Origin of the sequence: Mizugakiibacter sediminis (assembly GCF_000953855.2) — a bacterium.
Classification (GTDB): domain Bacteria; phylum Pseudomonadota; class Gammaproteobacteria; order Xanthomonadales; family Rhodanobacteraceae; genus Mizugakiibacter; species Mizugakiibacter sediminis.
The window spans coordinates 4,203-58,048 of the sequence record NZ_DF970209.1; the positions used below are offsets into that span (position 1 = coordinate 4,203).

At 72.6% G+C, this 53,846-nt stretch carries 57 protein-coding genes (1 of these 57 only partly in view); 24 read left to right on the forward strand and 33 right to left on the reverse strand.

Features of this window, described 5'->3' with window-relative positions; translation table 11 throughout:
• Together MBSD_RS09225 and tsaB are read left to right on the forward strand one after the other, a co-directional pair.
• Positions 1-294: nuclear transport factor 2 family protein (locus MBSD_RS09225; RefSeq protein WP_062537057.1), on the forward strand; the 294-nt coding region annotated here is incomplete at its 5' end.
• Between the two features lie 106 nt (positions 295-400).
• Positions 401-1,093: a tRNA (adenosine(37)-N6)-threonylcarbamoyltransferase complex dimerization subunit type 1 TsaB gene (tsaB, locus tag MBSD_RS09230; RefSeq protein ID WP_062537058.1), complete on the forward strand. Its 693-nt coding sequence runs from the start codon at positions 401-403 to the stop codon at positions 1,091-1,093.
• 31 nt (positions 1,094-1,124) lie between these two features.
• Here tsaB and MBSD_RS09235 read toward each other — a convergent pair whose 3' ends face one another.
• Positions 1,125-2,210 carry a YeiH family protein gene (locus MBSD_RS09235; protein WP_082306580.1) on the reverse strand — a complete coding sequence of 362 codons (1,086 nt, stop codon included), beginning with the start codon at positions 2,208-2,210 and terminating at the stop codon, positions 1,125-1,127.
• Positions 2,211-2,298: 88 nt separating this feature from the next.
• Between MBSD_RS09235 and MBSD_RS09240 the strand changes: the two genes are divergently transcribed.
• Positions 2,299-3,225 carry a LysR family transcriptional regulator gene (locus tag MBSD_RS09240; RefSeq protein ID WP_062537059.1) on the forward strand — a complete coding sequence of 309 codons (927 nt, stop codon included), beginning with the start codon at positions 2,299-2,301 and terminating at the stop codon, positions 3,223-3,225.
• Here MBSD_RS09240 and ptsP read toward each other — a convergent pair.
• The 13 genes from ptsP to MBSD_RS09305 form a co-directional block, all read right to left on the reverse strand.
• Positions 3,212-4,945 (reverse strand): phosphoenolpyruvate--protein phosphotransferase, encoded by a 1,734-nt coding sequence (gene ptsP / locus MBSD_RS09245; protein WP_062537060.1) that lies wholly within the window; start codon positions 4,943-4,945, stop codon positions 3,212-3,214. The genes MBSD_RS09240 and ptsP overlap by 14 nt on opposite strands.
• Before the next feature lie 27 nt (positions 4,946-4,972).
• Complete coding sequence (locus MBSD_RS09250; protein WP_062537061.1) at positions 4,973-5,242, reverse strand: HPr family phosphocarrier protein; 270 nt, start codon at positions 5,240-5,242, stop codon at positions 4,973-4,975.
• Positions 5,235-5,627: a PTS sugar transporter subunit IIA gene (locus MBSD_RS09255; RefSeq protein ID WP_062537062.1), complete on the reverse strand. Its 393-nt coding sequence runs from the start codon at positions 5,625-5,627 to the stop codon at positions 5,235-5,237. Before MBSD_RS09255 ends, MBSD_RS09250 begins: the two co-directional genes overlap by 8 nt.
• A 49-nt stretch (positions 5,628-5,676) precedes the next feature.
• Positions 5,677-6,600: an RNase adapter RapZ gene (rapZ, locus tag MBSD_RS09260; RefSeq protein ID WP_062537063.1), complete on the reverse strand. Its 924-nt coding sequence runs from the start codon at positions 6,598-6,600 to the stop codon at positions 5,677-5,679.
• Positions 6,601-6,604: 4 nt separating this feature from the next.
• Positions 6,605-7,558 carry an HPr(Ser) kinase/phosphatase gene (hprK, locus tag MBSD_RS09265; RefSeq protein WP_062537064.1) on the reverse strand — a complete coding sequence of 318 codons (954 nt, stop codon included), beginning with the start codon at positions 7,556-7,558 and terminating at the stop codon, positions 6,605-6,607.
• Positions 7,559-7,619: 61 nt separating this feature from the next.
• Positions 7,620-8,075: a PTS sugar transporter subunit IIA gene (locus MBSD_RS09270; RefSeq protein ID WP_062537065.1), complete on the reverse strand. Its 456-nt coding sequence runs from the start codon at positions 8,073-8,075 to the stop codon at positions 7,620-7,622.
• A 14-nt stretch (positions 8,076-8,089) separates the two neighbouring features.
• Entirely contained in the window at positions 8,090-8,410 is a 321-nt protein-coding gene (hpf, locus tag MBSD_RS09275) for a ribosome hibernation-promoting factor, HPF/YfiA family (protein ID WP_062537066.1), read from the reverse strand.
• A 123-nt stretch (positions 8,411-8,533) separates the two neighbouring features.
• Positions 8,534-9,973, reverse strand: coding sequence for an RNA polymerase factor sigma-54 (locus MBSD_RS09280; protein WP_062537067.1), 1,440 nt, complete (start codon positions 9,971-9,973; stop codon positions 8,534-8,536).
• Positions 9,974-10,062: 89 nt separating this feature from the next.
• Positions 10,063-10,782 carry an LPS export ABC transporter ATP-binding protein gene (gene lptB, locus MBSD_RS09285; RefSeq protein WP_062537068.1) on the reverse strand — a complete coding sequence of 240 codons (720 nt, stop codon included), beginning with the start codon at positions 10,780-10,782 and terminating at the stop codon, positions 10,063-10,065.
• Positions 10,783-10,785: 3 nt separating this feature from the next.
• Positions 10,786-11,379: a lipopolysaccharide transport periplasmic protein LptA gene (lptA, locus tag MBSD_RS09290; RefSeq protein ID WP_062537069.1), complete on the reverse strand. Its 594-nt coding sequence runs from the start codon at positions 11,377-11,379 to the stop codon at positions 10,786-10,788.
• Positions 11,363-11,953 (reverse strand): LPS export ABC transporter periplasmic protein LptC, encoded by a 591-nt coding sequence (gene lptC / locus MBSD_RS09295; protein ID WP_187300617.1) that lies wholly within the window; start codon positions 11,951-11,953, stop codon positions 11,363-11,365. Before lptC ends, lptA begins: the two co-directional genes overlap by 17 nt.
• Positions 11,944-12,492, reverse strand: coding sequence for a KdsC family phosphatase (locus tag MBSD_RS09300; RefSeq protein WP_062537071.1), 549 nt, complete (start codon positions 12,490-12,492; stop codon positions 11,944-11,946). The genes lptC and MBSD_RS09300 overlap by 10 nt, the downstream gene beginning before the upstream one ends.
• Positions 12,493-12,641: 149 nt before the next feature.
• On the reverse strand, positions 12,642-13,670 hold the full coding sequence (locus MBSD_RS09305; RefSeq protein WP_062537072.1) for a KpsF/GutQ family sugar-phosphate isomerase: 1,029 nt from the start codon (positions 13,668-13,670) through the stop codon (positions 12,642-12,644).
• Between the two features lie 149 nt (positions 13,671-13,819).
• Between MBSD_RS09305 and MBSD_RS09310 the strand changes: the two genes are divergently transcribed.
• Together MBSD_RS09310 and murA are read left to right on the forward strand one after the other, a co-directional pair.
• Positions 13,820-14,071 carry a BolA family protein gene (locus MBSD_RS09310; protein ID WP_062537073.1) on the forward strand — a complete coding sequence of 84 codons (252 nt, stop codon included), beginning with the start codon at positions 13,820-13,822 and terminating at the stop codon, positions 14,069-14,071.
• A gap of 13 nt (positions 14,072-14,084) precedes the next feature.
• Positions 14,085-15,344 (forward strand): UDP-N-acetylglucosamine 1-carboxyvinyltransferase, encoded by a 1,260-nt coding sequence (gene murA, locus MBSD_RS09315; protein ID WP_062537074.1) that lies wholly within the window; start codon positions 14,085-14,087, stop codon positions 15,342-15,344.
• 120 nt (positions 15,345-15,464) lie between these two features.
• Here murA and MBSD_RS09320 read toward each other — a convergent pair whose 3' ends face one another.
• The 3 genes from MBSD_RS09320 to purM form a co-directional block, all read right to left on the reverse strand.
• Positions 15,465-16,175, reverse strand: a complete 711-nt coding sequence (locus tag MBSD_RS09320) for a DUF3108 domain-containing protein (RefSeq protein WP_062537075.1) — start codon at positions 16,173-16,175, stop codon at positions 15,465-15,467.
• Between the two features lie 37 nt (positions 16,176-16,212).
• Complete coding sequence (purN, locus tag MBSD_RS09325; protein WP_062537076.1) at positions 16,213-16,884, reverse strand: phosphoribosylglycinamide formyltransferase; 672 nt, start codon at positions 16,882-16,884, stop codon at positions 16,213-16,215.
• 86 nt (positions 16,885-16,970) lie between these two features.
• The gene (gene purM / locus MBSD_RS09330; protein WP_062537077.1) at positions 16,971-18,008 is read right to left on the reverse strand and encodes a phosphoribosylformylglycinamidine cyclo-ligase; all 1,038 of its coding nucleotides are present in this window, start codon (positions 18,006-18,008) and stop codon (positions 16,971-16,973) included.
• An 87-nt stretch (positions 18,009-18,095) separates the two neighbouring features.
• Between purM and MBSD_RS09335 the strand changes: the two genes are divergently transcribed.
• Genes MBSD_RS09335 through hda form a run of 4 tightly spaced genes read left to right on the forward strand, consistent with a single transcriptional unit; the run spans position 18,096 to position 21,581 of the window.
• Positions 18,096-19,094, forward strand: a complete 999-nt coding sequence (locus MBSD_RS09335) for a DUF2066 domain-containing protein (protein WP_062537078.1) — start codon at positions 18,096-18,098, stop codon at positions 19,092-19,094.
• 11 nt (positions 19,095-19,105) lie between these two features.
• Positions 19,106-19,702 (forward strand): CDP-alcohol phosphatidyltransferase family protein, encoded by a 597-nt coding sequence (locus MBSD_RS09340; protein WP_062537079.1) that lies wholly within the window; start codon positions 19,106-19,108, stop codon positions 19,700-19,702.
• Positions 19,699-20,886 carry an AI-2E family transporter gene (locus tag MBSD_RS09345; protein ID WP_082306582.1) on the forward strand — a complete coding sequence of 396 codons (1,188 nt, stop codon included), beginning with the start codon at positions 19,699-19,701 and terminating at the stop codon, positions 20,884-20,886. Before MBSD_RS09340 ends, MBSD_RS09345 begins: the two co-directional genes overlap by 4 nt.
• Positions 20,883-21,581, forward strand: a complete 699-nt coding sequence (gene hda / locus MBSD_RS09350; RefSeq protein ID WP_062537109.1) for a DnaA regulatory inactivator Hda — start codon at positions 20,883-20,885, stop codon at positions 21,579-21,581. The genes MBSD_RS09345 and hda overlap by 4 nt, the downstream gene beginning before the upstream one ends.
• Before the next feature lie 48 nt (positions 21,582-21,629).
• Here the strand turns inward: hda and MBSD_RS09355 are convergent, their stop codons facing one another.
• The 3 genes from MBSD_RS09355 to MBSD_RS09365 form a co-directional block, all read right to left on the reverse strand.
• Positions 21,630-22,055, reverse strand: coding sequence for a GNAT family N-acetyltransferase (locus MBSD_RS09355; protein ID WP_062537080.1), 426 nt, complete (start codon positions 22,053-22,055; stop codon positions 21,630-21,632).
• A 69-nt stretch (positions 22,056-22,124) separates the two neighbouring features.
• A complete protein-coding gene (gene murU / locus MBSD_RS09360; protein ID WP_062537110.1) occupies positions 22,125-22,844 on the reverse strand; it encodes an N-acetylmuramate alpha-1-phosphate uridylyltransferase MurU in 720 nt (239 codons plus the stop codon).
• Positions 22,844-23,884 (reverse strand): aminoglycoside phosphotransferase family protein, encoded by a 1,041-nt coding sequence (locus MBSD_RS09365; RefSeq protein ID WP_062537081.1) that lies wholly within the window; start codon positions 23,882-23,884, stop codon positions 22,844-22,846. The genes murU and MBSD_RS09365 overlap by 1 nt, the downstream gene beginning before the upstream one ends.
• Before the next feature lie 170 nt (positions 23,885-24,054).
• Between MBSD_RS09365 and cysD the strand changes: the two genes are divergently transcribed.
• The 10 genes from cysD to MBSD_RS09415 all read left to right on the forward strand — a co-directional run bounded on the left by cysD (position 24,055) and on the right by MBSD_RS09415 (position 33,914).
• On the forward strand, positions 24,055-24,969 hold the full coding sequence (cysD, locus tag MBSD_RS09370; protein ID WP_114693243.1) for a sulfate adenylyltransferase subunit CysD: 915 nt from the start codon (positions 24,055-24,057) through the stop codon (positions 24,967-24,969).
• Positions 24,969-26,879, forward strand: coding sequence for a sulfate adenylyltransferase subunit CysN (gene cysN / locus MBSD_RS09375; RefSeq protein ID WP_062537083.1), 1,911 nt, complete (start codon positions 24,969-24,971; stop codon positions 26,877-26,879). Before cysD ends, cysN begins: the two co-directional genes overlap by 1 nt.
• A 235-nt stretch (positions 26,880-27,114) precedes the next feature.
• Positions 27,115-27,555, forward strand: a complete 441-nt coding sequence (locus MBSD_RS09380; RefSeq protein WP_062537084.1) for an SUF system Fe-S cluster assembly regulator — start codon at positions 27,115-27,117, stop codon at positions 27,553-27,555.
• Positions 27,556-27,563: 8 nt separating this feature from the next.
• Positions 27,564-29,045 (forward strand): Fe-S cluster assembly protein SufB, encoded by a 1,482-nt coding sequence (sufB, locus tag MBSD_RS09385; protein ID WP_062537085.1) that lies wholly within the window; start codon positions 27,564-27,566, stop codon positions 29,043-29,045.
• A 128-nt stretch (positions 29,046-29,173) separates the two neighbouring features.
• Positions 29,174-29,941 (forward strand): Fe-S cluster assembly ATPase SufC, encoded by a 768-nt coding sequence (gene sufC / locus MBSD_RS09390; protein WP_062537086.1) that lies wholly within the window; start codon positions 29,174-29,176, stop codon positions 29,939-29,941.
• The gene (sufD, locus tag MBSD_RS09395; protein ID WP_082306583.1) at positions 29,938-31,266 is read left to right on the forward strand and encodes a Fe-S cluster assembly protein SufD; all 1,329 of its coding nucleotides are present in this window, start codon (positions 29,938-29,940) and stop codon (positions 31,264-31,266) included. The genes sufC and sufD overlap by 4 nt, the downstream gene beginning before the upstream one ends.
• The gene (locus tag MBSD_RS09400) at positions 31,263-32,510 is read left to right on the forward strand and encodes a cysteine desulfurase (RefSeq protein ID WP_062537087.1); all 1,248 of its coding nucleotides are present in this window, start codon (positions 31,263-31,265) and stop codon (positions 32,508-32,510) included. The genes sufD and MBSD_RS09400 overlap by 4 nt, the downstream gene beginning before the upstream one ends.
• 101 nt (positions 32,511-32,611) lie before the next feature.
• Positions 32,612-33,061: a Fe-S cluster assembly sulfur transfer protein SufU gene (gene sufU / locus MBSD_RS09405; RefSeq protein WP_062537088.1), complete on the forward strand. Its 450-nt coding sequence runs from the start codon at positions 32,612-32,614 to the stop codon at positions 33,059-33,061.
• Entirely contained in the window at positions 33,058-33,603 is a 546-nt protein-coding gene (locus MBSD_RS09410) for a GNAT family N-acetyltransferase (protein ID WP_062537089.1), read from the forward strand. Before sufU ends, MBSD_RS09410 begins: the two co-directional genes overlap by 4 nt.
• A complete protein-coding gene (locus MBSD_RS09415) occupies positions 33,600-33,914 on the forward strand; it encodes a non-heme iron oxygenase ferredoxin subunit (protein ID WP_062537090.1) in 315 nt (104 codons plus the stop codon). The genes MBSD_RS09410 and MBSD_RS09415 overlap by 4 nt, the downstream gene beginning before the upstream one ends.
• Here MBSD_RS09415 and MBSD_RS09420 read toward each other — a convergent pair.
• From MBSD_RS09420 to MBSD_RS09455, 8 genes are all read right to left on the reverse strand, one after another.
• On the reverse strand, positions 33,911-35,299 hold the full coding sequence (locus tag MBSD_RS09420; protein ID WP_062537091.1) for a sensor histidine kinase: 1,389 nt from the start codon (positions 35,297-35,299) through the stop codon (positions 33,911-33,913). The two genes, MBSD_RS09415 and MBSD_RS09420, sit on opposite strands and share 4 nt — an antisense overlap.
• Positions 35,300-35,322: 23 nt before the next feature.
• A complete protein-coding gene (locus MBSD_RS09425; protein WP_062537092.1) occupies positions 35,323-35,994 on the reverse strand; it encodes a response regulator in 672 nt (223 codons plus the stop codon).
• Positions 35,995-36,155: 161 nt separating this feature from the next.
• Positions 36,156-36,740, reverse strand: coding sequence for a HutD family protein (locus tag MBSD_RS09430; protein WP_062537093.1), 585 nt, complete (start codon positions 36,738-36,740; stop codon positions 36,156-36,158).
• Between the two features lies 1 nt (position 36,741).
• The gene (locus MBSD_RS09435; RefSeq protein ID WP_062537094.1) at positions 36,742-37,086 is read right to left on the reverse strand and encodes a DUF3147 family protein; all 345 of its coding nucleotides are present in this window, start codon (positions 37,084-37,086) and stop codon (positions 36,742-36,744) included.
• Positions 37,087-37,205: 119 nt separating this feature from the next.
• Entirely contained in the window at positions 37,206-37,757 is a 552-nt protein-coding gene (locus MBSD_RS09440; RefSeq protein WP_237071776.1) for a GNAT family N-acetyltransferase, read from the reverse strand.
• Between the two features lie 51 nt (positions 37,758-37,808).
• Positions 37,809-38,405 (reverse strand): HutD/Ves family protein, encoded by a 597-nt coding sequence (locus MBSD_RS09445; RefSeq protein WP_062537095.1) that lies wholly within the window; start codon positions 38,403-38,405, stop codon positions 37,809-37,811.
• A 4-nt stretch (positions 38,406-38,409) separates the two neighbouring features.
• The gene (locus MBSD_RS09450) at positions 38,410-38,871 is read right to left on the reverse strand and encodes an SET domain-containing protein-lysine N-methyltransferase (protein WP_062537096.1); all 462 of its coding nucleotides are present in this window, start codon (positions 38,869-38,871) and stop codon (positions 38,410-38,412) included.
• A 102-nt stretch (positions 38,872-38,973) separates the two neighbouring features.
• Complete coding sequence (locus tag MBSD_RS09455; protein WP_062537097.1) at positions 38,974-39,318, reverse strand: ComEA family DNA-binding protein; 345 nt, start codon at positions 39,316-39,318, stop codon at positions 38,974-38,976.
• 176 nt (positions 39,319-39,494) lie between these two features.
• On the opposite strand from MBSD_RS09455, the gene MBSD_RS09460 reads away from it, so the two are divergent.
• Positions 39,495-40,988 carry a M20 family metallopeptidase gene (locus tag MBSD_RS09460; RefSeq protein WP_062537098.1) on the forward strand — a complete coding sequence of 498 codons (1,494 nt, stop codon included), beginning with the start codon at positions 39,495-39,497 and terminating at the stop codon, positions 40,986-40,988.
• Between the two features lie 92 nt (positions 40,989-41,080).
• On the opposite strand, the gene MBSD_RS09465 is transcribed toward MBSD_RS09460, so the two are convergent.
• Positions 41,081-41,980 carry a c-type cytochrome gene (locus tag MBSD_RS09465; RefSeq protein WP_062537099.1) on the reverse strand — a complete coding sequence of 300 codons (900 nt, stop codon included), beginning with the start codon at positions 41,978-41,980 and terminating at the stop codon, positions 41,081-41,083.
• Positions 41,981-42,193: 213 nt separating this feature from the next.
• Here MBSD_RS09465 and MBSD_RS09470 point away from each other — a divergent pair, with 213 nt between their 5' ends.
• Positions 42,194-42,850: a rhomboid family intramembrane serine protease gene (locus MBSD_RS09470; RefSeq protein WP_062537100.1), complete on the forward strand. Its 657-nt coding sequence runs from the start codon at positions 42,194-42,196 to the stop codon at positions 42,848-42,850.
• Positions 42,851-42,880: 30 nt separating this feature from the next.
• Here MBSD_RS09470 and MBSD_RS09475 read toward each other — a convergent pair whose 3' ends face one another.
• Positions 42,881-44,260 (reverse strand): MBL fold metallo-hydrolase RNA specificity domain-containing protein, encoded by a 1,380-nt coding sequence (locus MBSD_RS09475; protein WP_062537101.1) that lies wholly within the window; start codon positions 44,258-44,260, stop codon positions 42,881-42,883.
• Between the two features lie 83 nt (positions 44,261-44,343).
• Here MBSD_RS09475 and thpR point away from each other — a divergent pair, with 83 nt between their 5' ends.
• Together thpR and MBSD_RS09485 are read left to right on the forward strand one after the other, a co-directional pair.
• Positions 44,344-44,907, forward strand: coding sequence for an RNA 2',3'-cyclic phosphodiesterase (gene thpR / locus MBSD_RS09480; protein ID WP_187300619.1), 564 nt, complete (start codon positions 44,344-44,346; stop codon positions 44,905-44,907).
• Positions 44,908-45,042: 135 nt separating this feature from the next.
• Entirely contained in the window at positions 45,043-47,142 is a 2,100-nt protein-coding gene (locus tag MBSD_RS09485) for a M13 family metallopeptidase (protein WP_062537103.1), read from the forward strand.
• 325 nt (positions 47,143-47,467) lie between these two features.
• Here MBSD_RS09485 and MBSD_RS09490 read toward each other — a convergent pair whose 3' ends face one another.
• On the reverse strand, positions 47,468-48,706 hold the full coding sequence (locus MBSD_RS09490) for a hypothetical protein (protein ID WP_082306584.1): 1,239 nt from the start codon (positions 48,704-48,706) through the stop codon (positions 47,468-47,470).
• Positions 48,707-48,827: 121 nt separating this feature from the next.
• Between MBSD_RS09490 and rapA the strand changes: the two genes are divergently transcribed.
• Positions 48,828-51,674, forward strand: a complete 2,847-nt coding sequence (gene rapA, locus MBSD_RS09495) for an RNA polymerase-associated protein RapA (RefSeq protein WP_062537104.1) — start codon at positions 48,828-48,830, stop codon at positions 51,672-51,674.
• 68 nt (positions 51,675-51,742) lie between these two features.
• On the opposite strand, the gene MBSD_RS09500 is transcribed toward rapA, so the two are convergent.
• Both MBSD_RS09500 and MBSD_RS09505 read right to left on the reverse strand, forming a co-directional pair.
• Positions 51,743-53,536, reverse strand: coding sequence for a M14 family metallopeptidase (locus tag MBSD_RS09500; protein ID WP_062537105.1), 1,794 nt, complete (start codon positions 53,534-53,536; stop codon positions 51,743-51,745).
• A 154-nt stretch (positions 53,537-53,690) separates the two neighbouring features.
• On the reverse strand, positions 53,691-53,846 hold the 3' portion of the coding sequence (locus MBSD_RS09505) for a DUF502 domain-containing protein (RefSeq protein ID WP_187300620.1). The gene runs 489 nt beyond the window's last position; 156 of the gene's 645 nt are visible here — the last part of the coding sequence; its start codon lies off the right edge, out of view — the gene reads right to left on this strand; its stop codon occupies positions 53,691-53,693.

Genomic DNA, 53,846 nt, shown 5'->3' on the forward strand with positions numbered 1-53,846 from the left:
CGCGCCGACTACGAGGCGATGATGGACGAGGACTTCTGGGAAGTCGGCGCCTCCGGCAAGCGCTACAGCCGCGAGTTCGTGCTGGCGGTGCTGGAGGAGCGCCGGCGCAATCCCGTCGAGGAGCGCTGGGAGACGCGCGACTTCCATTGCCGCGCGCTCGGCGCGGACACCTATCTGCTCACCTACACCCTGCGCCAGGACGCGCGCCTGACGCGGCGCGCGACGGTGTGGCGGCGCGCGCCGCAGGGCTGGAAGATCGTCTACCACCAGGGCACGCTGGTGCAGGAGGCGTGAGCGCGGCGTGCCGCGGACCGCTGTCCCGCGGACGCCACGTTCGCGCCTCGTGCGCGCCCGCCGTCGCTGCTGTCATGGCGCCATCGCGGATGCGACAATCGCGCCCATGAACCTGCTCGCCATCGAGACCTCCACCGAAGCCTGTTCCGTGGCGCTGCTGCGCGGCGAGATGCTGCACGAGCGCAGCGAGCTGGCGCCGCGCCGTCACGCCGAGCTGGTGCTGCCGATGGCGGAAGCCGTGCTGGCGGAGGCCGGTCTGGCGCGCACGCAGCTCGACGGCATCGCCTTCGGTCGCGGTCCCGGCGCCTTCACCGGCGTGCGGCTGGCGGTGTCGGTGGCGCAGGGACTGGCGCTGGCGCTGGACCTGCCGGTGGTGGCGGTGTCCTCGCTGGAAGCGCTGGCGCTGGAGACGCCCGACGACGACGCGGCGATCCTCGCCGTGATCGACGCGCGCATGGGCGAGGTCTATGCCGGCGCCTACCGCCGCACGCGCGATGCCGCGCTGCTGCGGGCGCTTGCCGGGGAAAGCGTCGGAACCGCCGATGCGCTGGCGCTGCCCGCCGCCGCGGCGTGGAACGTGGTCGGCACCGGCTGGGACGCGTATCGCGATGCGTTGGCCGCGCGCCTGCCGGCGCCGCCGCGCTGGGCGGAAGCGGAACGCTATCCGCAGGCGCGCCATGTCGCGCGTCTCGCCGCGCCGCGACTGGCGGCGGGGCAGGGCGTGCCGGCGGAACAGGCCTTGCCGGTCTACCTGCGCGACAAGGTCGCGCTGACGCTGGCGGAGCAGCCGCGCGCCTGAGGCGCGTTCCGTGGGCCGGGCCAGCCTACGTTCAGAGCTGGCCCATCGCGTACTGCACGCCGAGGCTGCTCAGCGCCACCGCCGCCCACACGCCGAGGCCGAGCAGGATCGGCCGCGCGCCGGTGGCCGCCATGCGGCGCAGGTCGGCGGACAGGCCGATCGCCGTCAGCGCCATCACGATCAGGCCCTCCGCGGCCGTGTGCAGCCCCGGCAGCCACGCCGCCGGCACCAGGCCCAGCGTGCGCGCGCCCGAGGCTGCCACGAACCACAGGATGAACCAGGGAAACACGCGGCGGAGGCGGAAGTCGGATGGGCCGCGCTTGCGCTCGCGCCAGGCGACCAGCATCGCCAGCGCCAGGCAGATCGGCACGATCAGCGTGGCGCGCGTCAGCTTGACGATGGTGGCGTAGTCGCCCGCGGCGTGGCTGTAGCTGTAGCCGGCGGCGACCACCGAGGAGGTGTCGTTGATCGCCGTGCCCGCCCACAGGCCGAAGCCGAGGTCGGACAGGTGCAGCAGGTGGCCGAGCGCGGGGAACAGCAGCACGGCGACCAGGTTGAACAGGAAGATCGTCGAGATCGCGAACGCGGTGTCGTGCTCGTCCGGCCTGACGATCGGCGTCACCGCGGCGATCGCCGAGCCGCCGCAGATCGCCGTGCCGACGCCGATCAGCAGCCTGAGGTCGTCGCGCACGCGCAGCGCGCGGCCGAGCGCCCACGCGGCGACGAACGCGGCGGTGATCGTCGCCGCCGTCACCGACAGCGAGTGCAGGCCGGTGCGCGCCACCTGGCCCAGGCCGAGGCCGAAGCCCAGCGCGACGATCGACGCCTGCAGCACCTGCCTGGAGGCGTAGCGGATGCCGGGCAGGAACGCCGCGCCCGGCGCGCGCAGCGTGCGCACGGCGATGCCGAGCACGATGCCGATCACCGGAGCGCCGATCAGCGGCGCCGCCTTGCCCAGCGCCAGCGCGACCGCGGCGACTGCGCCGGCGAGCAGCAGGCCGGGCGCGTGCGTGCGCAGCCAGGCGCCGGATGCGCGGCGGGCGGCCGCGGCGGCAGGGCCGCCGGCGATCGCGGCGGCGTCGGCGGCTTCGGGCTGCGGATGGCGGCGGGAATGCATGCGGGAGCCTCCTCGGACTGGCGTATCGTGGGCCGCGGCCTAAAATAAGGAAAGTCGATTTTCATGATCTTGTGCATAATGAACGCTGATGATCAGCGTCAGCCCGCGCCAGCTCGAGGTGTTCGTCGCCGTCGCCGCCGCCGGTTCGGTGCGCGGCGCCGGCGAGCGCCTGCACATGACGCAGCCGGCGGCGAGCATGGCGCTGGCCGAACTGGAACGGCTGCTGGGCGCGCGCCTGTTCGACCGCGAACGCCGACGCCTGCGTCTGAACGAACGCGGCCGCGAGCTGTTGCCGCTGGCGCAGGAGGTGCTGGAGCGCCTCGGCGAAGTCGAGCGCCGCGCCGCCGCGCGGCCGCAGGCGCTGGCGGGCGAGCTGCGCATCGGCGCCAGCAACACGGTCGGCAATTACCTGGTCGGCGACCTGCTGGGCGGCTTCGTCGGCGCGCATCCGCAGGTGGCGCTGCACCTCACCGTCGCCAACACCGAGGCGATCGTCGCCGGCGTGCTCGGCTTCGCGCTCGACGTCGGCTGCGTGGAGGGGCCGGCGGCGCATCCGGACCTGGAGCTGCTGTCGTGGCGCGACGACGCGCTGGCGGTGTGCGTGCGCCCGGATCACCCGCTGGCCCGGCGGCGCCGGCTGGCGCCGCGCGATTTCGCCGGCGCGCGCTGGATCCTGCGCGAACGCGGCTCGGCGACGCGCGCGCTGGTCGAGCGCGCGCTGGCCGAGCTGCCGCCGGGCGAGACCGTGCTGGAGCTGGGGCAGAGCGAGGCGATCAAGCAGGCGGTGATCGCCGGCCTCGGCATCGCCTGCCTGCCGCGCGCGGCGATCGGCGATGCGGTCGCCGCCGGCCGGCTGGTCGCGCTGCGCACGCCGTTCCTGCAGCTCACCCGCAAGCTGGCGTTCGCGCTGCATCGCGCCAAGTATCGCGGGCCGTTGCTGCAGGCGTTTCTGGCCGGGGTGATGCCGGCCACGCCGCCGCGCGCGCGGCTGACGCTGCCGCTCAGACGCCGTTGATGGCGTCGAGGATGGCCTCGACTTCGCCGCGCGTGGCCGCGCGCAGCAGCCGCGGCGCCAGCGCGCGCAGCTCGCCGCAGTGCAGGCCGGCGACGCGGTCGCGCACGGCGAGGATCTGGCCGGTGTGCATGCTGAATTCCTGCAGCCCCAGCGCCAGCAGCAGCGGCGTGAAGCGCACGTCGCCGGCGATCTCGCCGCACAGGCTGACCGGCTTGCGCGCCCGCCGGCCGGCCCCGATCACGTGCGCGATCAGGCGCAGCAGCGCCGGGTGCAGCGGGTCGTACAGCGCGCCCAGCGCGTCGTTGTTGCGGTCGGCGGCGAGCACGTACTGGGCGAGGTCGTTGGTGCCGATGGCGACGAAGTCGGCGTGCGCCAGCAGCGCGCGCACGCCGATCGCCGCGGCGGGCACTTCGATCATCGCGCCGATCTCGATGTGCTCGGCGATCTCGTAGCCCTCGCCGCGCAGGTCGCGCGCGCACAGGCCGGCCAGCGTGCGCACCGCCTCGAGCTCGTCGGCGCTGCTGACCATCGGCACCAGCACGCGCACCGGGCCGTAGCACGACGCGCGCAGGATCGCGCGGAGCTGCGTGGCGAAGACCGCCGGGCGGCGCAGCGACAGGCGCACGCCGCGCACGCCCAGCGCCGGGTTCCGCTCGGCCATCAGGGCGAGGCCGGTGGCGTCGGCCTTGTCGGCGCCGAGGTCGAGCGTGCGGATGGTGACCGGCAGGCCGCCCATGCCCAGCACCAGGTCGCGGTAGGCCGCGTACTGTTCTTCCTCGTCGGGCAGCGCGTTGCGCATCAGGAACAGGAACTCGGTGCGGTACAGGCCGACGCCGGCGCTGCCTAGCGCGCGCGCCTTGGCGATCTCCTCGGGCAGCTCGGCGTTGGCGAACAGGCGCACCTCGTGGCCGTCGCGGGTGAGCGTGCGCGCGCCGGCCAGCGCGGCCAGGCGCTGGCCCTCGCGCGCGGCGTCGCGCTGCCAGGCGCGATAGCGCGCGAGGTCCTGCGCGGTCGGATGGACGATCGCCTCGCCATGCTCGCCGTCGACCAGCACCAGGTCGTCGTCCTGGATCTCGGTCAGCGCCTGGTGCGCGCCGACCAGCATCGGCAGGCGCAGGCTGCGCGCCAGGATCGCGCTGTGCGAATAGGGGCTGCCCGAGGTGGCGACCATGCCGAGCAGACCGTGGCGCGACAGGTGCGCGAGCTCGGCCGGGGCGATGTTGTCGGAGACCAGGATCTCGCCGACGCGCGCGGCCAGCTTGCGTTCCTCGCGGCTGGTCTGGCGCAGCAGCGCGCCGTGCACGCGCGCGATCACGTGGTCGATATCCTCGCGGCGGCTGCGCAGGTAGGGGTCGTCCATCGACTCGAACACGGCGACCAGGCGGTCGCGCTGCGCCTTCAGCGCGGCGCCGGCGCGGTAGCGGCCCTTGCGGATCAGGTCCTTCAGGCCGGCGATGAGTTCGGGATCGGACAGCAGCATGCTGTGCGCGTCGATGAACTCGCCGACCTCGCGCGCCAGCGCGCCGTGCAGCTTCTCGCGCAGTTCGTTCAGTTCGGCGCGTGCGGCCGCCAGCGCCTCGTCGAGGCGCTTGACCTCCGCCTCGACCTCGTCGGCGCCGAGCGGGCGCTCGTCGATCACGAACTGGCTGGGCTGCACCAGGCGCGCGCGGCCGAGCGCCATGCCGCGCGAGGCGATCGTGCCGGTCAGCACGCGGCGCATGAAGCACCCGTCGCGAGTCCCGCCATCTCAAGTACCCTCGTCGAACTTGCGCTGGAACAGGTCGACCACCGCGGCCAGCGCTTCGGCCTCGTCGGGGCCGTCGGCGCGCACGGTCAGCGGCGTGCCCAGCCCGGCCGCCAGCATCATCACGCCCATGATGCTCTTGGCGTTGACCTCGCGGCCCTTGCAGACCAGTTGCACCGCCGACTTGAAGCCGTGGGTGAGCTGCACCAGCTTGGCCGAGGCGCGCGCGTGCAGGCCGAGCCGGTTGGAGACGACGATGTCCTGTTCAAGCATGGTCGACGAAGATGCCTCCGCGCCCGCCGCTGGCGGCGATCTCGACCAGCTCGGCGAGCGGCTTGTCGGCGTAGTTCAGCACGCGCAGCAGCATCGGCAGGTTGAGGCCGGACACGCAGCGCACGTTGGCGCCGAGGCCGCCGAGCTTGTGGGCGATGTTGCACGGCGTGGCGCCGTAAAGGTCGGTCAGCGTCAGCACGCCGTCGCCGCTGTCCAGCGCGCGCGCGTGCTGGGCGGCGGTGGCGAGCATCTGCGCCGGGTCGGCGGACGCCGGCACCTCGACGGTGTCGACGCGCAGCGGCAGTTGCGCCATCACGTGGCGCGCGGCGGCGACCAGCGCCGGCCCGACGTCCTCGTGGGTCATCAGCAGCACGCCGACGCTCATGGCACGGCGGCTCCGGCCGCGAAAAGGGCGGACGAGGGACGTAGCATGTTCATTCCAGCTCGCGGTGGAAGGTCAGCACCTGGCGGTGCGAGCTGCGGAAGCGCTCGGCGAGGCGCTCGGCCAGGTACACCGAGCGGTGGCGGCCGCCGGTGCAGCCGATGGAGACGGTGACGTAGCTGCGGTCCTCGCTCTCGAAGCGCGGCAGCCAGGTGTCCAGCATGCGCTCGATGTCGGCGAGGAACTGCCCGACCAGTGGCTGGCTCTCGAGGTATTCGCGCACCGGCGCGTCCTTGCCGGACAGCGGGCGCAGCTTCGGATCCCAGTGCGGATTCGGCAGGCAGCGCGCGTCGAAGACGAAGTCGGCGTCGGCCGGCAGGCCGCGCTTGAAGGCGAACGACTCGAACAGCACGGTCATCTCGCCGCCGGCGAGGCCGAACTCGGTGGCGATCAGCCGGCGCAGCTGGTGCACGTTGAGGTCGCTGGAGTCGATCACGCGGTCGGCGATCGCCGACAGCGGGCGCAGCAGCTTGCGCTCCAGCGCGATCGCGTCCTGCAGCGACAGGCCCTCGGTCGACAGCGGATGGCGCCGGCGCGTTTCCGAGTAGCGCTTGATCAGCACGTCGTCGCGCGTGTCGAGGAACACCAGGTCGATCTTCACGCCCTCGCCGGCGAGGTGCGAGAGCACGCCGGGCATGCGTTCGAGGTCGGCGCTGCGGTTGCGCACGTCGACGCCGACGGCGATGCGCGTGTGCGGGCCGCGACCCTCGCTGATCGCCGCGACCAGTTGCGGCATCAGCGCCGCCGGCAGGTTGTCGACGCAGTAGAACTCGAGGTCCTCGAGCGCGCGCAGGGCCACGGTCTTGCCGCCGCCGGACATGCCGCTCAGCACGATCAGGCGCGTGTCGCTGCCGTGCGCCACCGGCGGCGGTCGGCGGCGGTCGCGTCGGGGCGGGACGTGGGCTTCGTCTTGCATGGCGTCACCAGGGCGGCAGGCGGCGCAACTGGTGCGCCTGGCGGTCGATGAAGGTCTGCGCGGGGTCGATGCCCTTGCTCTTCAGCATGTGGCTGCGCACGGCGGCCTCGACCAGCACGGCGAGGTTGCGGCCGGAGGCGACCGGGATGGTGATCATCGGCACGCGCACGTCCAGCACCTCGCGGTAGCCGACGTCGCCGGTCAGGCGCTTCAGCGCGTCGGCGTCGTCGGTCCATTCCTTGAGCGGCTTCAGGTGCACGATCAGGCGCAGGTACTTCGACGGCTTGACCGCGGTGTGGCCGAACATCTCGCGCACGTTCAGCACGCCGAGGCCGCGCACCTCCAGAAGATCGCGCAGCATGTCCGGGCAGGTGCCGTCGATCACGTCGGGGGCGATCTGGGTGAACTCGGGCGCGTCGTCGGCGACCAGGCGGTGGCCGCGCGTGATCAGCTCCAGCGCCAGCTCGCTCTTGCCGGTGCCGGACTCGCCGGTGATCAGCACGCCGATCGAGTGCACCTCCATGAACACGCCGTGCAGCACGACCTGCTTGGCCAGACTGCGCGCCAGGTGGTACTGCAGGTAGGTCAGCAGCTCGTGGCCGCGCTTGGCGCTGATCCACAGCGGCGTGTCGGTTTCCTCGGCCGCCTCGCGCAGGTCGGCGGGCACGGCCTGGTCCTTGGTGACCAGCAGCGCGGTCGGCCGCGCCTGCACGATCTTCTGCACCGTCTCCCAGCGCTGCCGCGAGTCCAGGCCGTCGAGGTAGTTCAGCTCCTCGGTGCCGATGATCTGCACCTTGTTCGGGTAGATCACGTTGAGGTAGCCGACCAGCGACGGCCGCCGCGACTCGGATTCCTTCGGCTCGAGCGCGCGCGTCTCGCCGCGCGCGCCGGCCACCCAGCGCAGGGCCAGGCGTTCGTGCACGCCTTCGAAGAGCTGTCGCGCGGTGAGTCGGTCCAAGGCTCGCGGTTCCGGGCAGGGGCCAGCGGGCGCCGCGCCGGCCGTTCCGGAGCGGAGAGCGTCAGCCGCGGCGTGCGCTCCATTGTGCCAGTTCGCCGCGCAGGGCGCCCGCGTCGGGCGCGACGCGCAGGCGCGCGCACAGCCCGGGATCGGCGAAGGCTTCGGCGAGTTCGGCCAGCAGCTCGAGATGGCGGCCGGTGAACTGCACGGGCACCACCAGCGCGGCGACCAGATCGACGGGCCGGCCGTCGTCGGCGCCCCAGGCGATCGGCGTGGCGAGGCGGAACAGGCCGCCCACCGGGCTGGCCAGCGCGTCGCAGCGGCCGTGCGGCAGGGCGGCGCCGGCGCCCAGCGCGGTGCCGCCCATGGCCTCGCGCTCGGTCAGCGCTTCCAGCACGCCCAAGGCGACATCGCCCGGCGCGATGCGCCGGGCGATCTCTTCGAACAAACGATGCTTGCTGCCTGTGCGCAGCCCGGCGGCGACGGCGTCCGGGCCGAGCAGGTCGATGAACCGCATCCCTGCGCGCCGCCTCAGCCCAGGCGCGCGGCCAGCGCTTCCTTGGCGCGGTGGCTGGTGACCTTTTCCTTGTGCTTGCGCAACTGCGCGACCAGCTTGTCGACCAGGCCGTCGATGGCGGCGTACATGTCGGCGGCGTTCGCCACCGCATGCAGCACGCGGCCGGCGGCGGCCAGCGTGCCGTCGGCACGGTGCTCCAGCTTTTCCACGGTGAGGACGATGTTCAGCGAGGTGAGGTTGTCGAAATGGCGCCCGAGGCGCTCCATCCGCGTCTGCACGTAGTCGCGCAGCGCCGGCGTGACTTCAACCTGGTGGCCGCTGATCTGGATCTGCATAACCGCCTCCTACTGCTTTCGTGGCGCCGCGTCGCCGCGGCGGTGGCCGGCGCGCCGCCCCTGCGGCGCGCCGTTGGCTGATGGTGTGAGCCGGGTCGCGTGCCGGAAGTTCCTCCGTGCCGTTCAGCTTGCGCGCATGCGCTCGCTGGAGCTGGGGATGCGCAGCGCCTCGCGGTACTTGGCGACGGTGCGCCGCGCGACCTGGATGCCGCGCCGGTGCAGTTCCTCGGCCAGCGCCTGGTCGGAGAACGGCTGGCGGCGGTTTTCGTCGGCGACCAGCTTGCGGATCATCGCCTGGATCGCCGTGGCCGAGGCGCTGCCGCCGTCGTCGGTGGAGACGCCGCTGGAGAAGAAATACTTGAACTCGAAGGTGCCGCGCGGCGTGTGCAGGTACTTGCGCGTGGTCACGCGCGAGATCGTCGACTCGTGCATGCCGACCTGTTCGGCGACCTCGCGCAGCACCAGCGGCTTCATCGCCTCCGGACCGTATTCGAGGAACGCGCTCTGCGCGCGCACGATCGCTTCGGCGACCTTGAGCAGGGTGTCGGCGCGCGCCTTCAGGCTCTTCAGCAGCCAGCGCGCCTCCTGCAGCTGGCCGCGCAGGTAGGCGGCGTCCTCGCGGCGCGCGCGCGCGATCAGCGAGCAGTAGTGTTGGTTGACGGCGAGGCGCGGCTGCGAGCCGGGGCTGAGCGAGACGCGCCAGCGGCCGTCCGCCTTCCAGGCGTAGGCGTCGGGGGTGACGTACTCGACCGGCGCGGGATTGAGCGCCGCGCCGGGGCGCGGGTCGAGGCTGCGGATCAGCGCGGCGGCGACCGCGACGTCGCCGTCGTCGGCGTGCAGGCGTCGCGCGAGGCGCGCCAGATCCTGCTTGGCCAGCAGTTCGAGCTCGCCGGCGACGATCTGCTGCGCCAGCGCGCGGCCCTCGGTCGCGGGCTCCATCAGCTCGAGCTGCACGGCGAGGCAGTCGCGCAGGTCGAGGCTGGCCACGCCGACCGGGTCGAAGCGCTGCACGCGATGGCGCACCGCCTCGATCTCTTCCATCGTCACCGGGAACAGCGGAGCGAGCGCGGTGGCGACCGGCTCCAGGCCCTCGCGCAGATAGCCGTCCTCGTCCAGCGCGTCGATCAGCGCGGTGGCGATCGCGCGGTCGCGCTCGGACATCGGCGTCAGGTTGAGCTGCCACAGCAGGTGTTCGCGCAGGCCTTCCGGCGCGGCGTCCTGCGCCTCCAGCGCATCGTCGTCGCCGTTGCCGCCGCTGCCGGGGTAGCTCGGGTCGAGGGCGAACTCGGGTTCGGCGTCCCAGTTCTCGCTGGACTCGGCGCTGGCCTCGGCCGGCGCAGGGGCTTCCTCGGCGCGCTCGCCCGGTCCGGCTTCACCGTCGGCGCCCGCGGCCGCGCCGTCGCCCGCCTCGTCGGCGAACTCGAGCATCGGATTGGATTCGACCATCTGCCGCAGCTCGGTCTCCAGCTCGAGCTGGGACAGCTGCAGGAGCCGGATCGCCTGCTGCAGTTGCGGAGTCAGCGCGAGCTGCTGATGGAGTCGGAGCTGGAGTCCCGGTTTCATGCGAAAGCTGCCGGATGACGCCAGGACGATGCTACCCCCGGGCGGGGCGAGCGGCTAGGGGGAGACGGCGAACGGCTTCACGACGGCGGTCACAGCTTGAATTCGCGGCCGAGGTAGACCTCGCGCACCTTCTCGTCGGCGAGGATGTGCGCCGGGGTGCCGCGCGACAGCACCTCGCCCTCGTTCAGGATGTAGGCGCGGTCGCAGATGCCGAGCGTTTCGCGCACGTTGTGGTCGGTGATCAGCACGCCGATGCGGCGTTCCTTCAGGTGGCGCACGATGCGCTGGATCTCGCCGACCGAGATCGGGTCGACGCCGGCGAAGGGCTCGTCCAGCAGCATGTAGCGCGGCCGCGCGGCCAGCGCGCGCGCGATCTCGACGCGGCGGCGCTCGCCGCCGGACAGGCTGACGCCCTTCTGGTCGGCGATGTGCGAGATCTTCAGCTCGTCCAGCAGGCCTTCCAGCTCGCGGTCGCGGGCGCGGCCGTCCAGGCCCTCGCGCAGCTCCAGCACGGCGAGGATGTTCTCGGCCACGGTGAGACGGCGGAACACCGACGGCTCCTGCGGCAGGTAGCCGATGCCGAGCCGCGCGCGCGCGTGCATCGGCAGGCCGGTGATGTCCTGCTTGTCGAGGGTGATGCGGCCGGCGTCGGCCTCGATCAGGCCGACCACCATGTAGAAGCAGGTGGTCTTGCCGGCACCGTTCGGGCCGAGCAGGCCGACCACCTCGCCCTGCTTGATGTCGAAGCCGAAGTCGCGCACCACCTGGCGCGCGCGGAAGCGCTTCCGCAGACCTTTGGCGGCGAGCATGGCTTAGCGCGGCTGGCCGGACGGGCCGGTGCTGCCGGCGGCGGGCGCCGCCGTCGAGGAGGCCGGCGCCGGCGCGGCCGGGGCGGCCGCGGCGGGCGCCGCCGCCGGCTTCTTCTTCGGCTGCAGGATCATGTGCACGCGCCCTTCGGCGCCGCCTTCGCCGCTGACCTCGCCGCTGTCGGTGTTGTAGACCAGGCGCGCGCCGTGGTACTCGCCCTTGCCGGTCTGCACGATGCTGGCGTTGCCGGTCAGGATCACCGTGTTGGCGCTGACGCGGTAATCGATGGTGTCGGCGTGGCCGTACATCATCGAGCCGTCGTCCAGTTTCTGCTGCACCTTGGCCGGGCTGCCGGTCAGCACGGCGCGGTCGATGGCGTCGTTCGGGTCGAAGTAGCCGGTGGCGGCGTCGCCGTCGGCGACGAAACTGCCCTGGGTCATGTGCACGGCGACCGCATAGGTCACCTTGTCGCCTTGGCGGCCGCTGAACTTCTGCGCGTCGATGCTGACCGGCTGGTCGGCATCGCTCTTCAGCGCGAACGCCGGCGTCACGGCGGCAAGGCCGGCCGCGAGCAGCGCCAGCTCAGCGATCCTGCGCACGCCTGCGGGGCGTGAACTGGGAGTGGACATGGGAGAGCAGCTCCATTTCGTGCGTGTCGAGGTTGGCGCGCATGCCGATGCCGCGCGTCATGCTGCCGGGCTGCCGGATCAGGGTCGGCGCGTCGGTGGCGACCCGGTTCTCGTCCAGCCAGGCGGTCAGGTCGGAAGTATGCACTTCCGCGGCGCTCGCCTGCGCGGTCGGCGTGCGCTGCATGTCGACCTTGCCGAGCAGCTTCATCAGGTTGCCGTCGGCGCTGACCCAGCCGTATTCCGAGGCGCCGTGCCAGTCGGCGCCGTCCTTGCCGGGCATGAAGAAGCGCGGCGCGTTGATGTACAGCGAATCGTCGCCCTCGCGGCGCGCCAGGTAGGGCGCGTCGACGCGCAGGCTGAGCCGGCCGTTCTCGTCGAGCGCGTTCATGGTGAAATCGTTGAGCGTGTAGGCGGAGCGCGGCGGTCCGACCATCTCGCTCGGACGCGGCGGCGGGCGCAGCCACCACACCAGCAGCTGGCTGACCGCGGCCGCGAGCAGCAGCGCGGCGAAGACGAGCGTCCGGCGCCGTTCGATCACAGCCACTGGTCCAGTTCCGCCTCGGCGCGGCCGTGCGCGGCCAGCAGCAGATCGCAGACCTCGCGCACCGCGCCGTCGCCGCCGCGGCGCTGCGTGCGCCAGTGCGCGCGCGCCGCCACCCAGGGGTGCGCGTTGGCCACGGCGATGCCGAGCCCGGCCAGGCGCATCGCCGCGAGGTCGGGGAGATCGTCGCCGACGAAGGCGCTCTGCTCGGGACCGAGGTGCAGCGCGCGCAGCACGCGCTCCAGGCAGGCGCGCTTGTCGGCCTGGCCCTGGTAGACGTGGACCAGGCCGAGTTCCTCGGCGCGCAGCGCGACGGTGTGGCTGACGCGCGCGGTGACGATCGCCACCTCGATGCCGTGGGCGCGCAGGCGTTTCAGGCCGAGGCCGTCCTGCACGCTGAACGCCTTCAGCTCGCGGCCGTCCTCGCTGTACCACAGGCGACCGTCGGTGAGCGTGCCGTCGACATCGAATGCGGCCAGCTTCACCCGCGCGGCGCGCGCGCGGATGTCCTCGGGCATGTCGGCGAGCGGGCTGTAGGGCATGGGCGCGTGGGGCGGCGTGGCGGTCGGGAAGGGGGTGAAACGTCAAGGGTCAAAAGTCGAAGGGGGCGGCGACGTCTGTGCTTCGATCGACTGTTGACCTTTGACGGCTATGCGCGGCCGGGCCGGGGAAGCGACGTCCCGCCCCGCGCTCATACGACCTTGGCGCGCAGCAGGTCGTGGATGTTCAGCGCGCCGACCACGCGGCGCTCGCCGTCGACCACCAGCAGCGAGTGGATCTTGTAGGTCTCCATCAGCTGCGCGGCTTCGGCGGCCAGCTTGTCCGGCGCGATCGACTTCGGGTTGCGCGTCATCAGTTCGGCGACGCGCACGCCGCGCAGATCGACCTGGTGGTCGTCCAGCGTGCGGCGCAGGTCGCCGTCGGTGTAGACGCCGAGCAGGCGGTCGTCGGCGTCGACCACGGCGGTCATGCCGAGGCCCTTGCGGCTCATCTCCACCAGCGCTTCGGTCAGGCTGGCGTCGGCGCGCACCTTGGGCACCTTGTCGCCGGTGTGCATGATGTCGGCGATGCGCAGCAGCAGGCGGCGGCCCAGGCTGCCGGCGGGGTGCGAGCGGGCGAAGTCCTCGGCGGTGAAGCCGCGCGCCTCCAGCAGCGCGATGGCCAGCGCGTCGCCCATCACCAGCGCCGCGGTGGTGCTGGCGGTGGGCGCCAGCCCCAGCGGGCAGGCTTCCGCGGGCACGCTGACGTCGAGGTGCAGGTCGGCCTGGCGCGCCAGCGAGGAGCCGGGGTTGCCGGTCATCGCGATCAGCGGGATGCCCTGGCGCTTGATCACCGGCAGGATGGTCAGCAGTTCGTCGGTCTCGCCGGAGTTGCTGAGCGCCAGCACCACGTCCTTGTCGGTGATCATGCCGAGATCGCCGTGGCTGGCCTCGCCCGGATGGACGAAGAACGCCGGCGTGCCGGTCGAGGCCAGGGTGGCGGCGATCTTGCGGCCGATGTGGCCGGACTTGCCCATGCCGGTGACGACGATCCGCCCCGGGCAGGCCAGCATCATGCCGCAGGCGCGGATGAATTCGGCCTCGATGCGCTTCTCCAGCACGGCGATGGCCAGCGCCTCGATCGCGATCACGCCGCGCGCGGTGCGCGTGATCGCTTCCGCGTCGAGCAGGGGCGACGGGGCGGACAGGTCGATCTCGGCATTCACGGTGGCGGCGTCCATCGGCGAAGAACGGTCGGCAGGAGGAAGTGCGGGCGGTGTCGTTCCTGCGCCCGGGGATTTCCATTAACATTCCCTATCCTCATTGTAGCCTCTGAACGGCAGCCAAAGGCGGCCGTCGGGCCGCTCCCGTCCGGAAACCCCCTGTGCCCATGGATGCAAGCAGCATCAAAGCGCTGATCGAGCAAGGCCTCCCCGGCGCGCGCGCCGAGGTGCGCGGCGCCGACGGCGTGCACTTCGAGGCCGAGGTGGTCTGCGAAGCCTTCGCCGGCAAGCTGCCGCTGGCCCGGCACCGCATGGTCTACGCGACCCTGGGCGACCGCATGGGCGGCGAGATCCACGCGCTCAGCCTGAAGGCGCTGACGCCCGACGAGGCCGCGCGCCGGCCCTCGCAGCAGCGATAAAAGTAGAGAACGCATGGCCAAGATCGTCATCAGCGGCGGCATCCCCCTCCACGGCGACGTGGCGATTTCCGGCGCCAAGAACGCGGTGCTGCCGATCCTGGCCGCCTGCCTGCTGGCCGACGAGCCGGTCAGCATCGGCAACGTGCCGCACCTGCACGACGTCACCACCACCATGGAGCTGCTCGGCCAGATGGGCGTGCAGCTGGTGCTGGACGACCGCATGAAGATCCACGTCGACCCGCGTTCGACGGACCGCTACTTCGCGCCGTACGAGCTGGTGAAGACGATGCGCGCGTCGATCCTGGTGCTGGGCCCGCTGGTGGCGCGCTTCGGCCAGGCCGAGGTCTCGCTGCCGGGCGGCTGCGCGATCGGTTCGCGGCCGGTCGACCAGCACATCCGCGGCCTGCAGGCGCTGGGCGCCGAGGTCAAGGTCGAGAACGGCTACATCAAGGCGCGCGCCGACCGCCTGCGCGGCACGCGCATCGCCATGGACATGGTCACCGTCACCGGCACCGAGAACATCATGATGGCCGCGGCGCTGGCGCGCGGCACCACGGTGATCGAGAACGCGGCGCAGGAGCCGGAGGTGGTGGACCTCGCCGCCTGCCTGAACAGCATGGGCGCGCGCATCGAGGGCGCGGGCACCGCCACCGTGGTGATCGAAGGCGTGGAACGCCTGCACGGCACCCACTACGAGGTGCTCCCCGACCGCATCGAGACCGGCACCTTCCTGGTCGCCGGCGCGATCAGCGGCGGCCGCGTCACCACCAAGCACGCGCGCCCCAAGATCCTCGACGCCGTGCTGGCCAAGCTGGAGGAGGCCGGCGCGCACATCAACACCGGCGAGGACTGGATCGAGCTGGACATGCGCGGGCGCCGGCCGAAGGCGGTGAACATCACCACCGCGCCGTACCCCGCCTTCCCGACCGACATGCAGGCGCAGTTCACCGCGCTGAACTGCGTGGCGGAGGGCGTCGGCATCATCACCGAGACGGTGTTCGAGAACCGCTTCATGCACGCCCACGAGCTGCAGCGCCTCGGCGCCGACATCCGCCTCGAGGGCAACACCGCGATCATCAAGGGCGTCGAGCACATGAGCGGCGCGCCGCTGATGGCCACCGACCTGCGCGCCTCGGCATGCCTGGTGCTGGCCGGGCTGGTCGCCGAGGGCGACACCGTGGTCGACCGCGTCTACCACATCGACCGCGGCTACGAGAACATCGAGGAGAAGCTCGGCACGCTGGGCGCGAAGATCCGGCGGCTGCCGAACTGAGGGCGTGCGCGGTCGTCTGCGCGCAGGTTCCTACAGGCCTGCGGGGGGAGCGCGTGCTCGCGACCGAGAGACGTGGCGGGCGGGGCGGGAAAGAGGCCCGGGTCGCCCGCACGCAGGCTCCTACGGCGCCGCGTAGCTCACCAATTTGAGCGTGATGCCGTCGTCGCCGGCGATTTCCACCGGCACCGGGAAGCGCTGCGGCACGTACCACGAGTGCACGGTCTTGCCGTCGTCGCGGCGTTCGACGCGCTCGGCGGTGAAACGGCCGGCGGGCACCTGCACCGGCTCGCTGCCGGTGACCGCGAAGTGCTGCACCTCGATGCGGTCCTTGACCGCCACCGGCACGGCGATCTGCTTCGCGCCCGCGCGCAGCGCCGCGGCGACCGCCAGCGTGGCGGCGTGGCGGTCGACCGCGCCGGGCGCGGCGGCGTAGTCCCAGCGGCCCTTGCCTTCCCGCACGGCGATGCGGCCGGCCTGCCAGTCGAAATGCGCGGTGCGCGAGCGCTGCTTGAAGCCGCCTTGCTGCTCGTAGCGGTAGTCGAGGCTCTGCGGACGGCCGTCCGGCCCCCACTGCAACGTGGAGATTTCCAGCGCGCTCAGCCCGAGCAGCGCGGCGAGGCCGTCGGTGCCCCGGGTTTCGGTGCGGTAGATCCAGCGGCCGTCGCCATCGCTGCGCAGACTCATCGTGGCCTCGCCGATCGCGGCGCCGTCGCGTTCGACCTGGTAGCGCGCGGTGAAGGCGGGCAGCGGCGCGGCGGCGGCCGTCGCGGCGGCGCCGGCCAGCGCCAGCAGCAGGGCGTGCAGGGCGAGGCGGAAGGATGGGGGTTTCATGGCGCCGCAGTCTGCCGCGGCCCGGCTGAACGCGCGCTCACGCCGCGGCGGCCAGCGCCCCGTCCGCCTGCAACTGCAGCGGCGCGCGCAGCGGACGGCCGTCCAGCCACGGGCCGTCCGCGCCGAGTCCCAGCCGGCCGGCGGCGATCAGCGCGACGCTGGCGACCAGCAGGCGATGTTCCAGCGGCAGCAGGCGCGCGGCCAGCGTCTCCGGCGTGTCGCCGGCGGCGACGGCGATGCGCGCCTGCGCGACCACCGGGCCGCCGTCCAGCTCGGCGGTGACGAAGTGCACGCTGCTGCCGTGCTCGGCGTCGCCCGCCTCCAGCACGCGCCGGTGCGTGTGCAGGCCGCGGTACTTCGGCAGCAACGAGGGGTGGATGTTGAGCATGCGGCCGTGCCAGGGCGCGACCGCGTCGGCGTCGAGGATGCGCATGAAACCGGCCAGCACGACCAACGCCGGCCTGGTCGCGGCGATGCGCGCGAACAGGTCGAGGTCGTAGTCGCGCCGGCTGGCGTAGCCGCGCGGGTCCAGCGCCAGGGTGGGGATGCCGTGCGCCTCGGCGATGCGCAGCGCGCGCGCGTCGGCCTTGTCGCTCGCCACCAGCGTGAAGGCGACCGGCAGCGCGCCGGCGCGCTGCGCCTCGATCAGCGCGGCGAGGTTGCTGCCGCGCCCGGAGGCGAGCACGGCGATGGGGTAGGCGGCGGACATGCGTGGAGGAGCGAAGGTCGAGCGTCGCGGTTCGGGACGAAGGTTTGACCTTTGACTTTTGACGAAGGCCGCCGCACCGGGCGTATTCACGCGATGTGCACGCGCTCGGTGCCGCGCGCCGGCACGATCTCGCCGATCTGCCGCGCGGCGAGGCCGAGCGCCTGCAGCGCGGCCAGCGTGGCGGAGGCCTGTTCGCGCGCGACGATCACCGTGTAGCCGATGCCGCAGTTGAACGTGCGCCACATCTCCTCGCGCGGCACGTTGCCCTCGCGCATCAGCCAGTCGAACACCGGCGGCAGCGTCCAGCTCGCGCTGTCCAGGGCGATGCCGAGGCGATCCGGCACCACGCGGATGATGTTTTCCTTGAGGCCGCCGCCGGTGATGTGCGCCATGCCTTTCACCGGCACCTGCCGCATCAGCTGCAGGACCGGCTTGACGTAGATGGTGGTCGGCGCCATCAGCGCGTCGGCCAGGGTGGTGCCGCCGAGGTCGAGGTCGAACGGCTTGCCGGCGCGTTCGACGATCCTGCGGATCAGCGAATAGCCGTTCGAGTGCGGGCCGCTGGAGGCGATGCCAAGGATGGCGTCGCCGGCGGCGATCGTCGCGCCGTCGATCAGCGCGGCCTTCTCCACCGCGCCGACGCAGAAGCCGGCGAGGTCGTACTCGCCGGGCGGATACATGTCGGGCATCTCCGCCGTCTCGCCGCCGATCAGCGCGCAGCCGGCCAGCTCGCAGCCCTTGGCGATGCCGCCGACCACGGCGACCGTGGTGTCGACGTCCAGCTTGCCGGTGGCGAAGTAGTCGAGGAAGAACAGCGGTTCCGCGCCTTGCACCAGCACGTCGTTGACGCACATGCCGACCAGGTCGATGCCGATGGTGTCGTGGCGGCCGAGCGTCTGCGCCAGCTTCAGCTTGGTGCCGACGCCGTCGGTGCCGGACACCAGCACGGGTTCTTGGTAGCGCCCGGCCAGCTCGAACAGCGCGCCGAAGCCGCCCAGGCCCGCCATCACCTCCTTGCGGAAGGTGCGCGCGACCAGCGGTTTGATGCGTTCGACCACGGCGTTGCCGGCGTCGATGTCGACGCCCGCGGCGCGGTAGGTGAGGGATTCCTTCTCGGCGGACATGGCGCGGCACCGGCGGAGCGAGCCGCACATGATAGACGTTCGTGCCGCGATTGGGCAGACTGCGGGCGGATTTGCGAGGTTTCACGCATGATGCGCCCCCTGAGCCTGCTTGCCGCCCTGTTGTTGCTGACGACGACGGCGCTGCCGCTGCGCGCCGCCGAGGATCCCGGCCTGTACGACGGCGAGGCGCCGGTGGCCGACACCTCCGACGCCCAGCGCGACCAGGCTTTCGACGCGGCCCTGGCGCAGGTGCTGGTCAAGCTGAGCGGCGACCGCGACGTCGCCGTGCGACCGGGCGTCGCCGACGCGCTGGCGCAGGCCTCGACGCTGGTGCAGCAGTACCAGTACCGCAAGGACGCGGCGACGGGCGCGCTGCGGCTCGAAGCGCACTTCGATCCGGCGGCGGTGCGGCGGCTGGCCGGCAGCCTCAAGCTGGCGGTCTGGCCGGGGCCGCGGCCGCCGGTGCTGGCGGCGATCCGCGGCGCGGACGGCGCGCTGCTGGACGCGCAGCAGGCGGCGCCGCTGGTGCAGGCCGGCGTCGAACGCGGCCTGCGCTTCGCGTTCCCCGCCGGCACCGACGTGCCGGACGCGGCGGCGCTGTCGGCGGGCGACGAGGGCGCGCTGGCGCGCGTCGCGCGCGACTACCGCACCGGGCTGGTGCTGATCGGCACGCTGGGCGCCAACAACGCCGCCTGGATCCTGGTCGGCGGCGGCACGCCGCAGCGCTGGCAGGACAGCGGCAACCCCGCATCGCTGCTGGCGAATGCCGGCGAGGCCGCCGCCGACCGGCTGATCCCGCGCTTCGCCGTCGCGCCGGCGGGCGCCGGCGGCAGCGGCGGCAGCGCGACGCTGTGGGTGTCCGGCATCCAGTCGTCCGCCGATTTCGCGGCGATGCTGGCGCAGTTGCGCCAGGACGCGCAGGTGCGCGGCGCGGTGCCGGTCGCGGCGCAGGGCGACGGCGTGCTGCTGCAGGTGCGCTTCGAGGGCGACCTCGCCGGCATGCTCGGCGACCTCGCCGCCAGCGGACGCATGCTGCCGGCCGCGGCGCACCCGGGTGCGGACGCGGCGCTGCGCTGGCTGCGCTGAGGAGGCGCCGCATGACCGGGCGCACGCCCGCCTCGGCCGCCGCCGGCGCCTCGCCGCTGCGCCATCTGCCCAACCTGATCACGCTGCTGCGCATCCTGCTGGTGCTGCCGCTGGGCTGGTGCCTGCTCGAACGCCGCTTCGACGTCGCGCTGGCGCTGGCCGCGGTCGCCGGCGGCTCCGACGCGCTGGACGGCTTCCTCGCGCGCCACTACGGCTGGCGCAGCCGGCTCGGCGGCCTGCTCGATCCGGCCGCCGACAAGCTGCTGCTGGCGACCTGCTTCCTCGGCCTCAGCATGGTCGGCAGCGTGCCGTGGGCGCTGACCCTGCTGGTGCTGGGGCGCGACGTGGCGATCGTCGCCGGCGCGCTGGCCTGGCAGCGCCTGTTCGGCGCGCTGGAGGCGCAGCCGACGCTGCTGTCGAAGTTCACCACGCTGGCGCAGATCCTGTACGTGCTGGCGATGCTGCTGGAACTGGACGGCATCGCCGCGCTGGCGCTGGCGCCGCTGCGCTGGGCCGTGGTCGCGCTGACCGTCGCCAGCGGCGTGGACTACGTGTTGCGCTGGTCGCTGAAGGCGCGGCGGCTGCGCCGCGAAGGAGGGCGCGGATGAGGACCCGGACTGCCGGAAGCTGGCAATGGCCGATCGCGGCGCTGGCCGCCGGCTGGCTGCTGTATCTGCTGGCGCCGGTGCTGACGCCGTTCGTGCTGGCGGCGATGTTCGCCTACTTCTGCGATCCGCTGGTCGACCGCATGGAACGCCTGCGCATGAGCCGCACCTTCGCGGTCAGCCTGGTGTTCGTGGCGATGGTCATGGCGCTGGTGCTGGCGCTGCTGTGGCTGGTGCCGTTCGTCGAGCGCCAGTTGACGAGTTTCCTCGGCCAGTTGCCGGCCTGGTACGCCTGGTTCCAGCTGCACGCGGCGCCGTGGCTGCAGGAACACCTCGGCGTGTCGACGACGGTGTTCGATCCGCAGCAGCTGGTCGCCGCGCTGCAGGCCCATCTGAAGGAAGCCGGCGGCGCCGCCGCCAACGTGATCGCCAAGGTGTCGAAGTCCGGCCTGGCGCTGGTGCTGTGGCTGACGCACGTGGTGGTGGTGCCGGTGGCAGGCTTCTACCTGCTGCGCGACTGGGACCTGCTGGTCGCGCGCGTGCACGAGCTGCTGCCGCGCCGCATCGAGCCGGTGGTGGCGCGCCTGGCGCGCGAGTCGGACGAGGTGCTGGGCGCGTTCCTGCGCGGCCAGCTGGCGGTGATGGTGGTGCTGGGCACGCTCTACGCGCTGGGCTTGTGGGCGGTGGGCATCGGCATCGGCCCGTTGATCGGCATGATCGCCGGGCTGATCAGCTTCGTGCCGTATCTCGGCGCGATCGTCGGCGTGTCGATGGGCGTGATCGCCGCGCTGGTGCAGTACCAGGACTGGCTGCACGTCGCGCTGGTGCTGGGCGTGTTCGGCATCGGCCAGACCCTGGAAGGCTACGTGCTGGTGCCGAAGCTGGTCGGCGAGAAGATCGGCCTGCATCCGGTGGTGGTGATCTTCGCCATCCTCGCCGGCGGCCAGCTGTTCGGCTTCCTCGGCGTGCTGCTGGCGCTGCCGGCGGCGGCGGTGATCAAGGTCGTGCTGCGTTACCTGCACGAGCGCTACCGCGACAGCGCGCTGTACGCCGAGCGGCGTCCGCATGCCGCGCCGGGCGACGTCGGCCTGGCGGTCGGCGCGCGGCCCGCGTCCAACGCGCCGGCGGCGGAGGCGATGCGCGCCGCCGCGGACACGCGCGATCCTCCCTCGGCCCCGGATTGCTGATGGACCAGTTGCCGCTTTCCCTGCGCTGGCCGCGTCAGCAGCGCTTCGAGCACTTCGCGCCCGGCGCCAACGCCGCGGCGCTGGCGCTGCTGCAGCGCGCCGCGCGCGAGGACGACGCGCCCTGGGTGGTGCTCGCCGGCCCCGCTTCCAGCGGCAAGACGCACCTGCTGGTCGCCGCCTGCCAGGCGGCGTCGGAAGCCGGCCGCAGCGCGCAGTACCTGCCGCTGGCCGGCCTGCGCGGTCCGCGCGAGGCGGCGATCCGCGGCGTCGCCGGCAGCGCGCTGATCGCGCTGGACGACCTGCAGGCGATCGCCGGCGACCGCGCCGCCGAGCACGCGCTGTTCGACCTCTACAACCGCTGTCGCGCGGAAGGCGCGACGTTGCTGTTCGCCGCCGACGCGCCGCCGGCGCAGCTCGCGCTCACCCTGCCGGACCTGCGCTCGCGCCTCGGCGCCTGCACGCTGGCGCCGCTGAAGCCGCTGGACGACGCCGAGCGCCGCGCCGTGCTGCGCGCTCGCGCCGCCGCGCGCGGCATCGAGCTGGACGACGCCGTGCTCGACTGGCTGTTCGCCCGCCACGCCCGCGACCTCGGCGCGCTGACCGCGCTGCTGGACCGCCTCGACAGCGCCTCGCTCGCCGCCCAGCGCCGCATCACCGTGCCGTTCCTGCGCGAGCTGCTGGCGCGCGAAGGCTGAGCGCGGCTCCGTCGTCAGGTCCAGACCACGGGTGCATGCGGCGTCCGCTCACTCTTCTTCTACCAGACCTTTCCGCACCGCCCGCGCCTGGTCGGCGAAGATCGCCATCGCCGTGCGCATGCGCAGGAAGCCGAGCCTGGCGTAGAAGCCTTCCTTGCCGGGGTTGGCGCACAGGATGATCTTGCGGTGGCCCGCGGCGAGTTCCTTCAGCTTGGTGATGATGGCGCGGCCGAGGCCGGTGCCCTGGCGATCGGGATGCACGGCGACGTCGCAGAGGCAGGCGCAATCGCGGCCGTCGGCGAGCGCGCGGCCGGCGCCGACCAACCGGCCGCCGTCGAAGACGAAGCACTTGTAGCGGCTGTTGGCGAAGACCACCTGCAGGTCTTCCGGCTCCTTCTCGCCCAGCGGCGCGATGCGGTAGAGGTTCGACAGCTCGTGCCAGTCGATCGCCGCGTCTTCATATATCCACTGCATGGGTCAACTCCGGTGCAGGGTAGAACCCGCATCGCGGGTTCCACCGTCAATGCGTGCCGACAGATCCGCTCAGGCCGACGCCGCGCCCGCGCACAACCGCGCGTCCAGTTCGGCCAGCCGCTCGGGCGTGCCGACGTCGCTCCAGGCGCCGTGGTGGTGCTGGCCGGCGAGGGCGCCGCGCGCGGCGGCGGCGTACAGCAGCGGCGCCAGCTTGAAACGCGGCGGCGTCGCCTCGGCGCCGGGCGCGTCGCCGATCACCGCGCGCCAGCCGTCCAGCAGCTGCGGCCGGTACACGCCGATGCCGGCGAAGGTGAGGCGCGAGGCGCCGTCGGCGCGCACGCGGCCGCTCGCGTCCAGGGCGAAGTCGCCGCGCGCGTGGTGCGCGGGGTTGTCGACCAGCAGCAGGTGGGCGAGGCCGTCCGGCGCGTCGGGCAGGGCGGCGAAATCGAAGTCGGTCCAGATGTCGCCGTTGACGGCGAGGAACGGCGCCTCGCCCAGCAGCGGCAGCGCGTTCAGCAGGCCGCCGCCGGTCTCCAGCGGCTCGTCGCCCTCGTGCACGAAGTGCAGGCGCAGGCCCCAGCGCGCGCCGTCGCCCAGCGCCTCGGGAAACTGCGTGGCAAGGTGCGCGGTGTTGATCGCCACGTCGCGCACGCCGCAGGCGGCCAGCTTCTCCAGGTGCCACTCGATCAGGCGCTTGCCGCCGGCGGCGAGCAGCGGCTTGGGCGTGCGCTCGCTCAACGGCCGCATGCGCTCGCCGCGGCCGGCGGCGAAGATCAGCGCGCGACGGATCATCGCGCGGCACCGGCGGCGGCGGCCTCGTCGCGCGGCCGGGTCAGGTCGCGGCCGCCGATTGCGCGTTCCAGCAGCGCGAGCAGGTCGGCGAATTCCGCGTAGCGCGCGCCGACCGAGCGCACGTAGTGCCAGACCAGCGGCAGGTCGCCGAGGTAGCCGCGCTTGCCGTCGCGGTACCACAGGCGGCAGAAGATGCCGAGCACCTTGAGGTGGCGCTGCAGGCCCATCAGGTCGAACCAGCGGCGGAAGCGCGCGGCATCGACCGTGGCGTCGATCAGCCCGGCGTGGCGCAGGCGTTCGCGGAAACCTTCGCGCCACGCCTCCACGCGCGCTTCGTCCCAGGCGATGTAGCAGTCGCGCAGCAGCGAGACCAGGTCGTAGGTGACGGCGCCGACCACGCCGTCCTGGAAGTCGATCACGCCGGGGTTGTCCTCGGCGACGATCAGCAGGTTGCGGCTGTGGTAGTCGCGGTGCACGAACGCGCGCGGCTGCGCCAGCGCGCTGTCGGCGAGACGGCGGAACGCCAGCTCGATCACGTCCCACTGCTCGCAGGACGGCGTGAAGCCGAGGTGGCGCTGCAGGAACCAGGCGGGCAGCAGCTCCATCTCGGCGATCAGGCGGTTGGCGTCGTAAGGCGGCAGGCCGGCGACGTCGACGCGCGTCTGCATGCGCAGCAGCGCGTCCAGGGCATCGCCGTACAGCGCGTCGACCGAATGCTCGTCCAGCGCCGGCAGGTAGGTGCGCGTGCCGAGGTCCTCCAGCAGCAGGAACCCCTGCGCCGCGTCCTCGGCGTACACCGCCGGCGCATGCACGCCGGCCGCGCGCAGGCGACGCGCGATGTCCAGCCACGGCCGTACGTCCTCCTTGTCGGGCGGCGCATCCATCACGATCAGCGTGCGCGCGCCGCTGGCGAGGCGCCAGTAGCTGCGGAAGCTGGCGTCGTCGGAGGCGCGTTCGAGCCTGGCGGCGGGATCGCCGGCGGCGGAGCGGGCCCAGGCGAGGCGGACGGCGGCGCGGTCGTGGGTCGGGGCGTGCATGGCGGTATCCTGAGCGACGCGCAAGCTTAACCTCCGGCGGCAGCGCCAGCGAGGCGGCGCGCAGGCGGGCCGAATCGCGCTATCCTCCTCGCGTTCCGCCGCCACGTACGCCCTGCCGGGATCGGCCGTGGAACGGCGCCGGCCAGCACAGACCAACGACGGACGTGAGCATCCAGACCGAGGCCCTGCGCCTCTCGCAACTCGACCGCCTGGAGGCGGAGAGCATCCATATCCTGCGCGAAGTGGCGGCGGAGTTCCGCAACCCCGTGCTGCTGTATTCGATCGGCAAGGACTCCTCGGTGCTGCTGCACCTGCTGCTGAAGGCGTTCCGGCCGGCGCGGCCGCCGATCCCGCTGCTGCACATCGACACCACCTGGAAGTTCCGCGAGATGATCGCCTTCCGCGACCGTCGCGCGGCCGAGACCGGCGTCGACCTGCGCGTGCACATCAACGAGGAAGGCGTGCGCCAGGGCATCGGCCCGTTCACCCACGGCGCCACCGTGCACACCGACGTGATGAAGACGCAGGCGCTGAAACAGGCGCTGGACAAGTACGGCTTCGACGCGGCGATCGGCGGCGCGCGCCGCGACGAGGAGAAGTCGCGCGCCAAGGAGCGCATCTTCTCTTTCCGCAGCGCGCAGCACCGCTGGGACCCGCGCAACCAGCGCCCGGAGCTGTGGAATCTGTACAACGCGCGCATCCGCCAGGGCGAGAGCGTGCGCGTGTTCCCGCTGTCGAACTGGACCGAGCTCGATGTCTGGCTGTACATCTGGCGCGAGAAGATCCCGGTGGTGCCGCTGTACTTCGCCGCCGAGCGGCCGGTGGTGGAGCGCGACGGCGCGTTGATCATGGTCGACGACGAGCGCATGCCGCTCAGGCCCGGCGAGACGCCGATGCTGAAGCGCGTGCGCTTCCGCACGCTCGGCTGCTATCCGCTGACCGGCGCGATCGAGTCCGCGGCGGAAACGCTGGAGGCGGTAATCGAGGAGATGCTGACCACGCGCAGCTCCGAGCGCCAGGGCCGCGTGATCGACCACGATCCGAGCGCGTCGATGGAGCGCAAGAAGCAGGAGGGCTATTTCTGATGACGGTCACGCCCGAACGTCACGCCGCGCTGGCCGCCTATCTGCGCAAGCACGAAGGCCGCGACCAGCTGCGCTTCATCACCTGCGGCAGCGTCGACGACGGCAAGAGCACGCTGCTCGGTCGCCTGCTCTACGACACCAAGCTGCTGTTCGACGACCAGCTCGCCGCGCTGGCGCGCGACAGCAAGCGCCACGGCACGCAGGGCGACGCGCTGGATTTCGCCCTCCTGCTCGACGGCCTCGAGGCCGAGCGCGAGCAGGGCATCACCATCGACGTGGCCTACCGCTTCTTCGGCACCGACAAGCGCGGTTTCATCGTCGCCGACTGCCCGGGCCACGAGCAGTACACGCGCAACATGGCCACCGGCGCCTCCACCGCCGAGCTGGCGGTGGTGCTGGTCGACGCGCGCAAGGGCGTGCTGACGCAGACGCGCCGGCACACCTGGATCTGCGCGCTGTTCGGCATCCGCCACGTGGTACTGGCGGTGAACAAGATGGACCTGGTCGATTACGACCGCTCGCGCTTCGAGGCGATCGCCGCCGAATACACCGCGCTCGCCTACGCGCTCGGCATCGCCGACGCCACCTGCATCCCGCTGTCGGCGCTTTGCGGCGACAACGTCACCGCGCGCTCGCCGCGCATGCCGTGGTACGAGGGGCCGAGCCTGCTGGAGCATCTGGAGACGGTGCGCGTCGAGCGCGCGACGGGCGGCACCGGCTTCCGCCTGCCGGTGCAGTGGGTCAACCGCCCCGACCACGGTTTCCGCGGCTACGCCGGCACGGTGGCGCAGGGGCGCATCGCCGTGGGCGCGGAGATCGTCGCGCTGCCGGGCGGGCGGCGTTCGCGCATCGCGCGCATCATCGGCCCGGACGGCGACCTCGAAGTCGCCGCCGCCGGCCAGGCGGTGACGCTGACGCTGGCGGACGAGCTCGACATCGCCCGCGGCGACGTGATCGCCGACGCCGCGCATCCGCCGCAGGTCGCCGACCAGTTCGCCTGCAGGCTGCTGTGGATGGGCGACGCGCCGCTGCTGCCGGGGCGTCCGTACTGGCTGAAGATCGGCGCGCGCACCGTCGGCGCGCAGGTCACCGAGATCCGCCACAAGATCGACGTCAACACGCAGGCCGAGCTGGCCGCCAAGCGGCTCGAGCTCAACGAAGTGGCGCAGTGCAACCTCAGCCTGGACCAGCCGGTCGCGTTCGAACCCTACGCCGAGAACCGCACGCTGGGCGGCTTCATCCTGATCGACCGCCAGAGCAACGCCACCGTCGCCGGCGGCACGCTCGACTTCGCCCTGCGCCGCGCCGGCAACGTGCACTGGCAGCACATCGACGTCGACAAGGCGGCACGCGCCACGATCAAGGGGCAGAAGCCCTGCTGCCTGTGGTTCACCGGCTTGTCCGGCTCGGGCAAGTCGACCATCGCCAACCTGGTCGAACGGCGCCTGCACGCGCTCGGCTACCACACCTACATCCTCGACGGCGACAACGTGCGCCACGGCCTCAACCGCGACCTCGGCTTCACCGACGAGGACCGCGTCGAGAACATCCGCCGCGTCGCCGAGGTGGCGAAGCTGATGGTCGACGCCGGCCTGATCGTGCTGGTGTCGTTCATCAGTCCGTTCCGCAGCGAGCGGCGCATGGCGCGCGCGCTGTTCGGCGAGGGCGAGTTCCTCGAGGTGTTCGTCGACACGCCGCTGGCCGAGTGCGAACGCCGCGATCCCAAGGGTCTGTACCGCCGCGCGCGCGCCGGCCAGATCAGCAACTTCACCGGCATCGATTCGCCGTACGAGGCGCCGGAAGCGCCGGAGATCACCCTGCGCACCGTCGAGGCCGAAGCCGGCGCGCTGGCGCAGCGGCTGGTCGAGCGGGTGCTGAGCTTCGAGCCGGCGCACGGGCGGGAGGCGTGAGACGGGAGGCGGAAATGGGAGATGGGAAGTAGGGAGTCGGAAAGCGTCGCCTGACGGCTACCTCGCATCTCCGGTCGCGAGCGCGCCCGCTCCTGCGACGGGCCACGGAACGGCCGCAGGCGCCTGCGTGCAGGCGACCCATGCCTTCCGGCCTCCGATCCCCTGTCCCCGTCTCCCGGACATTGACCTCCCCGTCGCCAATCAGTACCATTTTGGTACTTATTGGACCGCCCCCATGCTCCGCGTCAGCCGCCTCACCGATTACGCCACCGTGGTGATGACCTGCCTGGCCAGTACGCCGGGGACGGTGCTGTCGGCGATGCAGATCGCCGAGGACACGCGTCTGGAGATGCCGACGGTCAGCAAGCTGCTGAAGCAACTGGCCCACGCCGGCCTGGTCGAGTCGTTCCGCGGCGCCAGCGGCGGTTATCGCCTGGCGCGGCCAGCCGGCGCAATCACCGTCGCCGAGATCGTCGAGGCGATGGAGGGGCCGCTCGGCATGACCGAATGCGGCGCCAGTCCCGGTTCCTGCGAGCGCGAGGGCCACTGCAGCGTGCGCGGCAACTGGCAGCGCATCAATGTCGCCGTCGCCGCCGCGCTGCGCGCGGTGACCCTGGCCGACATGCTGGCGCCGACCCACGCACGCGGCGCGGCGCGCCCCGTCGCGACCGCATGAGGAAGACCATGGCCACCGAACGCAGCGACATCGAGCAGCAGGTCCGCGCGGCGGCGTCGGGCAACGCGCGCGTCGACGAGGCGCTGAACCGCCGCTACGCGGCCGGTTTCGTCACCGACATCGAGTCGGAAAGCCTGCCGCCGGGCCTGAACGAGGACGTCATCCGCAAGCTCTCCGCGATCAAGCAGGAACCGGAGTGGATGACCGAGTGGCGCCTCGCGGCCTACCGCCAGTGGACGACGATGACCGCGCCGGACTGGGCGAAGATCGACCTCAAGCCGATCGACTACCAGGCGATCAGCTACTACTCGGCGCCGAAGAAGAAGCCGAAGTCGCTGGACGAGGTCGATCCGAAGCTGCTCGAAACCTACGAGAAGCTCGGCGTGCCGCTGCACGAGCGCGCCAAGCTGGCCGGCGTCGCCGTCGACGCGGTGTTCGATTCGGTGTCGGTGGCCACCACCGCGCGCGACGAGCTGGCCAAGGCCGGCGTGATCTTCTGCTCGATGTCGGAGGCGATCCGCTCGCATCCCGAGCTGGTGCGCAAGTACCTCGGCACGGTGGTGCCGCAGGGCGACAACTTCTTCGCCGCCCTGAACTCGGCGGTGTTTTCCGACGGCTCGTTCGTCTACATCCCGAAGGGCGTGCGCTGCCCGATGGAACTCTCCACGTATTTCCGCATCAACGCCGGCCACACCGGCCAGTTCGAGCGCACCCTGATCATCGCCGAGGAAGGCAGCTACGTCTCCTACCTCGAAGGTTGCACCGCGCCGATGCGCGACGAGAACCAGCTGCACGCGGCGGTGGTCGAGCTGGTCGCGCTGGAGCGCGCGCAGATCAAGTATTCGACCGTGCAGAACTGGTACCCCGGCGACGAGAACGGCGTCGGCGGCATCTACAACTTCGTGACCAAGCGCGGCGAATGCCGCGGCGACGATTCCAAGATCTCCTGGACGCAGGTGGAGACCGGCTCGGCGATCACCTGGAAGTACCCGAGCTGCGTGCTGCGCGGCGACCGCACGGTGGGCGAGTTCTACTCGGTGGCGCTGACCCATCACCGCCAGCAGGCCGACACCGGCACCAAGATGATCCATCTCGGCAAGCACACCCGCTCGAAGATCGTCGCCAAGGGCATCAGCGCCGGGCGCAGTTCCAACAGCTACCGCGGCCTGGTCAAGGTGGAGAAGGGCGCCGAGGGCGCACGCAACTACACGCAGTGCGATTCGCTGCTGATCGGAAAGCAGTGCGGCGCGCACACCTTCCCCTACATCGAGGTGAAGAACCCGAGCGCGATCGTCGAGCACGAGGCCACCACCTCGAAGATCTCCGACGACCAGATGTTCTACTGCCGTTCGCGTGGCATCGGCGAGGAGGACGCCGTGTCGATGATCGTCGACGGCTTCTGCAAGCAGGTGTTCCGCGAGCTGCCGATGGAGTTCGCGGTGGAGGCCAAGCGGCTGCTCGAAGTGTCGCTGGAAGGCGCGGTGGGCTGACGCATTTCCCTTCTCCGCCTCGGGGAAGCAAGGCGGGGCGGCCCGAGCGCGAAGCGCGCAGCCGCGGTGACGACAGGCAAGGCGGCTCCGCGGCTGCGCAGCCCGGTCCGCCCAACGGTGGAAACAACATGCTGAAGATCGAAAATCTGCACGTCCGCGTCGCCGGCAGGGAAATCCTGCGCGGCCTGTCGCTCGAGGTGAACGCGGGCGAGGTGCACGCCATCATGGGGCCGAACGGCGCCGGCAAGTCCACGCTCGGCAACGTGCTGGCCGGGCGCGACGGCTACGAGGTGACCAAGGGCAGCGTCACCTACGACGGCAGGAACCTGCTCGAGCTCGATCCGGAGCAGCGCGCCGGCGAGGGCGTGTTCCTGGCGTTCCAGTACCCGGTCGAGATCCCGGGCGTGAACAACACCTATTTCCTGCGCACGGCGCTGAACGCGCAGCGCAAGTACCGCGGCGAGCCCGAGCTGGACTCGATGCAGTTCCTCAAGCTGGTGCGCGAGAAGCTGAAGGTGATGCAGATCTCCGACGAACTGCTGCATCGCGCGGTCAACGAAGGTTTCTCCGGCGGCGAGAAGAAGCGCAACGAGATCTTCCAGATGGCGCTGCTGGAGCCGAAGCTGGCGATCCTCGACGAGACCGACTCCGGCCTCGACATCGACGCGCTGAAGCAGGTCGCCGAGGGCGTCAACGCGCTGCGCTCGCCGGAGCGCGCGTTCATCGTCGTCACCCACTACCAGCGCCTGCTCGACTACATCGTGCCGGACTTCGTGCACGTGCTCGCCGACGGCCGCATCGTCGAGAGCGGCGACAAGACGCTGGCGCTGAAGCTGGAAGAGCACGGCTACGCCTGGGTCGCCGAGCGCAGCCCGGTGGCGGAGGCGCGCGCATGAGCAGCCCGTTCGTGCAGGCGATGGTCGACGCCGCGGCGCTCGCGCGCCTGCCGGGCAGCGGCATCGCCTGGCTGGACGCGGCGCGCCGCGAGAGCCTGGTGGCGTTCGCCGCCGCCGGGCTGCCGCCGCCGCGCGGCGTGGAGGCCTGGCGCTACACCTCGCTGCGGCCGCTGGAGCAGCGCCGTTTCGCGCTGGGCGATGCGCATGCCGCCGCGCGCGCGGTCGATGCGGCGGCGTGGGCGCTGCCCGGCGTGGACGGCCCGCGCATGGTGTTCGTCAACGGCGCCTTCCGCGCCGACCTGTCGGCGCTGGACGCGCTGCCCGCCGGCCTGACCCTGCTGCCGCTGTCGCGCGCGCTGGCCGAGGACGCCGAGCCGCTGCGCTTCTTCCTGAGCCGCATGTACCGCGCGCGCGGCGACGCCTTCGCCAGCCTGAACAGTGCGCTGGCCGCCGACGGCGCGGTGCTGCGCGTGGCCCCCGGCGCGCGCGTCGCCGCGCCGGTGCACCTGGTCTTCGTCGGCGCGCCGGCCGAGGCGGAGCTGGCCTGGCACGCGCGCTGCCTGATCGAACTGGGCGAGGGCGCCGAACTCGAGCTGGTCGAGCATCACGCCGCGGCCGGCGCCGCGCCGCATTTCGGCAACCTGCTGGCCGACTACGTGCTGCGCGAACGCGCGCGGCTGGGACTGGCCGTGCTGCAGGACGGCGCCGCCGCCGCCACGCTGTTCCGCCGCGCCGAGTTGCGCCTGGACGCGGCGGCGACGGCGACGCTGCACGCGCTGGAACTGGGCGGCGCGCTGGTGCGTCACGAAGTGCACGCCAGCCTGGACGGCGACGGCGCGCGCTTCGACACGCGCGGCGTGTTCGCCGTGCGCGGCCGCCAGCACGTCGACACCCGCCTGCACGTCGAGCACCGCGGCCGCGACACCGCCGGCGACGCGCTGTGGCGCGGCATCGCCGACGAACGCGCGCGCGGCGTGTTCCAGGGCACGATCGTGGTGGCGCGCGGCGCCGACGGCGCCGATGCTCGTCTCGGCAACAAGAACCTGCTGCTGTCGCCGCAGGCCGAGATCGACACCAAGCCGGTGCTGGAGATCCACGCCGACGAAGTGAAGGCCAGCCACGGCGCCACCGTCGGCCAGTTGGACGAACGTTCGCTGTTCTACCTGCGTTCGCGCGGCGTGCCGCTGGCCGCGGCGCGTTCGCTGCTGACCTACGCATTCTGCCGCGCCGCGCTGGATTCGCTGCCCAATGCGCCGCTGGCCGAGCACCTCGGCGCGTGTCTGCTGGCGCGGCTGCCGATCCGCAGCGAGGAGACGCCACCGTGACCGCCCGCGCCCTGCCCATCGAAGCGCCGCTCGACCCGCAGCGCATCCGTGCCGATTTCCCGCTGCTGGCGCGCAGCGTGCACGGCAAGCCGCTGGTGTACTTCGACAACGCCAACACCGGCCAGAAGCCGGCCGCGGTGATCGAAGCCACGTCCACGTTCTACCGCGAGCACAACGCCAACGTCTCCCGCGCCGTGCACCAGCTCGGCGAGGAGGCCACCGCCGCCTACGAGGCGGCGCGCGACAAGCTGGCGCGCTTCATCGGCGCGCCGTCGCGCGACGAGATCGTGTTCACCTCCGGCACCACCCAGGCGATCAACCTGGTTGCCTACAGCTTCGCGCTGCCGCGGCTCGAACCCGGCGACGCCATCCTGGTCACGCAGATGGAGCACCACGCCAACATCGTGCCGTGGCAGCTGGTCTGCGCGCGCACGGGGGCGAAGCTGAAGGCGGCGCCGATCGCCGAGTCCGGCGAGCTGATCGTCGAGAAGTTCGTCGAGATGCTGACGCCGGAGGTGAAGCTCGCCGGGGTGGTGCACGTCTCCAACGTGCTCGGCACGGTCAACCCGGTCGCCGAACTGGCGCGCGAATGCCGCCGGCGCGGCATCCCGCTGCTGGTCGACGGCTCGCAGGCCTGCCCGCACATGCCGGTGGACGTGGCGGCGCTGGGCTGCGACTTCTACGCGCTCACCGGCCACAAGATGTTCGGCCCGACCGGCACCGGCGCGCTGTGGGCCAGGCGCGAGCATCTCGAATCGATGCCGCCGTTCTTCGGCGGCGGCGAGATGATCCGCCGGGTCAGCTTCGAGGGCACCACCTTCGCCGACCCGCCGCACAAGTTCGAGGCGGGCACGCCCAACATCGCCGGCGTGGTCGGCCTGGGCGCGGCGATCGACTACCTCGAAGGCGTCGGCATGCGGCGCATCGCCGCCTACGAGCGCGAACTGCTCGCCTACGCCGACGCGGCGCTGGCGCGGGTCGAGGGCCTGCGCGTGTTCGGCACGGCCGCGCGCAAGGCGGCGGTGATCTCCTTCCTGGTCGAGGGCGCGCACGCGCACGACCTCGCCACGCTGCTCGACCACGAGGGCGTGGCGGTGCGCTCCGGCCATCACTGCGCGCATCCGCTGATGCAGTTCTACGGCGTGCCGGCCACCGCGCGCGCCTCGCTGGCCTTCTACAACACCCGCGAGGAGGTCGACCGCTTCGTCGAGGCGCTGCAGCGCGTGCGCAAGCTGCTGCGCTGAGCGCGGCCGCGGCGCCCGCGCGCTGCGGCAGCGATTTCCGCGGCGCCGTTCCGCCTCTACACTCTTTTCTCGCGCCCCTCCACTCGTTTCCCGCGGCACCCATGAGCGCCTCCGACCTCTACCGCGACCTCGTGCTGGAGCACAACCGCAGCCCGCGCGGCTTCGGTTCGCTGCCGACCCGCACGCACGCGGCCGAGGGCGACAATCCGCTGTGCGGCGACCACCTGCGCATCGAGCTGGCGGTGGACGCCGCCGGCCGCGTGCGGGACTTCGCCTTCAGCGGCCAGTCCTGCGCGATCACCACCGCCACCGCCTCGCTGCTGGGCGAGCGCGTGCGCGGCCTGGACGCGGCGGCGATCGCCGAGCTGGAGGCGCGTTTCGCCCGCCTGGTGCGCGGCGAATGCGCGGCCGATCCCGCTCTGGACGGCCTGAACGCGCTGGCCGAGCTGCGCGCCTATCCGGCGCGGCGCAAGTGCGCGCTGCTGCCGTGGGCGACGCTGGCCGCGGCGCTGCGCGGCACCCCTCACGCCACCACCGAAGCCAACGCATGAGCGCGAACCCGACGTTCCGTTTCGCCGAGCCGGCCGACGTGCCGGCGATCGTCGCCCTGGTCGAATCCGCCTACCGCGGCGACGCCAGCCGCGCCGGCTGGACCACCGAGGCCGACCTGCTGGACGGCCAGCGCACTTCCGCGGCCGACCTGCTGCCGCTGCTGCGCCCGCCGCACAGCCGCGTGCTGCTGGCCGAGCGCGGCGGCGAGCTGCTCGCCTGCGCGCACCTCGAGCGGCAGGGCGAGGCGGCCTATTTCGGCATGTTCTCGGTGCGGCCGACGCTGCAGGGCGGCGGCGTCGGCAAGGCCGTGCTGGCCGAAGCGGAGCGGTTCGCGCGCAGTGAGTGGGGTTGCCGCGAGATGCAGATGGCGGTGATCGACCTGCGCACGGAACTGCTCGCCTGGTACGAGCGCCGCGGCTACCGGCGCACCGGCATCTTCAAGCCGTTTCCCTACGGCGATGCGCGCTTCGGCATCCCGAAGCGCGACGATCTGCGTTTCGAGCTGCTGGTGAAGCCGCTGCCGGCGGAGCGCGCCGCATGAGCGGCTGGGTGCGCGTCTGCGCGCGCGGCGAGCTGCTGCCGGGCGAATTCAAGGTGGTCTACGACGGCGACACGCTGATCGCCGTGTTCAACATCGACGGCGACCTGTACGCGGTCGAGGACGTGTGCACGCACGACGGCGGCGAGCTGACCGGCGGCGAACTGCACGGCTACGAGGTGGAGTGCCCGCGCCACGGCGCGCGCTTCGACGTGCGCACCGGCGAGGCGCTGTGCGCGCCCGCCTACGCGCCCACGGCCAGCTTTCCGGTCAAGGTCGAGGACGGCGTGATCTACACGCGCGACGACCGCTAGACGCCGGGCGACGTCGGCAGGCGCACTTCGACGCGCAGGCCGCGGCCGCCGCTGCCGTTGCCGAAACGCACCCGGCCGCCGTGGTGCGCGGCGATCTCGCGCACGATCGCCAGGCCGAGCCCGCTGCCCTCGCGCAGCGTGCCGGGCACGCGGAAGAAGCGTTCGCCGAGCCGCGCCTGCAGTTCGGCCGGTACGCCGGGGCCGTCGTCCTCGACCCACAGCGTGGCGGCGTCCGCGTCGGCTTCCACGCCCACGGTGACCTGGCCGCCGTCGCGGCCGTAGCGCATCGCGTTGTCGACCAGGTTGCACAGCATCTCGCGCAGCAGCACGGCGTCGCCGCGCAACGGCACGCCGCCGTCGGGACCGAGGTAGCCGAGGTCGATCTGCTGCGCCAGCGCCTCCGGCACGCGCTCGGCGACGCAGTCGCGCGCCAGCGCGGCCAGGTCGAGCGGCGCGGCGGCGAGCAGGGCCGGCTCGTGCGCCTGCGTGCGCGCCAGCGCCAGCAACTGGCCGGCGGCGCGGCCGGCGCCCTCGGCCAGACGTACGACGTGGCCCAGCGCTTCGCGCACGGTTTCCGGGCGCGGATCGGCGAGCGCGCGTTCGGCCTGCAGGCGCAGCCCCGCCAGCGGCGTGCGCAGCTGGTGCGCGGCGTCGGCGATGAAGCGCTCCTGCAGGCGCACCATCTCGCGCAGGCGCATCAGCAGCACGTCGATGGTGCGCGTCAGCGGCAGGACTTCCACCGGCACGCCGGCGGTGTCCAGCGGAGCCAGGTCGCGCGGATGGCGTGCGCCGACCTGCGCCACCAGCGGATCGAGCAGCCGCAGGCCGCGGCCGATCGACAGCCAGACCACGCCCAGCGCGAGCAGCACCAGCGCCAGTTCGATCGGCAGCGTGCCGAGCAGGATCTCGCGCGTGAGCTGCTGCCGCTTGTGCAGCGTCTCGGCGACGGAAACGACGATGCGGTCGCCGGGCTCGTCCGCGGCGAACGCCACCGTGGCCATGCGCATGGCGTGCCTGCCGATGCGGATGTCGTCGAACACGGCGCGGTCGGCGCCCGCCGGCAGCGCGGCCGGCGTCGGCAGCTCGGCGTTGCCGGACAGCAGGCCGTGGCGCAGGCTGCGCACCGCGAACAGGCTGCGGTCCTCGCTGTCGAATTCGATCAGCAGCCGCGCCTGCGGGTTCAGCTCGTTGCGGGCGGCGCCGCTCTGCGCCAGCCGTTGCAGGGCGCGCGCCGAGTCGAGCAGCCAGCGGTCGTAGACGCGGCCGGCATAGCGCAGCGCCAGCCCGTAGGCGACCAGCGCGCCGATCGCGAGGATCAGGAACAGCGGCGGCGCCAGCAGCAGCAGCAGGCGCCGGCGCAGGCTGGGGGCGTCAGCGGACGCCATCGGCGCACTCCGCGTCGCGGCGTTCAGTCATCGCCGGCTTCCAGCAGGTAGCCGAGCCCGCGCACGGTGCGCACGCGCGCGCCGCAACCTTCCAGCTTGCGGCGCAGGCGGTGGATGCTGATGTCGAGACCGTTGTCGGTGAGCGTGGTGTCCCAGCTGCACAGCGCCTCGATCAGCGCGGCGCGGCTGACCACGCGGTCGCGGCGCGTCGCCAGCGCTTCCACCAGGCCGAACTCGCGCGCGGTCAGCTCCAGGGGAATGCCGTCGACGCTGGCGCGGCGTCCGGCCAGGTCGATGTGCAGGCGGCCGATCACCAGCTCGGGCGCGCCCTGGCTGGCGCGCCGCCGCTGCAGCGCGCGCACGCGCGCCGTCAGTTCGGCCAGGGCGAACGGCTTGACCAGGTAGTCGTCGGCGCCGAGGTCGAGCGTCTCCACGCGCTCGCGCAAGGCGTCGCGCGCGGTGATCACCAGCACCGGCACGGTGTCGCCGCGCTGGCGCAGGCGGCGCAGCAGGCCGGCGCCGTCGCTGTCCGGCAGGCCGAGATCGAGCAGCAGCAGGTCGTAGGGGTGGTCGCGCAGCGCGTGCTCGGCGTCGCGGCCGCGCGCGAGGCTGTCCACCGCGTGCCCGGCCTGGGTCAGCGCCGCGCTCACGGCACCCGCGATCGCCGCGTCGTCTTCCACCACCAGCACTCGCATGATCGTCTCCGTCCGGCGGACGCCGGTTGCACTAAAGCGTAGCCGCTCCGGCAGCGGTGGCAGCGAAAGGCTGCGGAAAGCCGCGCACCCTAGCTTGGCATCCGTTCAGGGCGCCGGTCTCGCGCCCCCTCACGCCCGTGCGCCCCTGCACGGGCTTTTTTTCAGCGTTCGACCGGCGCGTCCGCGGCCAGCCGGGCCAGCACGATCTCGCCGTTTCCCTCCAGCATGGCACGCTCGCCGGCATCGCGGGTGAAGGCCGCCCAGGCGGGCGCGTTGACCTCCAGCGCCAGGACCGCATTCGCGCTGCGCAGCGTTGCCCGGCCCGCCACCGGGTAGACGAACCAGCGCTCGCCGGGGCCGGCGAACAGCAGCATCGAGCCCAGCAGCGGCCGCGCCAGCAGTTCGCCGCGCGCGCCGTCGCGCAAGGCCAGGCTGAACACGCGGGTGGGATCGGCGTGCGGCGCGACCCGCGCCGGATCGCCGGCGGCGAGGCGCGCGACGCCGAGGCGCGGCACGCGCCGTTCGCGCGGCGCCTCGCCCAGCAGGAGATCCGCATCCAGCGGCACCAGCAGGCGTCCGGCGTCGGTGGGGCCGGCGCAGGGCGCGCCGGGATCGGCGCGCGTCATCGCCAGCCGCCAGCGCCAGGCGGCGGCGTCGGGGCCGGCGGCGAACACGGTGTCGACGCCGCCGTCGGCGCGCACGGCCGCGCGGATGTCGGCGCGGGCGATCGCCGCGAGGCGCGCCATGTCAGCGTCCGAACACGGCCGCCAGCCGCAGGCCGGCCGCGTAGGCGAGCAGGGTGGCGGCGGTCGCGCCGGTCAGGCTCCAGCCGAAGCCGACGCCGGCGCGCAGCAGCAGCGGCAGCACCACGAACAGCGCCAGCGACGGCAGCACCAGCCAGAGGATGTCCAGCGAGAAGGCGGCGAGGCGGGCGGGGTCGTGCGTGTCGCGCCACAGCCACAGCATCGCCAGCAGCGAGGTCAGCGGCAGCGAGGCCAGCAGCGCCCCCGCCAGCGTGGAGCGGCGCGCCGCCTCGGAGGCGCCGGCGATCAGCAGCGCGGAGATCACGGTTTTCAGCAGGAACTGGGCCATGCGGACTCCCGGCGATGCGCGCTTGCGCGCGGAGGGCCACAGTTTGCGTGCGGGGATGGCGCAGCGGAAGCCGCGAACGCCCGCCGGCGGCGGCCGACACGGGCGCTGCGCGGGGACGTTCAGCGTTCCGTGGCGTGGTGCGGCGGGTAGTAGGCGTAGACCTGCACCGGCGCGCCGAGGAAGTCGACTTGGTCGACCAGCTGGCCGCCGAGGCGCTGCGCGACCTTGGCCGCCGATGCGTTGCCGGGACGCACCAGACTGACCACGCGCGGCGCGTGCAGGGTGCCGAAAGCGAAGGCCAATACGGCGCGGCTGGCCTCGGTGGCGTAGCCGCGGTGGCGATGCTCGGGTTTCAGCATCCAGCCCAGCTCGATGTCGGGCCAGCCTTCCGGGCGCATCAGCCCGGCGCGGCCGACGAAGGCGCCGTCGGTCTTGCGCTCCAGCGCCCACATGCCGTAGCCGCGCAGTTGCCAGTGGCCGAGTAGCATGGCCAGCGAGCGCCAGGCGTTCATGCGGTCCAGCGGCTGGCCGTCGCCGATCCAGCGGGTGCTCTCGGGGTCGGCCAGCATCGCCGCGTAGGCGTCGAAATGGCCTTCGTTGAAGGCGACCAGGCGCAGGCGCTCGGTCTCCAGGACAGGAATGTCCGGCATGGCGTTGGCGGGACGGGACATCGACCCCACCCTGAGGCGGTCAAAAAAGGAATTGTCGCACCGCCCGGGCCGTCACGGAAGCGCGGCGAACCGGACCAGGATCGCCGTGCCGGCGCCCGCCAGGACCAGCGGCCGGGCACGGGCCGCCGCGATCCGCAGCGAATCGCCGCCGTGGAGGCGGGCGGTTTCGTCGCCGGCGCGCGCCTCGACCTCGCCGTCCAGCAGGTGCAGCAGCCATTCGACGCCGGGACCGGCGGCCGCTGCGGGCAATGCCGCCAGCGGCCCGGCGGCGACCGTCATCCGCACGGCGTCGCGGCGGGCCATGGCGTTGAAGTCGCGGGTGGGACCGCCCAGCAGGCGTGCGGTCACGGCGGCCTCGCCGGGAAAGCGGGCGGCATCCAGGCGTCGCGCCAGCGTCACCGGCGCGGCGTCGGCGAAGTCGAGGCGCATGCCGTTGCCTTCCAGCAGCAGCAGTTCGCGGTCGACGCCGGGGAACGGCGAGAACGGCCCGTCGGCGGCGACCTCGGCGATGCTGACGCGCCAGCGGAATGCGGCCGCGGCATCGGCGTCGCCGGGCGGATCGCGGGCCAGCTCGGTGGTCCAGCCGGCGCCGTTCTTCCAGCGCGTGCGGCGGTAGTCGGCCGCGGTCAGGCGGGTGAGCAGGGCCACGGCTTCAGCCGAGCAGGGCCAGCAACTGCGCGGTGGTGCGGCGCAGGCTTTCGTCCCAGCCGAAGCCGACGATCGGCTGGCCGCTGGCGGCGTCGCGGAAGTCTTCCTCCTGGCCGGGGGCCAGCAGGTGGCGGTAGTCGACGGTGATCTCGGTGCCGGCGGGAAGGTCGTCGGCGGCGAAGATGAAGCCGAGGTGCCACAGCGCGGTGGGCGTGAAGCTGTGGTTGACGTAGCACTCGTCCGGCCAGTCCGGCGACAGCGTGTAGCGGTCCTCGAACCAACGCACCGAGGTGTGCAGCAGCGCGGCCAGTTCGGGGCGCGCCGTGATCTCGTCGAAGGCGTAGGTGCGGTCGATCGCGTCCGGCGCGACCACGATGCGCCCGCGGCGCACGGCCTCCTCGAGGAACAGGCCCTTGCCGGCGCCGGGGATGGTGGAGGCGTCGATGCGGTAGCGCGGCAGGATCATGCGGTGCGGGGGCAGCGGCGAAGGCGCGCGAGTGTAGCGCAGTGCGGCAACGCCGATGCAGGCGGGAGCGGCGCCGCGCAGCGCGCGCTCCCGCCGCAGGGTTCAGCGGCTGGCCGCGGCGCGGGTGGCCTTGGCGGGCGCGCCGGCCGCGGCCGGCTTGGCCGGCGCGCTGCCGCCGTTCAGGCGGATCGCGTCGCGGTTGCGTTCCAGCGTGCGCGGGCCGATGCCCTTGATCTGCGCGAGCTGGTCGGCGCTCTTGAACGGGCCGTGCGCCTCGCGCCAGGCGACGATCGCCTGCGCCTTGCTGAAGCCGATGCCGTCCAGCGACTTGGCGATGGTGGCGGCGTCGGCGTGGTTGACGTCGACCGGCGTGGCGGCGGACGCGGGCAGGGCGAAGGCGAGCGAGAGCAGCAGGGCGGCGAAGGTCTTCATGACGATGGTCTCCATGGCGATGCGGCGCGGCTTGCGCCGTGGCGGAAACAGTACGCACGCGCCCGCGGCGCCGCTGCCGGTCGCGGGCGGCGCGGCGTGTCCGCAGCCGGCGCGCGGCGCTGTCGGAATGGTCCGACAGGCGGCCTGCTAGAATCGCGCCTTTGCGCCGCGACGCGACAGAGGAATCGTGCATGGATACCGCCAGACTGCAAGCGTTCGTCGGCGGGATGTGGGACGACGAGGTCGTGCCGCAGCTCGTCGAGTACATCCGCATCCCGAACAAGTCGCCGATGTTCGACGCGCAGTGGCTCGAGCACGGCTACATGGACGACGCGGTGAAGCTGATGGAGCGCTGGGCGCGCGCCAAGCTGGCGAACGTCGCCGGCGCCAGGCTCGAGGTGGTGCGTCTCGAGGGCCGCACGCCGCTGATCTTCATCGAGGTGCCGGCGCACGGCTTCGCCGGCGACGACTGCGTGCTGCTGTACGGCCATCTCGACAAGCAGCCGGAGATGACCGGCTGGAGCGACGGCCTCGGCCCGTGGACGCCGGTGCTGAAGGGCGACAAGCTGTACGGCCGCGGCGGCGCCGACGACGGCTACGCGCTGTTCGGTTCGCTGTCGGCGCTGCTGGCGCTGCGCGAGCAGGGCGTTGCGCACGCGCGTTGCGTGGTGCTGATCGAGGCCTGCGAGGAATCCGGCAGCTACGACCTGCCTTACTACGTCGACCACTTGGCCGCGCGCATCGGCAAGCCTTCGCTGGTGGTGTGCCTGGATTCCGGCTGCGGCAACTACGGCCAGCTGTGGCTGACCACTTCGCTGCGCGGCATGACCGGCGGCAACCTCAGGGTCAACGTGCTGCAGGAAGGCGTGCATTCAGGCGACGCTTCCGGCGTGGTCGCCGACAGCTTCCGCCTGCTGCGCGCCTTGGTTTCGCGTCTGGAGGACGAGGCCACCGGCGCGATCAAGCCGCGCGAGCTGTACGTCGAGATCCCCGCGCAGCGCGTCGAGCAGGCCAAGCGTTCCGCCGAGGTGCTGGGCACGGCGGTGTACGACAAGTTCCCGTTCGTGCCCGGCATGCGCCCGGTGGCCGACGACCTCGCCGAGCTGGTGCTGAACCGCACCTGGCGCCCGCAGCTCGCGGTGACCGGCGTCGACGGCCTGCCGCCGCTTTCCAGCGCCGGCAACGTGCTGCGCCCGCAGACCGCGGTCAAGCTCAGCCTGCGCCTGCCGCCGACGCTGGACGGCGTCAAGGCCGGCGAGTTCGTCAAGCGCCTGCTGGAAGCGGACCCGCCGTACGGGGCGAAGGTGACTTTCGAACTGGAGAAGGCCTCGACCGGCTGGAACGCGCCGCAGCTTTCGCCCTGGCTCGAGGCCGCCGTCGCCGACGCCTCGCAGCGCGCGTTCGGCGCGCCGGCGGCGTACATGGGCGAGGGCGGCACGATCCCGTTCATGGGCATGCTGGGCGAGAAGTTCCCCGGCGCGCAGTTCCTGATCACCGGCGTGCTCGGCCCGCACTCCAACGCGCACGGCCCCAACGAATTCCTGCACGTGCCGACCGGCAAGCGCGTGTCGATGGTGGTGGCGCAGGTGGTGGCGAAGCACGCCGAGGCCAGCGCCCAGGGCCTCACCCAAGGCGTCGCCGCGCAGGCCGGCCACGCGCAGATGGGCGACCACGGCTGCTGCTGAACGCGCGCACCGCTTGCGCCCGCGCGAAGGCTGCCGCGGGGTGAAGCGCCGGGCGATGTTCCGCAAGACGCTGCGCGGCGGCGCGTGAATCCTCAACGGTGCCCGCGCGGCCGCGGCGGCAGCGTGCGCAGGTAGGCCCACAGCGCCGCCAGTTCGGTGTCGCTCATCCGCGACAGGTTGCGCCACGGCATGAACGGATCGAGCGCGGTGCCGTCCGGGCGTTTGCCGGTGCGCAGCGTGCGCGCGAAATCCGCCTCGCTCCACCGGCCGAGGCCGGTGGCCGGGTCCGGCGTCAGGTTGGCGGCCTTGGGGAAGCTCGGCGGCAGGCCGGGGATGGCGCCGCCGGAGAAATGCTCGCCGTGGCAGCCGATGCAGGCGCTGGCGAGGTAGCGGCCGTACGCCGCGGTGGGTTCGGCCGCCACCGCCGCCGCGTGCGGCGCGTGCTGGTCGATCAGCCGCGCCTCCAGCAGGTTGGGCATGCGCCCGAACGCGAACAGCGCGCGTCCGGCCGGGCCGACGCGTGCCGGCGGCACGTCGCGGTCCACCGGCGGGACCTGCCGCGCCCAGGCGATCAGCGCGGCGGTGTCGGCGTCGCTCAGGTTGGCGAAGTCGCGGATCGGCATGAACAGCAGCGGGCGGCCGTCCGGGGCGACGCCGTGGCGGATCGCGCGCTCCCAGTCGGCGACGCCCAGCGTGGCGCCGATGCCGCCGCGGCCGCGCGTCAGGTTGGGGCCGGCGAGGCGGCCGATCGCCGGCACGTCCACCTCGACGTGGCCGCCGAGGTCGGGGCCGTGGCAGATGCGGCAGCCGCGCGTGGTGGCGATGTGTTCGCCCTGCGCCAGGCTGGCGGCGTCGGTGGGCAGGGCGAGCGGCGGTTCGTCGATCGCGTAGCGCTGGCCGAGCGCCGCGGCGCTGCGGATCCAGACGAAACCGGCCAAGGCGACGATGACGACGAGCAGGGCGACCAGCGCCCGCAGCAGCCAGCGTTTCATGACGTGCCCCTCCGCGCTCCCCGCGCGCAGCGCCATGGTATAGGCCGGCGGCCGGGCCGACGTCCAGTGCCGGCGGCGGTCGCGGGTTGAACTCATCGGGATGTGCGACTATCTAACCGACTTCCGCGCGGCGCCGTCGCCGGCGCCCGGGCCGGCGGCGCACGCGCGCCGGCCCTGCGCCACCCCGTTTCCTTTCCATCACCGGTAAGCCCGATGCCCTTCGACCTGCCCCCGATGACGCGCGCGCTGCTGATCGCGAACGTCGGCGTCTACCTGCTGCAGATGTTCACCGGCCAACTGCTGGTGGTGCACTTCGCGCTGTGGCCGCTCGGCCCCGACCAGCTGGTCGGCTTCACCGCCGACGGCGCGCCGATCACGGTGGGCTTCCGCCTGTGGCAGCTCGTCACCTACGCGTTCATGCACGGCGGGCTGTCGCACCTGTTCTTCAACATGCTCGCGCTGTTCATGTTCGGCGGGCAGATCGAGCGGCTGTTCGGCGAGCGCCACTTCATCGTCTACTACTTCGTCTGCGTGCTGATGGCCGCGGTCGCGCAGCTCGCGGTGATCCACTGGTTCACCGGCGGCTATTACCCGACGCTGGGCGCTTCCGGCGGCGTCTTCGGCCTGCTGCTGGCGTTCGGCATGATGTATCCGCAGGCGCGCATCATCTCGCTGTACATGCCGATCCCGCTGCCGGCCTGGATCGTGGTGATCGGCTACATGGCGCTGGAACTGTTCCTCGGCGTCACCGGCACGCAGGCGGGCGTGGCGCATTTCGCCCACCTGGGCGGCGCGCTCGGCGGCTACGTGCTGATCCAGTACTGGCGCGGCCGCCTGCCGATCAAGCCGAAGCGCGTCCTGATGCGCTGAGCGCGGCGCCGCGGCGCGCCCGTCGGGCGCTCAGACCTCCAGCGTCATGCCCGGCTCGCTGAGCGCGGGCGCGACGCCGTAGCGCTGGCGCAGCTTCTCCGCCAGCGCGTTGCGCGCGGGATTCTCGCCGTGCACCAGGCACACCGGCGGGCGGCCGTCGAAGCCGCCGTACCAGTCGAGCAGGCCGGCCTGGTCGATGTGCGCGGAGAGGCCGCCGATGGTGTGGCGCATCGCTTCGACGCGGATCGTCTCGCCGAACAACTGCACCGTCTGCGCGCCGTCGACCAGGCGCCGGCCGAGCGTGCCGGCGGCCTGGTAGCCGACGAAGATCACGTGCGCATTGCGCTTGCCGAGGTTGTAGAACAGGTGGTGGCGGATGCGCCCGCCGTTGCACATGCCGGAGCCGGCGATGATGATCGCGCCGCTGCTCACGCGGTTGATCGCCTTCGACTGCGCGGTGTCCACGGTGAGATGCAGGTTGGGTAGCTGGAACGGCTTCAGCTTGCCGCTCCACAGGCGCTTGGCGGCTTCGTCGAACAGCGCGTCGAAGCGCTCGTAGACGCCGATCACCTTCGTCGCCATCGGGCTGTCGAGGAAGATGTGGAACTGCGCCAGCCCCCACTCCTCGTGGTAGCGCGCGAACCAGTACAGCAGCTCCTGCGTGCGGCCGACGGCGAACGCCGGGATCAGCACGTTGCCGCCGCCGGCGCGCGCATGGCGGAACACTTCGCCCAGTTCGGTCACCGTGTCCGCGCGCGAGCGGTGGTTGCGGTCGCCGTAGGTCGCTTCCATCAGCACCAGATCGGCCTGGGCGATGCGCGCGGGGTCGCGCATGATCGGCGCGCCGCGCATGCCGAGGTCGCCGGTGTAGACCAGCTTGCGCGTGCGGCCGCCCTCGTCCGCGGCCAGCTCGACGATCGACGAGCCGAGGATGTGCCCGGCGTCCTGCAGGGTCAGGCGCACGCCGGGCAGGATCTCGCGCGTGGCGGCGTAGGGCAGGGGGCGCAGCAGGCGCAGCGCGCGGCGCACGTCGTCGAGGTCGTATAGCGGCTCGGCGTGCGGCTGGCCGTGGCGGTGCGCCCATTCGGCGTCGTGCGCGGCCAGCGTGGCCGCGTCCTCGAGCATGATCGGCGCCAGCGCGGCGGTGGCCTCGTGCACGTAGACGGGGCCCGCGTAGCCGCGCTTGACCAGCAGCGGCAGGCGGCCGAGGTGGTCGATGTGCGCGTGGCTCAGCGCCACCGCGTCGATCGCGCCGACGTCGAAGGGGAAGGGCGCGCGGTTGCGGCGGTCCTCGTCGGGTTCGCCCTGGATCATGCCGCAGTCGAACAGCACGCGCCGGCCGTTGGCGTGGACGAGATGGCAGGAGCCGGTGACCTCGCCGCCCGCCGCTCCATGGAATTCGACTCGCATCGCGCCGCTCCCGCGAAAACCGCCGGCATTATGCGCCGCTGGCGCCGCCGCGCGCCTGCGGCAAGAATGCGCGGATGGCCGCCGTGCCGCTCCGCTGTTTTCTCGCGCTGGATCCCGATCCCGCCACGCTGGACGCGCTCGCCGCGCTGCAGGGGCGCCTGCGCGGCGGCCGGCGCACGCAACCCGGCGTGCGCTGGACCGCCCCGGCGCAGCAGCACCTGACCCTGCGCTTCTTCGGTGCCGCCAGCGAGGCGCAGGCGCGGGCCTTGGGAGAGGCGCTGCCGGCGCTGGCGATCGCGGCGCCGACGCTGGCCGGCTGCGGCCTGGCGTTGTGGCCACATGCGCGCCAGCCGCGCGTGCTGGTGCTGCGGCTGGCGACGCCGCCGGCGCTGCGCCATCTGGCCGAGCGCGCGGAAGCGCTGGCGCGCGCGCAGGGTTTCGGCGCCGAGCGGCGCGCATTTCGCGCGCACGTCACGCTGGCGCGGCTGGGGCCGCAGGCGCGGCCGCCGGCGCCGGATCCCGAGGCGGCGCTGCCGGCCTGCCGGTTCGAGGCGTTGACGCTGTACGCCAGCACCCTGACCGCGGAGGGGGCGCTGTACACCGTATTGCAGCGCGCGTGGCTGCCGGTTGCGGCGGCCGGCCCCTGACCTTCGACACTGTCAGCCGTCCGTGCGGCCGCCTAGGCTCGGCGCGGCGGCAGCGTGCGAGCGTCCTCCCCGTGCCGCGGCCGGTTCAGACGCCCGCCCCCGCGGGCTCGCTTCCCATCTGACGAGGAAACACGGATGAAACTGACTGCGATGAAGCCGCTGGCGCTGGCCGTGGCGCTGGCGTTCGGTCTGGGCGGCTGCGCGACCACCCAGGCGCCGGCCAAGGACACCGGCAAGAGCGCGGCCGTCGCCGCGGCGCCGGCCCACCAGGCGTTCGACGTGAGCGAGCTCGGCGATCCCGCCACCGCCTGCACCGACTTCAACGGCTTCGTCAACGCCAAGTGGGTGGCGGCCAACCCGATTCCCGCCGACCGCGTGCGCTGGGGCGCGTTCGACGCGCTGCAGGAGAAGAGCCTGGAGACGCAGCACGCCATCGTCGAGGAAGCGGCGAAGCGCGCCGCCAGCGCGCAGCCGGGCTCGATCGAGCAGAAGGTCGGCTGGTTCTACGCCGCCGGCATGGACGAGGCGGCCATCAACCGCGCCGGCTTCGATCCGATCAAGCCGGAACTGGCGAAGATCGACGCGCTGAAATCGCGCAAGGACATCGTCGCCTATCTCGACGACAGCTTCGCGCGCGGCCAGGGCGGCCTGTTCCAGTTCGGCTCCGGCGCCGACTTCAAGAACTCCTCGATGCAGATCGCCTACGCCTACCAGGGCGGTCTCGGCCTGCCGACCAGGGACTACTACTTCAAGAAGGACTACGCCAAGCTGCGCGAGCAGTACGTCACGCACATCGCCAGGATGCTCGAGCTGACCGGCGTGCCGGCCGCCGAGGCGGCGAAGCAGGCCAAGCAGGTGATGGCGTTCGAAACCGCGCTCGCCAAGGCCTCGCTGGCGCCGGTCGACCTGCGCAAGCCGGAGAACCAGTACCACTTCGTCAGCTTCGCCGAGGCCGACAAGCTGACCCCCGGCTTCTCCTGGCAGAAGTTCTTCGCCGCGCAGGGCCTCGAGGCCGGCAAGGGCTTCTCGCTGTCGCAGCCGGCGTTCTTCACCGAGGTCGGCAGGCTGCTGAAGAGTGCGCCCGCCTCGCAGTGGCGCGCCTACCTGCGCTACCACGTCATCGAGGGCGCGGCGCCGTACCTGTCCGATCCGTTCGTGCAGGAGAACTTCGCGTTCTACGCGCAGACCCTGCAGGGCCAGAAGGAGATGAAGCCGCGCTGGAAGCGCGTGCTCGGCGCCACCAACGAAGGCATGGGCATGGCGCTCGGCGAGCTCTACGTCGCCAAGACCTTCCCGCCGGAGGCCAAGCAGCAGGCGCTGGTGCTGGTGAACAACCTGCGCGATGCGCTGAAGGCGCGCATCGAGAAGCTCGACTGGATGAGCGACGCAACCAAGCAGAAGGCGCTGGAGAAGTGGAGCACCTTCCTGCCGAAGATCGGCTATCCGGACAAGTGGCGCGACTGGTCCGGTTTGAACGTCACGCCGGACAACTACTACGCCAACGCGATGGCGGCGGCCAAGTTCAACTACGACTACGACCTGTCGAAGGTCGGCAAGCCGACCGACCGCCTGGAGTGGGGCATGACGCCGCAGACGGTCAACGCCTACTACAACCCGACCGACAACACGGTGAACTTCCCGGCCGCGATCCTGCAGCCGCCATTCTTCGACCCCAAGGCCGACGACGCCATCAACTACGGCGGCATCGGCGCGGTGATCGGCCACGAGATGACCCACGGCTACGACGACGAGGGCAGCCAGTTCGACGCCGAGGGCAACAACGCCAACTGGTGGACCAAGGACGACCGCGCCAAGTTCGACGCGCGCGCGAAGAAGCTGGTCGAGCAGTTCAACGGCTACGCGCCGCTGGCCGACAAGCCCGACCTGCGCGTCAACGGCCAGCTCACGCTCGGCGAGAACATCGCCGACCTGGGCGGCCTGAACGTCGCCTACGACGCGCTGCAGATGGCGCTGGCGAAGAAGCCGCAGGAAGCGGACGCGAAGATCGACGGCTACACCGAGGATCAGCGCTTCTTCCTCAACTGGGCGCGCGTGTGGCGCGGCGACATCCGCGAGCAGGCGCAGATCGTGCGCCTCAACACCGACCCGCACGCGCCGGCCAAGTTCCGCGCGATCGGCGCGCCCTCCAACATGCCCGCCTTCGCCCAGGCGTTCCAGTGCAAGGCCGGCGATCCGATGGTGCGTTCCGGCGACACGCAGGTGAAGATCTGGTAACGCCGCCTCGGCGTCGTATCGCAGCGACGGAGGGCGCGGCGCGAGCGGCGCCCTCTTCGTTTGCGCGGTGCGTGCGCAGTGCGCCCCATGCGAGTGGGAGTGAGGCGTGCCATGCTGTGAAGCCTGCATCGCTTCCCCTCCCCCAACGGAGAGAGCGCAGGGTGAGGCGGACGCGGGCGAAGCTCGTGCAGGGCGGAATCGCCGCGCAGCGGCGCTTCCGCCTCGATGCGGCGCCCGCGGTCGGGCCAGCGGCGGAAACCGCTGCGCGGGTTCCGCCCTGCGGGCTTGCGCCCGTTTGAGTTGGCGCGGACCACCCCATCCGCTGTCAGCGCACGAGCGCACCGGTGTACGGATTCCAGCCTCGCGCGGCCAGCGCCGCCCACGCGGTCGCGCCGAGGTGCGGCCAGTGGTAGTAGCGGAAGTCGTCGGTGGGGCTCGTTGGCGTGAGCGCGAGCCCGGTGCTGAGGCGCGCCTGCGGCGTGGCGTAGAGCAGCCCGCCCGCGCTGAAGTCGCCGGCAAGGCCGCGCAGCAGGTGTGCAGCGTCGTCGTGGCGGCCGACCACGCGATAGGCGAGCGCGCCCTGCGCGGTGCCCTCCACCCACACGCCATCGCGGTCCTCGCTGAAGTCGAAGCCGCCGGCGACGCCGTGCACGCGCTCGGCGTAGGCCAGCGCGCGCCGCCACGCCGGCGGCGCATCCGGCAGCAGCAGCGCCCAGAACTGCGCGTCCAGCGCGGACGTCGAACGATTGGGCGTGACGCCGTCGGGCGCGGTGCCGGTGAGGAAGTGGCCGCTGGCGGCGTCCCACTGCGCGTCGACGAAGGCGCGCGCCGCGCGCGCCTGCGCGCCCCAAGGGCCGGCGGGATCGCGCCGCGCCAGCCGGGCGAAGGCGGCGGCGAGGTCGAGGTTGTGTTCGGTCGCCTTCCAGGTGAGCGCCTGCGGATGGTCGTCGAAACCGTAGACGCCGCCGCCGAAACCGCCGGCGCCGGTCGCGCTGCGCGCGTTGGCGACCACCCACGCGCCCAGCCGGCGCGCGGCGTCGATCCAGCGCGCGTCGCCGTCGTGCTCGGCCAGGGTCAGCAGTGCCAGCATGGTCCAGGCGACGTTGCCGGTGGCGGTGCCCATCTGGTAGCCGTCTTCCAGCCAACGCCGCTGCGCCGCGTCCCACCAGCCGTTCGGCAGCGGCGCGCCTTCGACCGCGCCGGCGCGGTAGGCGTTGCGCAACCGCGAGTCGCTGCGCGCGGCGGCGGCGAGCGCGGCGCCGATGCGTTCGGCTTGCGCCGGCCGTCCGCAGGCGACCAGGGCGATCGTCGCCAGCGCGTTGTCGTAGGTGAACGCGGCGGCGGCCAGCGCCGGTTCGCGCGACGGCCCCCGGCCGGCTTCGTCGTCGTAGCTGCGCAGCAGCAGCGGGCCGCGGCCCGGCACCGCGTCGACGCGCGCGTCGAGGGCGCCGCAGGCGCGCGCGGCGAGCGCCTGCGCCGGATCATCGGCCGGTGCCGCGCCGGCGTTCATCGACACCGTCGCGGCCAGAAGCAGCGTCAGCGTCTTGTGCCTGAAGCCCGGCATGGCGGCTTCGTCTCCCGTGGTTCGCGGGACCAAGCCTGACATACGCGCACGTCGCTTGCCCGCTTTGCGCGCCTTTGCCGGCCGGCGGATAATCCGCGACCCGCCTCTTTCGCCGCGCTCGATGAACTTCGTCCCTGGTCAACGATGGATCTCCAACGCTGAACCCGAGCTTGGCCTCGGCACCGTGCTGCGCGTCGAGGGCCGCGGCGTGCAGGTGCTGTTCGCCAAGTCCGGCGTGCTGCGCCAGTACGCCGCGCAGAACGCGCCGCTGGTGCGCGCCGAGTTCCGCGTCGGCCAGCGCGTCGCCGGCAAGGGGCTGTCGTTCCTCGTCGAGCGCGTGGAGATGCGCGACGGCCTGCTGGTCTACACCGGCGAGGGCCGCGAGCTGGCCGAGGGCCAGCTCGACGACGAGCAGGCGGTGTCGCAGGCCGACGACCGCCTGATCTCCGGCCGCGTCGACCGTCCCGACCAGTTCGATTTCCGCGTGCAGGCGCTGGCGCGCCGCGCCGAGGCGCAGCGCTCGCCGGCCTGGGGGCTGGGCAGCGCGCGCATCGACCTGATCCCGCACCAGTTGCGCGTGGTCGAGGTGGCCGCCTCGCGGCGTCCTCCGCGCGTGCTGCTGGCCGACGAGGTGGGGCTCGGCAAGACCATCGAGGCCGGCCTGCTGATCGCGCGCCTGATCGCCACCGGCCGCGCCGGGCGCGTGCTGGTGCTGCTGCCGCCGACCCTGGTCACGCAGTGGTTCGTCGAGCTGCTGCGCCGCTTCAACCTGCAGTTCGCCATCTTCGACGAGGAGCGCTGCGAGGCGATCGAGGTCAACGACTCCGGCCGCAATCCGTTCGAGGACGAGCAGCTGGTGATCGCCGACTTCGCCTTCCTCGAAGCCTCGCCGCGGCGCGCGGAGCAGTTGCTGGATGCGCGCTGGGACCTCCTGGTGGTCGACGAGGCGCACCACCTCGCCTGGACGCCGCAGGCCGCCAGCGCGCCGTACGCGCTGGTCGAGCGCCTTGCCGCGGCTACGCCCGGCGTGGTGCTGCTGACCGCCACGCCGGAACAGCTCGGCCGCAGCGGCCACTTCGCGCGCCTGCGCCTGCTCGATCCGGCGCGTTACCGCGATCTCGACGCCTATCTCGCCGAGGCCGACGGCTATCTCACGCTGTCGCGCATCGCCGAGAAGCTCGGCGCCGGCGCGCCGCTGGACGCGGACGAGCGCGCCACGCTGGCCGAGCGCTTCGCCGGCGACGCGCCGCTGCTCGAGACGCTGGCCGCCTATCCGCAGGCGACCGGCAGCGGCGAGGCGCTGATCGACGCATTGATCGACCGCCACGGCACCGGCCGCGTGATGTTCCGCAACCGTCGCGCGGTGGTCGGCGGCTTCCCGCGGCGCGTGCCCGCGCTCGACGTGCTGGACGGCGGCGCGCTCAGCGAGGACGAACGCCAGCAGTTGCTCGCCGAATTCCACGCCGACATCCAGCAGCCCACGCCGGCGCTCGACCACGACTACGCGCGCGATCCGCGCCTGCCCTGGCTGACGGCGCTGCTGGACGCGCATCCGCAGGACAAGTTCCTGCTGATCTGCCGCAGCCAGGCCAAGGTGCTGGCGCTGGAGGAGGCGCTGCGCACGCGCAGCGGCGTCAAGCTGGCGCGCTTCCACGAGGGCCTCGGCATCGTGCAGCGCGACCGCAACGCCGCGTTTTTCGCCGAAGCCGACGGCGCGCGCCTGCTGCTGTGCTCCGAGATCGGCTCGGAGGGCCGCAACTTCCAGTTCGCGCACCGGCTGATCCTGTGGGATCTGCCGCTCGATCCCGACCTGCTGGAGCAGCGCATCGGCCGCCTCGACCGCATCGGCCAGCGCCGCGACATCGTGATCCACGCCGCGGTGTTCGCCGGCACCGCGCAGCATGCGCTGCTGCGCTGGTTCGACGAAGGCGTAGGCGTGTTCCGCGACAGCCCGGCCGACGGCCGCGAGCTGCTGCGCCGTTTCGGCGCCACGGTGGCCGAACTGGCAGCGGCGCATGCGCACGGCGGCGACACGCCCGACCAGGAGCTCGAGGTGTTGATCGCCGAGACCGCCGCCGCGCACGCCGAGCTGTCCGCGCTGGTGCACCAGGGCCGCGACCGCCTGCTGGAGCTGGCCGCCGCGCGCGAGGCGCGCGCGGAGACGCTGCGCCACGCGCTCGCCGCCGACGATGCCGACCTCGCGCGCGACGCCTTCATCGGCGAGCTGTTCGAGCAGTTCGGCGTGCATGCCGAGGATCTGGGTGGGCGCACCGTGCTGCTTGATCCCGAGTACGTCGCCACCGACGCGTTCCCCGGCCTGAAGGACGGCCCGCGCCAGGCCACCTTCGAGCGCGCCGTGGCGCTGGCGCGCGAGGACCTGCCGCTGCTGCGCCTGGATCATCCGATGGTCGCCGGCGCGCTCGACCTGCTGCTGGAAGGCGAGCAGGGCAACGCTGCGTTCCTGGTCGACGACGCGCTGCCGCCGCGCAGCGCCGTGCTCGAATGCGTGTTCGTGCTGGAATGCGTGGCCGACCGCCGGCTCGGCGTCGAGCGCTTCCTGCCGCCGCTGCCGCTGCGCATCGCCGTCGACACCCGCCTCGCCGTGCGCACGGACTTCGCGCCCAGCCCGAGCGCGTTGCGCCGCGCCGGCGACCGGCCGGTGGACGTGCCACGCTACCGCAAGTACCTCGCCAAGCTGGTGCCGCCCATGCTGGAGCGCGGCGAGCGCGAGGCGCGCGAACGCGCGGCCGTCGAGATCGCCCGCGCCACGGCCGAGGCCGCGCGCGCGCTCGGCGCCGAGCACGAACGCCTGCGGGCGCTGCAGCGCGTCAACCCCGCCGTGCGCGCCGACGAAGTGCAGGCCGTCGAGCACGAATTGCAGGCGCTGCGCGAGGCCATGACCAAGGCGCGCCCGCGCCTCGACGCCGTGCGCTTCGTTTGCAGTGCCGACTTCCTGGCGCTGCGCTGAGCGTCCCGAGAAGCCGCGTCGCGGCTTCCGCCCTGCGTAGGGTGGAACCGCTGACGCCGGTTCCGCCGTCACTCCGCCGCGCGCGCCTTCGCCAGCGCGGCGGCGTCGAGGCGCAGCACCGGGTACAGGCCGACGCGCTGCGCGGCCTTCCACGGCGAGCGGTCGTAGAACCAGGCGAGACGCGCGGCCGGATTGCCGGCGAAAGCGGCATCGTCGCGCAGCTTCGCCTCGAATTCGGCGCGCAACGCCGGGTCCTGCGCCAGCATCTCGCGGGCGAGCGCTTCCGCGACGCGCGGTTCGGCGTATTCGTGCTGCTGGAAGATGGCGTCGAAACAGCCCCAGGCCAGCAGCGAGTCCGGCGCCTGCGGTTCCAGCAGTTCGACGGCGACGTTGGCGGCGCGCTGGTCCAGCGGCACCAGCACCGCGCCGGGCGCCAGCGTCGCCGTGGTGCGCTCGGGCGCGAGGTCGAAACGCTCCAGCATCAGGTGGCCCTCGAACGGCTGCGTCGCCCACTGCGGATGCGTCAGGCGGTAGGCGTCGGCGTCCAGCGTCAGCGGCTTCGCCAGGCGTTCGTAGCGGATGCCGTGCGCGTCGAGGCGTTCGATCGCGGCGGTCCACTCCGCGGGAATCAGGTAGGCCGCGGGCGGCGTCGCGCCGATCGCCGGCGCGAGGTCGCGCCACCACGGCACGGTGTAGGTCCTGGGGCGCCTGGGGTCGTAGCGCACCCACAGGTCGCCGGAGATCGCGCTGCGCTGCTGCGTGAACGCATAGCCTTTCAGCGTGATCGTGGTCGGCGGTTCGGCGAGTTCGAAGGTCAGCGGCACGCGCGCATCGGGTTTTGCGGCGCGTGCGATCGTGGCGGCGTCGGCGCGCGTGACCGCTTGGCGCAGCGCCGCGGGGTCGGCGGCGACGCGCTCCAGCATCAGTTCGACCATGTCGTAGCTGGCGCGCACGCGCGTCGCGTAGTCCTTCAGCATGTGCGTCTCGATCAGCAGCGCGGGGCGGTTCTGCAGCGCGGCGTAGCCGGTGGAGAAACGCGGGCCGGAGCCGAAGTTGACGATGCCTTTGGTGATGTCGCGGCCGTCCTTCAGCTCGAGGTAGGGCGAGGCGAGGTGGCCGCGGCGCTCGAAGCGCGGCAGCACGGCGTCCAGCGCGGCGCGCTGCCAGGCATCGACGGCGGGATCGAGCTTGTGCGGGTCTTCGGTGTACCAGGTCAGGTCGTAGCGGTAGTCGGCGCCGTCGGTGGTGTGCACGTCGATCAGCAGGTCCGGCAGCCAGGCGTTCCACAGCGAAAGCCACGCGCGCATCTCCGGCGCGTCGGCCTTGACGTAGTCGCGGTTGAGGTTGAGGTTCTGCGCGGTGGCGCGGAAGCCCATCGCCTCGGGGCCGTTCTGGTTGATGCGGTTGTACGGGCTGGTGCGCGCGTGGCCGTCGACGTTGAACACCGGGATGTACAGCAGTACCACGCGGTCGAGCAGGTGCGGGTACGCGTGCCGGACCGCGAGGTCGCGCAGCAGGGCGAGGCCGGCGTCCTTGCCCTCGATCTCGCCGGCATGGATGCCGGCCTGCACCAGCACCACCGCCTTGCCCCTGGCGCGCGCGGCTTCCGGGGTGAAGCTGCCGTCGGCGGAGGCGACCACGGCTTCCAGCGGCCGGCCCTGCGGCGTGGTGCCGAACCGCACCAGGCGCAGCGTGGCCGGCGCGGCCTCGGCCAGGCGCTGCAGGTAGGCGCGCGTCGCCGCGCCGTCCGGCGTGCTGCGGTAATGCGCGGCCTCGGCGGGCGTGGTCCAGTCGGCGCGGTCGGCGGCGGCGGCGAGCGCGGGCGCGAGGATCAGCCAGGACAGCAGCACGGGTGCGCGCATGGGGCCTCCACGAAAGAAAAAGGCCGGCGGAACCGGCCTTGAGAGGTGCGTTGCCCGAGAAGAGGCAGCGGCACTGTAGCGGCTGCGGCGGGCCGGCGACTGTGCCGGAGGACACGGTCCGCGCGGTTCGCGTGCGGAATCGCCCCGGGGAGCGTCAGCCGGCGCCGCGCCCGGCCGGCGCCGGCACGTTCTCGGGCACCACCGCGCCCGCGGACAGGATGAAGGCCATCGCCTGGTCGACGCTCCAGGCGGTCGCCGTCAATTGCTCGGTGGGCACCACTTCCAGATAGCCGCCGGTGGGGTTGGGCGT

Bases quoted from the DNA above. Each gene is read 5' to 3' on its own strand.
- tsaB (WP_062537058.1), top strand. From the start codon at position 401: ATGAACCTGCTCGCCATCGAGACCTCCACCGAAGCCTGTTCCGTGGCG.
- MBSD_RS09235 (WP_082306580.1), bottom strand. From the start codon at position 2,210: ATGCATTCCCGCCGCCATCCGCAGCCCGAAGCCGCCGACGCCGCCGCG.
- MBSD_RS09240 (WP_062537059.1), top strand. From the start codon at position 2,299: ATGATCAGCGTCAGCCCGCGCCAGCTCGAGGTGTTCGTCGCCGTCGCC.
- ptsP (WP_062537060.1), bottom strand. From the start codon at position 4,945: ATGCGCCGCGTGCTGACCGGCACGATCGCCTCGCGCGGCATGGCGCTC.
- MBSD_RS09250 (WP_062537061.1), bottom strand. From the start codon at position 5,242: ATGCTTGAACAGGACATCGTCGTCTCCAACCGGCTCGGCCTGCACGCG.
- MBSD_RS09255 (WP_062537062.1), bottom strand. From the start codon at position 5,627: ATGAGCGTCGGCGTGCTGCTGATGACCCACGAGGACGTCGGGCCGGCG.
- rapZ (WP_062537063.1), bottom strand. From the start codon at position 6,600: ATGCAAGACGAAGCCCACGTCCCGCCCCGACGCGACCGCCGCCGACCG.
- MBSD_RS09270 (WP_062537065.1), bottom strand. From the start codon at position 8,075: ATGCGGTTCATCGACCTGCTCGGCCCGGACGCCGTCGCCGCCGGGCTG.
- hpf (WP_062537066.1), bottom strand. From the start codon at position 8,410: ATGCAGATCCAGATCAGCGGCCACCAGGTTGAAGTCACGCCGGCGCTG.
- MBSD_RS09280 (WP_062537067.1), bottom strand. From the start codon at position 9,973: ATGAAACCGGGACTCCAGCTCCGACTCCATCAGCAGCTCGCGCTGACT.
- lptB (WP_062537068.1), bottom strand. From the start codon at position 10,782: ATGCTCGCCGCCAAAGGTCTGCGGAAGCGCTTCCGCGCGCGCCAGGTG.
- MBSD_RS09300 (WP_062537071.1), bottom strand. From the start codon at position 12,492: ATGCCCTACAGCCCGCTCGCCGACATGCCCGAGGACATCCGCGCGCGC.
- MBSD_RS09305 (WP_062537072.1), bottom strand. From the start codon at position 13,670: ATGGACGCCGCCACCGTGAATGCCGAGATCGACCTGTCCGCCCCGTCG.
- MBSD_RS09310 (WP_062537073.1), top strand. From the start codon at position 13,820: ATGGATGCAAGCAGCATCAAAGCGCTGATCGAGCAAGGCCTCCCCGGC.
- murA (WP_062537074.1), top strand. From the start codon at position 14,085: ATGGCCAAGATCGTCATCAGCGGCGGCATCCCCCTCCACGGCGACGTG.
- MBSD_RS09320 (WP_062537075.1), bottom strand. From the start codon at position 16,175: ATGAAACCCCCATCCTTCCGCCTCGCCCTGCACGCCCTGCTGCTGGCG.
- purN (WP_062537076.1), bottom strand. From the start codon at position 16,884: ATGTCCGCCGCCTACCCCATCGCCGTGCTCGCCTCCGGGCGCGGCAGC.
- purM (WP_062537077.1), bottom strand. From the start codon at position 18,008: ATGTCCGCCGAGAAGGAATCCCTCACCTACCGCGCCGCGGGCGTCGAC.
- MBSD_RS09335 (WP_062537078.1), top strand. From the start codon at position 18,096: ATGATGCGCCCCCTGAGCCTGCTTGCCGCCCTGTTGTTGCTGACGACG.
- MBSD_RS09340 (WP_062537079.1), top strand. From the start codon at position 19,106: ATGACCGGGCGCACGCCCGCCTCGGCCGCCGCCGGCGCCTCGCCGCTG.
- MBSD_RS09345 (WP_082306582.1), top strand. From the start codon at position 19,699: ATGAGGACCCGGACTGCCGGAAGCTGGCAATGGCCGATCGCGGCGCTG.
- MBSD_RS09355 (WP_062537080.1), bottom strand. From the start codon at position 22,055: ATGCAGTGGATATATGAAGACGCGGCGATCGACTGGCACGAGCTGTCG.
- MBSD_RS09365 (WP_062537081.1), bottom strand. From the start codon at position 23,884: ATGCACGCCCCGACCCACGACCGCGCCGCCGTCCGCCTCGCCTGGGCC.
- cysN (WP_062537083.1), top strand. From the start codon at position 24,969: ATGACGGTCACGCCCGAACGTCACGCCGCGCTGGCCGCCTATCTGCGC.
- MBSD_RS09380 (WP_062537084.1), top strand. From the start codon at position 27,115: ATGCTCCGCGTCAGCCGCCTCACCGATTACGCCACCGTGGTGATGACC.
- sufB (WP_062537085.1), top strand. From the start codon at position 27,564: ATGGCCACCGAACGCAGCGACATCGAGCAGCAGGTCCGCGCGGCGGCG.
- sufC (WP_062537086.1), top strand. From the start codon at position 29,174: ATGCTGAAGATCGAAAATCTGCACGTCCGCGTCGCCGGCAGGGAAATC.
- sufD (WP_082306583.1), top strand. From the start codon at position 29,938: ATGAGCAGCCCGTTCGTGCAGGCGATGGTCGACGCCGCGGCGCTCGCG.
- sufU (WP_062537088.1), top strand. From the start codon at position 32,612: ATGAGCGCCTCCGACCTCTACCGCGACCTCGTGCTGGAGCACAACCGC.
- MBSD_RS09410 (WP_062537089.1), top strand. From the start codon at position 33,058: ATGAGCGCGAACCCGACGTTCCGTTTCGCCGAGCCGGCCGACGTGCCG.
- MBSD_RS09415 (WP_062537090.1), top strand. From the start codon at position 33,600: ATGAGCGGCTGGGTGCGCGTCTGCGCGCGCGGCGAGCTGCTGCCGGGC.
- MBSD_RS09420 (WP_062537091.1), bottom strand. From the start codon at position 35,299: ATGGCGTCCGCTGACGCCCCCAGCCTGCGCCGGCGCCTGCTGCTGCTG.
- MBSD_RS09425 (WP_062537092.1), bottom strand. From the start codon at position 35,994: ATGCGAGTGCTGGTGGTGGAAGACGACGCGGCGATCGCGGGTGCCGTG.
- MBSD_RS09430 (WP_062537093.1), bottom strand. From the start codon at position 36,740: ATGGCGCGCCTCGCGGCGATCGCCCGCGCCGACATCCGCGCGGCCGTG.
- MBSD_RS09435 (WP_062537094.1), bottom strand. From the start codon at position 37,086: ATGGCCCAGTTCCTGCTGAAAACCGTGATCTCCGCGCTGCTGATCGCC.
- MBSD_RS09440 (WP_237071776.1), bottom strand. From the start codon at position 37,757: ATGTCCCGTCCCGCCAACGCCATGCCGGACATTCCTGTCCTGGAGACC.
- MBSD_RS09450 (WP_062537096.1), bottom strand. From the start codon at position 38,871: ATGATCCTGCCGCGCTACCGCATCGACGCCTCCACCATCCCCGGCGCC.
- MBSD_RS09455 (WP_062537097.1), bottom strand. From the start codon at position 39,318: ATGGAGACCATCGTCATGAAGACCTTCGCCGCCCTGCTGCTCTCGCTC.
- MBSD_RS09460 (WP_062537098.1), top strand. From the start codon at position 39,495: ATGGATACCGCCAGACTGCAAGCGTTCGTCGGCGGGATGTGGGACGAC.
- MBSD_RS09465 (WP_062537099.1), bottom strand. From the start codon at position 41,980: ATGAAACGCTGGCTGCTGCGGGCGCTGGTCGCCCTGCTCGTCGTCATC.
- MBSD_RS09470 (WP_062537100.1), top strand. From the start codon at position 42,194: ATGCCCTTCGACCTGCCCCCGATGACGCGCGCGCTGCTGATCGCGAAC.
- MBSD_RS09475 (WP_062537101.1), bottom strand. From the start codon at position 44,260: ATGCGAGTCGAATTCCATGGAGCGGCGGGCGGCGAGGTCACCGGCTCC.
- MBSD_RS09485 (WP_062537103.1), top strand. From the start codon at position 45,043: ATGAAACTGACTGCGATGAAGCCGCTGGCGCTGGCCGTGGCGCTGGCG.
- MBSD_RS09490 (WP_082306584.1), bottom strand. From the start codon at position 48,706: ATGCCGGGCTTCAGGCACAAGACGCTGACGCTGCTTCTGGCCGCGACG.
- rapA (WP_062537104.1), top strand. From the start codon at position 48,828: ATGAACTTCGTCCCTGGTCAACGATGGATCTCCAACGCTGAACCCGAG.
- MBSD_RS09500 (WP_062537105.1), bottom strand. From the start codon at position 53,536: ATGCGCGCACCCGTGCTGCTGTCCTGGCTGATCCTCGCGCCCGCGCTC.